Annotated in this window: 51 protein-coding genes and 1 pseudogene (1 of these 52 running past the window's edge); 24 read left to right on the top strand and 28 right to left on the bottom strand. The window is 66.3% G+C overall.

All coding sequences use genetic code 11. The features are described 5' to 3' along the window. Nucleotides 1-5 carry the start of a hypothetical protein gene (locus ACZ6DT_RS21225; RefSeq protein ID WP_465597761.1) on the bottom strand. The gene continues 1,696 nt to the left of window position 1, outside the view, so 5 of the gene's 1,701 nt are visible here — the first part of the coding sequence; the start codon lies at nucleotides 3-5; its stop codon lies beyond the left edge, outside the window. 1,500 nt (nucleotides 6-1,505) lie between these two features. On the opposite strand from ACZ6DT_RS21225, the gene ACZ6DT_RS21220 reads away from it, so the two are divergent. Genes ACZ6DT_RS21220 through ACZ6DT_RS21205 form a run of 4 tightly spaced genes read left to right on the top strand, consistent with a single transcriptional unit; the run spans nucleotide 1,506 to nucleotide 3,971 of the window. After that, nucleotides 1,506-2,228: a transglycosylase SLT domain-containing protein gene (locus ACZ6DT_RS21220; RefSeq protein WP_465597758.1), complete on the top strand. Its 723-nt coding sequence runs from the start codon at nucleotides 1,506-1,508 to the stop codon at nucleotides 2,226-2,228. 17 nt (nucleotides 2,229-2,245) lie between these two features. Then, nucleotides 2,246-3,301, top strand: coding sequence for a CHAP domain-containing protein (locus ACZ6DT_RS21215; protein ID WP_465597755.1), 1,056 nt, complete (start codon nucleotides 2,246-2,248; stop codon nucleotides 3,299-3,301). Further along, nucleotides 3,298-3,570 (top strand): YbaB/EbfC family DNA-binding protein, encoded by a 273-nt coding sequence (locus ACZ6DT_RS21210; RefSeq protein WP_465597752.1) that lies wholly within the window; start codon nucleotides 3,298-3,300, stop codon nucleotides 3,568-3,570. Before ACZ6DT_RS21215 ends, ACZ6DT_RS21210 begins: the two co-directional genes overlap by 4 nt. Then, a complete protein-coding gene (locus ACZ6DT_RS21205) occupies nucleotides 3,567-3,971 on the top strand; it encodes a hypothetical protein (protein ID WP_465597749.1) in 405 nt (134 codons plus the stop codon). Before ACZ6DT_RS21210 ends, ACZ6DT_RS21205 begins: the two co-directional genes overlap by 4 nt. On the opposite strand, the gene ACZ6DT_RS21200 is transcribed toward ACZ6DT_RS21205, so the two are convergent. Beyond that, nucleotides 3,872-4,642, bottom strand: a complete 771-nt coding sequence (locus ACZ6DT_RS21200) for an ESX secretion-associated protein EspG (RefSeq protein ID WP_465597747.1) — start codon at nucleotides 4,640-4,642, stop codon at nucleotides 3,872-3,874. The genes ACZ6DT_RS21205 and ACZ6DT_RS21200 overlap by 100 nt on opposite strands. 96 nt (nucleotides 4,643-4,738) lie before the next feature. Here ACZ6DT_RS21200 and ACZ6DT_RS21195 point away from each other — a divergent pair, with 96 nt between their 5' ends. Next, nucleotides 4,739-5,548, top strand: a complete 810-nt coding sequence (locus tag ACZ6DT_RS21195; protein ID WP_465597744.1) for a helix-turn-helix transcriptional regulator — start codon at nucleotides 4,739-4,741, stop codon at nucleotides 5,546-5,548. On the opposite strand, the gene ACZ6DT_RS21190 is transcribed toward ACZ6DT_RS21195, so the two are convergent. From ACZ6DT_RS21190 to ACZ6DT_RS21170, 5 genes are read right to left on the bottom strand one after another with little or no spacing between them, the layout of a single operon-like run. Continuing rightward, the gene (locus tag ACZ6DT_RS21190; RefSeq protein ID WP_465597741.1) at nucleotides 5,523-6,074 is read right to left on the bottom strand and encodes a hypothetical protein; all 552 of its coding nucleotides are present in this window, start codon (nucleotides 6,072-6,074) and stop codon (nucleotides 5,523-5,525) included. The two genes, ACZ6DT_RS21195 and ACZ6DT_RS21190, sit on opposite strands and share 26 nt — an antisense overlap. Next, on the bottom strand, nucleotides 6,071-6,805 hold the full coding sequence (locus ACZ6DT_RS21185; RefSeq protein ID WP_465597738.1) for a hypothetical protein: 735 nt from the start codon (nucleotides 6,803-6,805) through the stop codon (nucleotides 6,071-6,073). Before ACZ6DT_RS21185 ends, ACZ6DT_RS21190 begins: the two co-directional genes overlap by 4 nt. Next, nucleotides 6,805-7,104, bottom strand: coding sequence for a type VII secretion target (locus ACZ6DT_RS21180; protein WP_465597735.1), 300 nt, complete (start codon nucleotides 7,102-7,104; stop codon nucleotides 6,805-6,807). Before ACZ6DT_RS21180 ends, ACZ6DT_RS21185 begins: the two co-directional genes overlap by 1 nt. Further along, a complete protein-coding gene (locus ACZ6DT_RS21175) occupies nucleotides 7,101-8,303 on the bottom strand; it encodes a WXG100 family type VII secretion target (protein WP_465597732.1) in 1,203 nt (400 codons plus the stop codon). The genes ACZ6DT_RS21180 and ACZ6DT_RS21175 overlap by 4 nt, the downstream gene beginning before the upstream one ends. After that, nucleotides 8,293-8,772 carry a hypothetical protein gene (locus ACZ6DT_RS21170; protein ID WP_465597729.1) on the bottom strand — a complete coding sequence of 160 codons (480 nt, stop codon included), beginning with the start codon at nucleotides 8,770-8,772 and terminating at the stop codon, nucleotides 8,293-8,295. Before ACZ6DT_RS21170 ends, ACZ6DT_RS21175 begins: the two co-directional genes overlap by 11 nt. A 635-nt stretch (nucleotides 8,773-9,407) precedes the next feature. Here ACZ6DT_RS21170 and ACZ6DT_RS21165 point away from each other — a divergent pair. The 4 genes from ACZ6DT_RS21165 (at nucleotide 9,408) to ACZ6DT_RS21150 (ending at nucleotide 13,468) form a co-directional block, all read left to right on the top strand. After that, nucleotides 9,408-9,833: a hypothetical protein gene (locus tag ACZ6DT_RS21165; RefSeq protein WP_465597726.1), complete on the top strand. Its 426-nt coding sequence runs from the start codon at nucleotides 9,408-9,410 to the stop codon at nucleotides 9,831-9,833. A 451-nt stretch (nucleotides 9,834-10,284) separates the two neighbouring features. Then, complete coding sequence (locus ACZ6DT_RS21160) at nucleotides 10,285-10,788, top strand: hypothetical protein (protein ID WP_465597723.1); 504 nt, start codon at nucleotides 10,285-10,287, stop codon at nucleotides 10,786-10,788. Between the two features lie 214 nt (nucleotides 10,789-11,002). Further along, nucleotides 11,003-12,841, top strand: a complete 1,839-nt coding sequence (locus tag ACZ6DT_RS21155; protein ID WP_465597720.1) for a M48 family metalloprotease — start codon at nucleotides 11,003-11,005, stop codon at nucleotides 12,839-12,841. 357 nt (nucleotides 12,842-13,198) lie between these two features. Then, nucleotides 13,199-13,468, top strand: coding sequence for a hypothetical protein (locus ACZ6DT_RS21150; RefSeq protein WP_465597717.1), 270 nt, complete (start codon nucleotides 13,199-13,201; stop codon nucleotides 13,466-13,468). Between the two features lie 302 nt (nucleotides 13,469-13,770). Here ACZ6DT_RS21150 and ACZ6DT_RS21145 read toward each other — a convergent pair whose 3' ends face one another. Next, complete coding sequence (locus ACZ6DT_RS21145) at nucleotides 13,771-14,925, bottom strand: GNAT family N-acetyltransferase (RefSeq protein ID WP_465597714.1); 1,155 nt, start codon at nucleotides 14,923-14,925, stop codon at nucleotides 13,771-13,773. A 1,509-nt stretch (nucleotides 14,926-16,434) separates the two neighbouring features. On the opposite strand from ACZ6DT_RS21145, the gene ACZ6DT_RS21140 reads away from it, so the two are divergent. Continuing rightward, entirely contained in the window at nucleotides 16,435-16,836 is a 402-nt protein-coding gene (locus ACZ6DT_RS21140) for a hypothetical protein (protein WP_465597711.1), read from the top strand. 414 nt (nucleotides 16,837-17,250) lie between these two features. Here ACZ6DT_RS21140 and ACZ6DT_RS21135 read toward each other — a convergent pair whose 3' ends face one another. The 4 genes from ACZ6DT_RS21135 to ACZ6DT_RS21120 all read right to left on the bottom strand — a co-directional run bounded on the left by ACZ6DT_RS21135 (nucleotide 17,251) and on the right by ACZ6DT_RS21120 (nucleotide 20,093). Further along, nucleotides 17,251-17,553: a hypothetical protein gene (locus ACZ6DT_RS21135; RefSeq protein ID WP_465597708.1), complete on the bottom strand. Its 303-nt coding sequence runs from the start codon at nucleotides 17,551-17,553 to the stop codon at nucleotides 17,251-17,253. Between the two features lie 333 nt (nucleotides 17,554-17,886). Then, nucleotides 17,887-18,756 (bottom strand): 3-hydroxyacyl-CoA dehydrogenase family protein, encoded by an 870-nt coding sequence (locus tag ACZ6DT_RS21130; protein WP_465597705.1) that lies wholly within the window; start codon nucleotides 18,754-18,756, stop codon nucleotides 17,887-17,889. A 26-nt stretch (nucleotides 18,757-18,782) separates the two neighbouring features. Continuing rightward, nucleotides 18,783-19,697 (bottom strand): hypothetical protein, encoded by a 915-nt coding sequence (locus tag ACZ6DT_RS21125; protein WP_465597702.1) that lies wholly within the window; start codon nucleotides 19,695-19,697, stop codon nucleotides 18,783-18,785. Between the two features lie 63 nt (nucleotides 19,698-19,760). Further along, the gene (locus ACZ6DT_RS21120; RefSeq protein WP_465597699.1) at nucleotides 19,761-20,093 is read right to left on the bottom strand and encodes a cupredoxin domain-containing protein; all 333 of its coding nucleotides are present in this window, start codon (nucleotides 20,091-20,093) and stop codon (nucleotides 19,761-19,763) included. Between the two features lie 528 nt (nucleotides 20,094-20,621). Between ACZ6DT_RS21120 and ACZ6DT_RS21115 the strand changes: the two genes are divergently transcribed. Beyond that, nucleotides 20,622-21,047 carry a hypothetical protein gene (locus tag ACZ6DT_RS21115; RefSeq protein ID WP_465597696.1) on the top strand — a complete coding sequence of 142 codons (426 nt, stop codon included), beginning with the start codon at nucleotides 20,622-20,624 and terminating at the stop codon, nucleotides 21,045-21,047. 489 nt (nucleotides 21,048-21,536) lie between these two features. Here ACZ6DT_RS21115 and ACZ6DT_RS21110 read toward each other — a convergent pair whose 3' ends face one another. The 3 genes and pseudogenes from ACZ6DT_RS21110 to ACZ6DT_RS21100 form a co-directional block, all read right to left on the bottom strand. Continuing rightward, nucleotides 21,537-22,370: a hypothetical protein gene (locus ACZ6DT_RS21110; RefSeq protein WP_465597693.1), complete on the bottom strand. Its 834-nt coding sequence runs from the start codon at nucleotides 22,368-22,370 to the stop codon at nucleotides 21,537-21,539. Nucleotides 22,371-22,665: 295 nt separating this feature from the next. Further along, nucleotides 22,666-23,640 (bottom strand): sugar ABC transporter substrate-binding protein, encoded by a 975-nt coding sequence (locus ACZ6DT_RS21105; protein WP_465597924.1) that lies wholly within the window; start codon nucleotides 23,638-23,640, stop codon nucleotides 22,666-22,668. Between the two features lie 183 nt (nucleotides 23,641-23,823). After that, a pseudogene (locus ACZ6DT_RS21100) lies at nucleotides 23,824-24,182 on the bottom strand (transposase); the annotation flags it as partial. Between the two features lie 191 nt (nucleotides 24,183-24,373). On the opposite strand from ACZ6DT_RS21100, the gene ACZ6DT_RS21095 reads away from it, so the two are divergent. From ACZ6DT_RS21095 to ACZ6DT_RS21085, 3 genes are all read left to right on the top strand, one after another. After that, nucleotides 24,374-28,726 (top strand): caspase, EACC1-associated type, encoded by a 4,353-nt coding sequence (locus tag ACZ6DT_RS21095; protein WP_465597690.1) that lies wholly within the window; start codon nucleotides 24,374-24,376, stop codon nucleotides 28,724-28,726. 9 nt (nucleotides 28,727-28,735) lie between these two features. Beyond that, nucleotides 28,736-29,122 (top strand): effector-associated constant component EACC1, encoded by a 387-nt coding sequence (locus ACZ6DT_RS21090; protein ID WP_465597688.1) that lies wholly within the window; start codon nucleotides 28,736-28,738, stop codon nucleotides 29,120-29,122. Nucleotides 29,123-30,298: 1,176 nt separating this feature from the next. Further along, the gene (locus ACZ6DT_RS21085; RefSeq protein WP_465597684.1) at nucleotides 30,299-30,622 is read left to right on the top strand and encodes a hypothetical protein; all 324 of its coding nucleotides are present in this window, start codon (nucleotides 30,299-30,301) and stop codon (nucleotides 30,620-30,622) included. Nucleotides 30,623-32,917: 2,295 nt separating this feature from the next. Here the strand turns inward: ACZ6DT_RS21085 and ACZ6DT_RS21080 are convergent. The 4 genes from ACZ6DT_RS21080 to ACZ6DT_RS21065 all read right to left on the bottom strand — a co-directional run bounded on the left by ACZ6DT_RS21080 (nucleotide 32,918) and on the right by ACZ6DT_RS21065 (nucleotide 38,059). Beyond that, nucleotides 32,918-33,196 carry a hypothetical protein gene (locus tag ACZ6DT_RS21080; protein ID WP_465597681.1) on the bottom strand — a complete coding sequence of 93 codons (279 nt, stop codon included), beginning with the start codon at nucleotides 33,194-33,196 and terminating at the stop codon, nucleotides 32,918-32,920. Nucleotides 33,197-33,335: 139 nt separating this feature from the next. After that, complete coding sequence (locus tag ACZ6DT_RS21075; RefSeq protein ID WP_465597678.1) at nucleotides 33,336-34,697, bottom strand: hypothetical protein; 1,362 nt, start codon at nucleotides 34,695-34,697, stop codon at nucleotides 33,336-33,338. 248 nt (nucleotides 34,698-34,945) lie between these two features. Next, on the bottom strand, nucleotides 34,946-35,647 hold the full coding sequence (locus ACZ6DT_RS21070) for an AraC family transcriptional regulator (RefSeq protein ID WP_465597675.1): 702 nt from the start codon (nucleotides 35,645-35,647) through the stop codon (nucleotides 34,946-34,948). 1,446 nt (nucleotides 35,648-37,093) lie between these two features. Beyond that, nucleotides 37,094-38,059 (bottom strand): helix-turn-helix transcriptional regulator, encoded by a 966-nt coding sequence (locus ACZ6DT_RS21065; protein WP_465597672.1) that lies wholly within the window; start codon nucleotides 38,057-38,059, stop codon nucleotides 37,094-37,096. 77 nt (nucleotides 38,060-38,136) lie between these two features. Between ACZ6DT_RS21065 and ACZ6DT_RS21060 the strand changes: the two genes are divergently transcribed. From ACZ6DT_RS21060 to ACZ6DT_RS21050, 3 genes are all read left to right on the top strand, one after another. Next, nucleotides 38,137-39,516 (top strand): FAD-binding oxidoreductase, encoded by a 1,380-nt coding sequence (locus tag ACZ6DT_RS21060; RefSeq protein ID WP_465597669.1) that lies wholly within the window; start codon nucleotides 38,137-38,139, stop codon nucleotides 39,514-39,516. Nucleotides 39,517-39,782: 266 nt separating this feature from the next. Next, nucleotides 39,783-40,091 (top strand): antibiotic biosynthesis monooxygenase family protein, encoded by a 309-nt coding sequence (locus ACZ6DT_RS21055; protein ID WP_465597666.1) that lies wholly within the window; start codon nucleotides 39,783-39,785, stop codon nucleotides 40,089-40,091. 973 nt (nucleotides 40,092-41,064) lie between these two features. Further along, nucleotides 41,065-42,270 carry a M24 family metallopeptidase gene (locus tag ACZ6DT_RS21050; protein ID WP_465597663.1) on the top strand — a complete coding sequence of 402 codons (1,206 nt, stop codon included), beginning with the start codon at nucleotides 41,065-41,067 and terminating at the stop codon, nucleotides 42,268-42,270. 111 nt (nucleotides 42,271-42,381) lie between these two features. Here ACZ6DT_RS21050 and ACZ6DT_RS21045 read toward each other — a convergent pair whose 3' ends face one another. After that, nucleotides 42,382-42,585 (bottom strand): hypothetical protein, encoded by a 204-nt coding sequence (locus ACZ6DT_RS21045; RefSeq protein WP_465597660.1) that lies wholly within the window; start codon nucleotides 42,583-42,585, stop codon nucleotides 42,382-42,384. Further along, nucleotides 42,573-42,905 (bottom strand): AfsR/SARP family transcriptional regulator, encoded by a 333-nt coding sequence (locus ACZ6DT_RS21040; RefSeq protein WP_465597657.1) that lies wholly within the window; start codon nucleotides 42,903-42,905, stop codon nucleotides 42,573-42,575. Before ACZ6DT_RS21040 ends, ACZ6DT_RS21045 begins: the two co-directional genes overlap by 13 nt. A 249-nt stretch (nucleotides 42,906-43,154) precedes the next feature. Between ACZ6DT_RS21040 and ACZ6DT_RS21035 the strand changes: the two genes are divergently transcribed. The 3 genes from ACZ6DT_RS21035 to ACZ6DT_RS21025 are packed head-to-tail and all read left to right on the top strand — an operon-like array spanning nucleotide 43,155 to nucleotide 47,295. After that, on the top strand, nucleotides 43,155-45,611 hold the full coding sequence (locus tag ACZ6DT_RS21035) for an alpha/beta fold hydrolase (RefSeq protein WP_465597654.1): 2,457 nt from the start codon (nucleotides 43,155-43,157) through the stop codon (nucleotides 45,609-45,611). Nucleotides 45,612-45,628: 17 nt separating this feature from the next. After that, nucleotides 45,629-46,663 (top strand): sensor histidine kinase, encoded by a 1,035-nt coding sequence (locus ACZ6DT_RS21030; RefSeq protein ID WP_465597651.1) that lies wholly within the window; start codon nucleotides 45,629-45,631, stop codon nucleotides 46,661-46,663. Further along, complete coding sequence (locus ACZ6DT_RS21025) at nucleotides 46,660-47,295, top strand: response regulator (protein WP_465597648.1); 636 nt, start codon at nucleotides 46,660-46,662, stop codon at nucleotides 47,293-47,295. Before ACZ6DT_RS21030 ends, ACZ6DT_RS21025 begins: the two co-directional genes overlap by 4 nt. Nucleotides 47,296-47,469: 174 nt before the next feature. Here ACZ6DT_RS21025 and ACZ6DT_RS21020 read toward each other — a convergent pair whose 3' ends face one another. From ACZ6DT_RS21020 to ACZ6DT_RS21010, 3 genes are all read right to left on the bottom strand, one after another. Then, entirely contained in the window at nucleotides 47,470-47,988 is a 519-nt protein-coding gene (locus ACZ6DT_RS21020) for a DUF6650 family protein (protein WP_465597645.1), read from the bottom strand. Nucleotides 47,989-48,367: 379 nt separating this feature from the next. After that, nucleotides 48,368-49,165 (bottom strand): hypothetical protein, encoded by a 798-nt coding sequence (locus ACZ6DT_RS21015; protein WP_465597642.1) that lies wholly within the window; start codon nucleotides 49,163-49,165, stop codon nucleotides 48,368-48,370. A gap of 468 nt (nucleotides 49,166-49,633) precedes the next feature. Then, nucleotides 49,634-49,930: a YkvA family protein gene (locus ACZ6DT_RS21010; protein WP_465597639.1), complete on the bottom strand. Its 297-nt coding sequence runs from the start codon at nucleotides 49,928-49,930 to the stop codon at nucleotides 49,634-49,636. Nucleotides 49,931-50,090: 160 nt separating this feature from the next. Here ACZ6DT_RS21010 and ACZ6DT_RS21005 point away from each other — a divergent pair, with 160 nt between their 5' ends. Next, nucleotides 50,091-50,429 carry a hypothetical protein gene (locus ACZ6DT_RS21005; protein ID WP_465597636.1) on the top strand — a complete coding sequence of 113 codons (339 nt, stop codon included), beginning with the start codon at nucleotides 50,091-50,093 and terminating at the stop codon, nucleotides 50,427-50,429. Nucleotides 50,430-50,992: 563 nt separating this feature from the next. After that, nucleotides 50,993-52,432: an MFS transporter gene (locus tag ACZ6DT_RS21000; protein WP_465597633.1), complete on the top strand. Its 1,440-nt coding sequence runs from the start codon at nucleotides 50,993-50,995 to the stop codon at nucleotides 52,430-52,432. A gap of 980 nt (nucleotides 52,433-53,412) precedes the next feature. Here the strand turns inward: ACZ6DT_RS21000 and ACZ6DT_RS20995 are convergent. The 3 genes from ACZ6DT_RS20995 to ACZ6DT_RS20985 all read right to left on the bottom strand — a co-directional run bounded on the left by ACZ6DT_RS20995 (nucleotide 53,413) and on the right by ACZ6DT_RS20985 (nucleotide 55,353). Continuing rightward, a complete protein-coding gene (locus ACZ6DT_RS20995) occupies nucleotides 53,413-53,892 on the bottom strand; it encodes a MarR family winged helix-turn-helix transcriptional regulator (protein ID WP_465597630.1) in 480 nt (159 codons plus the stop codon). A 194-nt stretch (nucleotides 53,893-54,086) separates the two neighbouring features. Then, the gene (locus ACZ6DT_RS20990) at nucleotides 54,087-54,998 is read right to left on the bottom strand and encodes a trypsin-like serine peptidase (RefSeq protein WP_465597921.1); all 912 of its coding nucleotides are present in this window, start codon (nucleotides 54,996-54,998) and stop codon (nucleotides 54,087-54,089) included. 145 nt (nucleotides 54,999-55,143) lie between these two features. Continuing rightward, the gene (locus tag ACZ6DT_RS20985; protein ID WP_465597627.1) at nucleotides 55,144-55,353 is read right to left on the bottom strand and encodes a PhzF family phenazine biosynthesis protein; all 210 of its coding nucleotides are present in this window, start codon (nucleotides 55,351-55,353) and stop codon (nucleotides 55,144-55,146) included. 125 nt (nucleotides 55,354-55,478) lie between these two features. On the opposite strand from ACZ6DT_RS20985, the gene ACZ6DT_RS20980 reads away from it, so the two are divergent. Further along, nucleotides 55,479-55,793, top strand: coding sequence for a hypothetical protein (locus tag ACZ6DT_RS20980; protein WP_465597624.1), 315 nt, complete (start codon nucleotides 55,479-55,481; stop codon nucleotides 55,791-55,793). Nucleotides 55,794-55,889: 96 nt separating this feature from the next. Here ACZ6DT_RS20980 and ACZ6DT_RS20975 read toward each other — a convergent pair whose 3' ends face one another. Further along, on the bottom strand, nucleotides 55,890-56,702 hold the full coding sequence (locus tag ACZ6DT_RS20975; RefSeq protein ID WP_465597621.1) for a S1 family peptidase: 813 nt from the start codon (nucleotides 56,700-56,702) through the stop codon (nucleotides 55,890-55,892). A gap of 276 nt (nucleotides 56,703-56,978) precedes the next feature. On the opposite strand from ACZ6DT_RS20975, the gene ACZ6DT_RS20970 reads away from it, so the two are divergent. Continuing rightward, on the top strand, nucleotides 56,979-57,671 hold a 693-nt coding region (locus ACZ6DT_RS20970), incomplete at its 3' end, for a serine hydrolase (protein WP_465597618.1).

Genomic DNA, 57,671 nt, shown 5'->3' with positions numbered 1-57,671 from the left:
TTCAACCTGAAGATGGTGCAGACGCCGATTGACTACGATGTCGGATGTGCCTGGTCGCATCGTTACAGTTCGGGTGAACCGTCCTGAATCCGTTAGCCGGGCAGGTTCACCCACGGACCCTGTACTGGGACTCCTTTGGTGAATTCGACGTTTCGAACTCACCGTATTCATGAGCCGTTCAAGCCGTCTGCTACCAGCGAGCGCGATCACCCTGTGCAGAACGCCACCAGCGGAAGATGAGGTAGAGCAGACGCAGCGAAATAGCTGACGATCATGCCGCCCCGTCGAACTCGCCTGCCACGGCAGGCCGGACGCATGAAGCGACTTCTGCAACCCCACAGCCGTTACTCCGATCGGGATAGCCGAACCTGGCCGCAGTCGATACAGCCATCGCGCGGGTCGGCAACTTACTGAGGACCGACCTGGCTGCCCAGCTGCCGCACGCTGCCGACCAGGTCAATGTCAAGCCACGTCTCGGGGCGACCTTGAGCCGAGTCACGTTCAACCGGGAACCCGCAGACTCAAGAGACACGAAGTAACTCCTCGTAACCAGCAATCCAAGATCAGCTGGCGATATTCAGGCGACCGGAACGCGCCACAACGCGTTCGAAGCCGCCCCCACGAGGAGGAACGAGAGACCGCGGGCCTGCGGGAACAGAGGAAACGCCTGGTCACGAGTTGTTTCGATCTTCCCTGACACGGAAGAGGTCACTGGTTCAATCCCAGTATCGCGCACCATCTGTTTTCGCAGGTCAAAAGCCCTGCCCCCCTCAGAGGCGCGGGGCTTCAGTCGTAAAGAGGCGATGGCTTCGGAGCCGTCTCGAGCCGCATATCACCGAACGTGGCGCGCAGGTGCGGAAACCACTCCCCCAGCTTTGGTCCGCTCACTCGGCGTGAGCGCGACCCGATCCACGCGGCGCGGAGGCCGACCGCATCCGCGGCGCGAACTCTTCGTAGAAGATCGCGATGCTCGGCGGCGACTCCACGTCCGGCGGTGGCCGGCCACAGCGCCGCCCGCGCCCGCGGTCAGGACTGCGATCACGAGCGCGGTCCACCACATCCAGTAGTCGATCCGGATCTCCTTGACCTGTTCCGGCGAGTCGCTGTGGACTGTCGCCTCGCGCCACCCCGGGTTGCTGATCTGCCAATAGTCCATGCCAGCTGGCCGCCGATCCACATGAAGGATGCCGTCGTCGACGTAGGCCGCAGCCGGTAGTCACCGGTCGCGGGACCGGGAGTCACCGCGCGGCCGGTCCCGTACTCCCAGGATCTTGAGAGCGCCCGTGTCCGTACTTGTCTGTCGCCCGGTCCGCGTGGTCATAGACCGGTTGACACCCGCCCCGCGGGATCGGTGCTGGTCAGCTGCAGGTCATAGGAGTTCCAGGTTCCGCAACATCTGGATCGAACCCCGTCGGCCAGCCCCGGGCTGACCGCCTGCGCAACGTACGTGTCCACGCGTGCAACACCGGTTCCCACCGGCGTGCACAGGCGGTCAAGCTCGGTCCATGACGAAGCTGACCCCGGAGCAGATCGCCCGGCACGCCCACGACGCCGGCTTCCGCGGTGACGGGCTGACCACGGCGGTGGCGGTCGCGCTCGCCGAATCCGGCGGGAACACCCGCGCCCACAACGCCACCCCGCCCGACAACTCTTACGGGCTCTGGCAGATCAACATGCTGGGCGGCATGGGGCCAGAGCGGCGCAGGCAGTTCGGCCTGGACGCAAACTCCGAATTGTTCGATCCCGTCACCAATGCCAAGGCGGCCAACAAGATCTCGAATGACGGCCGGTCATGGACACCGTGGTCGACCTTCACGAACGGAGCCTACCGCCGTCATCTGCCCGCGGCCCGCAAGGCGGCCGAAGCCCTCCCGAAACGCCCCACTGGCGGTGGTGCCCCCGCCGGTGGCGGCCTCGGCCGGATCCGGGTGGACGGGGAGACCCTGAACGGCTTCGTGCGGCGTACCCGCCGAGTCGGCGACGCCCTCACCGCCGCGTCGCGCAACCAGGTCAAGGACGTCCGGGCGATCGCCGACGACAGTTTCGGCCTGATCGGCAAGGAGTCCGGGTTCGCCGACGCGCTCGGCGACTTCGGTGCCGCCCTGCAGAGGCAGGTCAAGGCGGTCGGAGTGTCCGCCGACCGGCTCGCGGACGCCGCGGCAAAGGCCCGGAAGGCCTATCACGACCGCGATTCCTCGGCCGCCGCGAGCCTGCACCGGCTCCCCTGACAACGTTGGAGACCTCCATGGACACCTTGGCCACGGCACGGGGCTTCGCCTCGGACATCCTGGCACACCGGAACAAGCTCGCGGGCAAGGCCGAGGACGCTGCCCGCGTCCAGTTCGCCCTGCACCAGGTTTCGCGGACGCTGCACGACCAGCACGACGCGCACAAGAAGGAGACCGACGTCGTCCTCTCCCATTGGGAAGGCAAGGCGTCGGACGAGTTCGAGCGCGTCACCAGGCGGCTGCGCAAGGACATCCGCACCACCGCCGAGGCGGGCACCGACGCCGAACGGATCGTCGCCCGCGTCGTGTCCAGTGTGGACGGTGGGCACACCGCGGTCCAGAGGCTCGCCGACGAATACATCGCCAAGGTCAAGAAGCTCCTCGACGACGCCGCCGGGGTGACCGGCCCGGGGTCGCGGGCCGCACTGGCCACCGCGATCGCCGCGGCCGCCGATCTCGCGCCGCGCTACACCCGGCAGTCGGCGGCGACACTGCGCAAGGTGAACGGTGAGCTCACCGACGCCGCGAAACGCTTGCGGGCACTCCGCAAGGAACTCCGGCACGACGGGGTCGCCGATCGCGAAGTCCCGGAACGGCCGGACCATTCCCCCGATGCCGGCAGGCCCGGCCGAACCGACCCGGCCAAAGCGTCCTCCCGGCGGGAGAAGGTCGTTTCCTCGGCGCGCGAAGAACTCGGCACGCGAGAGAATCCTCCCGGCAGCAACCGGAATCCCTATGGCCCGACGGCGCCGTGGTGCTCGTCGTTCGCCACCGCGATGTGGCGCAAGGCCGGAGTGGACATCCCGATCACGCCGTTCACCGGGGACGTCTACCGCTGGGGACAACGCCACGGGAAGGCGTATGGCCGGAACTCCCTGCGCGAGGCGAAACCCGGCGACGTGCTGCTGTTCGGGACCGGGCCGCAAAGTCCGTCGACGAGCACGCACATCGGCATCGTGGAAAAGGTGGAAGGCAACAAGGTGACGTTGATCGAGGGCAATTCGGGCGACTCCGTCCGCCGCAACACCCACACGTTGTCGGGTTCGACCTTCTACGGCGGGGTGCGCCCGTGACCACCGGGAAAGCCCGCGACCGGGTGGTCACGGTCGAGGTCGAGCCCGGTGGGGCGCTGCGGGAGCTGCGAATCGAGGAGGCCGCGCTGCGACTGGATCCCCGGGAACTCTCCCGGCGGATCCTCGGCCTCGTGGAGCGGGCGACTGCCCAGGCGGGCAAGCGGCTCGGCATGGACGGCGCCACGGCGGACATGCTGGGGCTCGCGCCAAGGGCTGAAGTGGCCGAAGCGATCGAAGAGACGACTCCGGACACGTGGAGCGTGCAGTGACTGACGATCGCAGTGTCGAGCAACTGCTCGAAGACGCGGACGCGCCCGACACCGACTACCGTGGCAGGCTGGCGGCGGTAACCGGTGAGGCCCGCGCCGGCGGAGTCACGGTGACCGTCGATCTGTACGGGAAACCGATCGGTCTCCACTTCGATCGTGACGCGCTTTCCCTGCGGGCGAGTGAGCTTTCCGCGCTTATCCTCCGTCTCGCCAGGGAGGCGACCGCGGTGGCGCTCGACGCCGGTGAGTCCGTTGTGGACGACGTCGCCGCCTCCTTCACCTTGCCCGCCTGGCGTTTCCGTCATGAGACGTCTTCGATCAGCGTGCCGATTCGCTCAGCGAGCCGGCCTGCGTCGGCCGGGGTGACCATCACCCACGGCTCGCCGCCGACGTTCTCATGAGTGACGACGTAGCGGCCCGCCTCGGTGTCGAACCAGCTCAGTACCGGGCTCCGGCCGCGGATGCCGTTGGCCGCGAGCTGCCCGGCGCCGTACCGGGCGGCGGTCACCATGGTCGCCAGCGGCCGCACGCTGCGCCCGGTGATCCCGGCTCCGGCCAGCGCGCGTTCGAACCCGTCGTAACCCGCTCTCTCGAAGCCGGCCATGGCGGCCGAGAAGGCGGCTCGTGGCAGGCGGATCTGTTCGCCCGGGCCCGGCACACCGTCGCCGAGCATCCGGCCGACGGTGGGCACCAGATCGACCGCGCGCATCGGCTCGAGGACCAGGTCCTTGTCATCGAGCACCGCCAGCACGCCGTGGGCACCGCGGACGGCGGCGAGCATCCGCCACGGCTGTTCGCCGAGCACCAGCGTGTCCACCGACAGCGCGGGTGAGCCCAGCAGGACGAACAGGTCCTCCAGCGCCGGATCGAGGTCGTCACCGCTGGTGTAACCGGCCTCGGCCAGCCCCGCGAAGACGCGTTCGCCCAAGTCGCCCCGTTCGTCCATGGTCTCGCCGTGCGAGGCCACTTCCAGCGGATACGGCAGGTCACCGTTTCCCAGATCCGCCCACAGCAGATCGAATTCCAGATGTGACAGGACGATGCCCGCCGAACTACCCGAACGCCGTGCCATGGCCCCCCTCCCCTAGTGCCGCCCTGCAGGCGGCACGATATCGATCGAACAGCGAGAATCAACACCGCAATCCCGACGAATCCGCGAACGGTGCCCATGACCGAACCCGAAGTCGCGACCGGACAGCTCATCGTCCGTGCCTCCGGCGCCGCGGCCGCGCGCGCGGCCATCCTCGGCGACCGCCGGGCGGGGCCGGACGGCATCCAGCTTCTCCTACGGTGCACGATCCCGCGCGCGGTCGCCGAGGACGGCGTGAAACTCGGCTTCGCGGGCTGTGTCCTCCACGTCGTGCCAGTCGGCGGGCACGACGTGGAGGCACCGGGCAGGCGCGGAGTCGTCATGCTGACCCTTCCTGCGGCGGAGTTGTCGTTGTCCTTCACCGAATTGCGACCGCTGATGTTCCGCCCGGTGGACGTCGATGCGCCTCTGCGCGCGCTGGTCTCCAGCGCGATCGCCCACGTCCTCGCCGTCGGCCCGGCGCTCGATCCGCACGGCCTCGCCCACCACCTGTGCGGACTCGCGGAGCTGGTGCTGCGCAGTGTGCTGCGGGCCGAGCTCGACCGTGCCGACGCGCTCGCGACCCGCCGTCGCGAGGCGGTGCGGTACATGCGCGGTCATCTCGCCGACCCTGCGCTGGGCGCCGATCAGGTGGCCGAGGCCCTCTACATCTCGCGACGGCGGTTGTATCAGCTGTTCGACGACGGGCATGGTATCTCCGAACGGATCAAAGGGCTGCGGGTGGAGCGGGCGAAGACGTTGCTGGCGGATCCGGCGAAGGCCGGGCGGGGAATCGCCGAAATCGCCAAAGACTGCGGATTCACCAGTGCAGCCCATTTCTCACGCACCTTTCGGAAGGCGGTCGGGCAGACACCTCGTGAGTTCAGGGAACGCACGCTGGCTCACTGAGATCCACCCCCGCGACGAGCGCGCCCGCGAGCGCGGCGACGTCCAGCCAGCCACGGCCTCCGGGTGAGTGCAAGGTGAACACCGCGACCCGCGGGCTCCCCGGATCGAGCACGACGGCCTGGAGCTGTGCTCCGGCGGCGGGCCCGTCGACGGCGATCCGCTCGACGATCACCACCGGATAGCCGCGGGCGGTCGTCGCCGTGCTGACCTCGCGGATCCCCGGTGTGGTGTCGGCGGCGAACCAACTCAGCCCGGCGGCGGCCTCGACACTCAGCGGCCGCTCGACCGGGACCGACCCGGCGATCAACAAGGCCGGGTCGGCGTCGCGATGTTCGGCGACCGCCAGCAAGCCCGCACGATGCTCGTGGGCGCGTTCGGCCGCCTGGATCACGGCGGCCTCCAGCCCGAAATCGCGTTCTGCGTCGGGGCCACGGAGCCGGATCAGCAATGTGCGCAGTTCGGCGATGGTCCGATCGACCGACGCGAGGGAGACCGGGGTGATCCCCGGGACGGCGGTGAGTTTCACCGGCCACCCAGTGCCACAGCCGAGGCGAAGACACCCACGGCTCCGGCGGGCGGGGTGACGGCGGCACGGGGGGCACGGGCCAGCGATGCCGCCAGTTCCCTGCCCAGCACCGAAAACCGAGCCATGCCGCCGGTGATCTCGGCGAACAGCGACGCGCCGTCCGGCGCCTCGCCCAAGGCAGTGCCTGGCTCGCCGAGCGCCCTCAGCCGCTCCTCGATCCGAGCCGCCTCGGCGCGATGAGCCGTTTCCAGGGCACGGGCCTGCTCCAAAATTCGGTCGAGCTCGCGCTGCAGGGCTTCATGGCGCGCCTTCGCCGCGGTGAGATCGGCTTGTGCCGTGGCCGCTGCCGCGCCGCTGGCGAACTGGACGGCCGTCTCCGTGACTTCGACGGCGTCCGCGGCGTCGGTGAGCGCGCGCCGCAGGACCACCGCGCGCCGGTCGAGCTGCTCGGCTCGCCGTACTCCGGCTACGACGGTGCCGGCCCACTCGGTGAGGATCCCGGCCGATGCGCGCAACACGGCGGGCGCGGGTTCGAGCGCCGTCCTCGCCGCGGTGGCACGGGCGGCGACGCTTCCGGCGGCGACGCCCTCCCACTCGCGCGGCACATCGATCCGCGCCCCGGCCACCGCGTCGAGGTGCGCGGCCGCATCCGTACACTTGCGGGCGGCGGCCGCGACCGCGTCCGCGTCGCCCGCAACCGGGTCGAAACCGAGGCCTCCGAACGCGGGCATCACGAGCCTCCGGCCGCACGCCGCAGTGTCCGCGCGGCATCGTCATCCGTGTCCTCGTAGGTCTTCGCCGCCGTTCGGACCCCGGACGCGGCGTGGGCGACCTCGGTGTGCGCGGCACCGATCGAGTCCGCCCACGGCCGGATCAGCCCGTCGAGCGCCGACGCGATCCCGGCCGGTCCCAAATCGCCCGCGGCGAGGCCGTTGGTCAGGTCGACGACGGCGTCCAGCTCCTCCGCCACGTCCTCCAGCTGACGCGCGAGGTCGCGCATCAGCCCCGGTTCGGCGCGGTAACCGTTCATTCGCCGAACACCGGCGGATAGGCGGGCGGAAGATCATCGAGGAGGTCGTAACCGCTGCCGTAGCGGTCGCGGTGCTCCTTGTCCTCTTCCCGCTGCGTACCGGTCATCGGCGGGTACATGCCGAAACCGGCGCCCCCGGCACCACCTCGGGCGGCCGTGGTGCCCTGCCCGGAGCCGCCGGCCGGGGCCGGCATGCCGCCGAACCCACTCCCGGCACCGCCGGCGAGGCCACGGCCGTTCTTGGCGGCGTCCTCGGCGGAGAAGCCGGGCAGAGCCGTGCCGGGTCCGTACCCCGCGCCCTGCCCGGGCCCGGTGACACCGGTCGTACCGCCTCCCGGCAGGTCCCCGACGCCTGCCGAAGCCGCATAGGTGCCTTCTTCGACGGGACTCACGGTTTCCGGACCGTGGACGACCGGTGGCGGCACCACCGGCGGGGTCGGCCGGGCCGGTGGCGGTTCGGCGGGCGGGCGGTCTCGTGGCGGTGGTCCGGCGGGCGGAGTGACCGGAAGCGGCAGGGGCACCGGGTGGTACGGGAGATCGGCCGACTTCGGCGCGGTCTCGAATCCCCGCGGCAGTTGATGCCGGACGCCGTGGCTGGCATCTTCGTACTGGCTCATGACCCGCACGGCTTCGGCCTTGGCCCGGTCGGCCTCCCGCTTGGACGGGAGCTTGTCGTCGAGCAGGTCGTCCAGCATGTAGGCGCCATTGGGACCGTCGAGCGCCTTCACGGCGTAATCGTCGCGGAACCAGCGCTCGGCGTAGTAGTGCACCGGCTCCGGCATCTTGCGGCGGGCTTCGGCGATGGCCGCGGTGTAGGCGTCCAGCCCGTCGCCGATGTGCCGGGAGGTCCTGGCGGCCTCAGTGGCCCAGGTGGTGAGACGGTGCGCAGACTCCGCGGCCTGCGCCGCCGACGGGCCGCGCCAGGACAGCAGCAGCTTCTGCACGCTCGTGCGGACCGCGGCGGTTTCCGCGCCGACGTTCTTGGCCAGCTGGGCCCACCGGTGCGCCTGCTCGCCCAGCCTCGGCGGCTCCGCGGATTTGATCATGTCCCACAGCTGGCGGTGTTCGTAACACTCCCAATTGATCTTCTTGAACGCTCCTTCCCGCAGGTTCGCCTTGCGCTTCTGGACCAGCTTTCGCCGCTTGGCCAGTGCCCGGCGGCTCGGCGGATGTTTCTCGGAGTAGTACTCACCGGTCATCGGTCCCCCTCGCCACGGCATCGACGGCGGACGCGGCGGCTTCGTCAGTGCGAGCGTGCCGCTCGGCGACCATGCCGATCGCCGTGCGCAACGCGTCGAGTTCGGCCAGATACGACTCCAGCGCGAGCTGCACGCCGCCTTCCTCCGCACCCCCGCGGCGCGCGAACGAACGCCGCATCGGCACTGACACCGGCCCCTTGCCGTCGGCCAGCGGTAAGCCCAGTTCCCGGGCTTCGGTCAGGCAGTTCTGCAGCTCGGCATAGTGCTCGCCCAGCAGCCTCTGCGTCTCCGCGATCTCCCGATAGTCCAGTTCGATGCGGTCTCCACCGTCGGCCACGATCGCCGCCGCGCCCTCACCGGACGGCCTCTCGACCTCCGCGGCCTTGTCGACGCGCCCGGGTGGCCGCCGCTGCTCACGCAGCTCCTCACGGAGCCGCTCGGCCTCCGACTTACCGTGCACCTTGACCATGTCGTGCGCTCCCTCTCGTCACGGACCTGGTCATCCTCGCCGGTGCGGCGTGTCCAGACCAGCCCCAAATGCACACCGGGACACGAACCCTGCACGGCCGGTCAACCGGCCCTGCGCCACACTGTCCTCTATGGACACCGGCGCAACCGTCGGTCGGTGGCGCGACGGAGGTTCTTGTGCCGGCTGGGTACGCAGGGTGAGTCGGCTCATGAGACCGGTGAGGCCGGCGGTGGCCGGCCACCGCAGCGTCACCACCGCGCCCGCGCTCGGCCACATCGCGGTCCGGGCCAACTTCGGTAACCCCGCATCGACAACGACGTGAGCTTGGCCGTGGACTGCTGGGGGCAGCGCGTCGTCGGTCATGACCTTCATTGTCGCGTGACGTGGCGGGAACGTTTCGATCCCTCTCTGAGTTGCTGTTAGGCGGACGACACCGCGATCACCAGCGCCGTGATACTCGGATAGCCGGCCCTGAGCGAACTCCTGACGCTTGCCGGCTACACGGTCAAACCGTGCAAACACGCCGTCATGCAGCTTCCGCATGGCGTCTACACCAACTTCTGGAGAAATATGCCGGAATGTCGAGGCCGGTGCAGTGCCCGGCCGCGGTCTGTTCAGTGTGGGCGGAAACTGGCATGACCATGGCGGCGAGCAACGGAGTCATCATCGCCGCCACCTTGACTACCTTTCTCATGATGATCTCCATCAGTTTCACCTTGACGCGGGCCGTCCGGTTCGGGCGCGGCTCCCTACGAAATCGGCGACAAGCTCGCGTGAACGAGTGCAAACCTGCCAATCACACGCTTCGATGCACGGGAACTTCGTCGTGGGCGAAAACAGCCGGATACCAGGAGGTCGACATGGTTCTCACGCCGCGCATCGCAGCCGTCATCGGCGGCCTGCAATGGCTCGTCTCGCTGACCGCCGTGGTGTTCGCGGGCCTGGCCATCCTCGTGGCCCTGCCCATGGACAGGGGGCGACGCGCCTTCGCCGAGCGGATTTTCACTGCCGCTCTCGCCACTGTTCCACATGATGGCTGCCGAAACGGTGAAAAGACGTGAAGCAGATTCCGGTTCTCCGCGTCGAGTACCCGTGGCCACCTCCCCGCCTATGTGAGTCAGCCGAAGAGTCTCTTCGTGAGATGGCGGCGTTACAGGATTTCCGGAATCGGGCCGGCGCCGTCTTCCCGCTCACTGATCAACCGTTGCCCGTCACTGCGGTGACCGAACCCAGCGGTCGCTGACGGCGTCACCGCAGCCGAAGCCATCGACGACCGACGCCTGCATCGCATCGTCCGCCTGCAACGCATGTTCGACGACGTGCAGCTTCGTCCGCGCGTCGTCCGCGGTCCGCTCTCGGGTGGATCAGCTCCCCACAACACGTCGGCACGGCAGCAGTGAAACGATCACTTGAATTGGCTCGGTTAACGGTTTCTCGTAACGAAGACCGTGGTCCCTACGACACGTACCGGTATCGCGGCGCGGGGCCGTGCTGACGAGATAGGGACTTCTCATGAGTTTGCGCCGTCCGTCGCCCTCGGCGGTTCCGCTTGCTGATCCAGACGTGCTGAATCTCGCCCGCGAGATCGTCGGCAAGCACTATCCGCCGGAGCTCGACCTGTTCGACGCCGTCGTGGACGAGTACCGGCGCGCCCCGGACCGCCTGCTGAATCCGGGGACATTGCGTGCGCCGGTGGGCATCGGGGTGGATCTGATGCTGATGACACCCTACGTTCTCGCGGCGGCGGCCTATCTGGGGAACATTCTCGTGGAGAAGGCCGCCGACAAGACGCTGGACGCGGTACGCGACCGGCTCACCGAAGCATGGGCCGCGCGCAAAGCACGCCGAACCGACGATGACGTCGCTCGCCCGGTGACGGGTGCCGACGCCGACCTCACCATGGTCATCACGGTCCATTTGACCGGTACAGGAGCCAGCCCCGAGGTGGCACGCGAAATCGCGGGAAAGGTCAGCGACGCGCTACTGCCCGGAAAGCCTTCCGGTGACGACGACTGATCAGCGACCGCCCGGCGTCACTGCGGAAACCGTAACCGCACCGTCCGCAGGGCGCGGGCGATACGCACTGCTCATCGTGGTGCTGCTGCTCGCCGGAGTACTTGTCGGGAGCCTTCTCCACGGCCAGTTCCTGGGATTAGCGTGGAGGGACGCCTTTCTGGCTTGCCGGGCGGCGACACCTTCGGTCACCGCCGGAGACACACCAGCCCAAAGTGTGGAGAAGTCACAGCAGTTCCTGCAGTGCCTGGCGCCCGCCGAACGACGCAAGGGACTGGTCTCGCTCAGCGGTGCGGTCCTGGTACTTCTTCTCGGTCTCGCGCTGACACAGTTGTTGCCCTGGCGGCTGTTTCGCCGCGCGGGTCCCGTCCGGCCGGCACCGCCGGTGTGGCAGGAACGCGCGGAGCGAGCGGTGCGCTCGATGCACCGCCGCGCGGCACCCCCGCAGGTCGTCTTCGGCTCGCTGGCGCTGAGGGAGGCGTTCACCATCCGTTTCCTGCGCCGGACCCGGATGGTGCTCCCACCCGGAATCGTGACCGCACCCGCCGAGCAGGCCGAGGCGCTCGTGCGGCACGAAAGCGCCCACGTCGCGGCAGGCGACGTCGGCCTGGTGTGGCTCACCCGAGGCGTCTGGTGGGCGCTACCGCCCGTTCTGCTGCTGCCCATGGTCACCACCGAGATCCGAGTACTGCTGAGCGGCGACACGGCGTCCCCGCACACGCTGTGGGCACCGTTCTGGGCCGAATACGCCGCCCGCGCGGCACTGGTGCTCACACTGACCGGGCTGGTCTCCACCAGCGTCCTGCGCTCACGCGAGCACGAAGCCGACCTCCGAGCGGTCCACGGGATCCCGTCGGCACCGCTGCGCGCGTTGCTCAGCCGCACCACCACCAGGCGGATGTCCTGGTGGCGCCGGGCCAGGGCCATCCATCCTCCACCCGCGCGGCGCATCGCCGTGCTCGACGCAGGCGAACTTCCCGGACAGACCCAGGTCCTCGACGGTATCGTCTACGGTGCGCTCGCCGCGATGGCCGCCCAGACAGCCACGCTGGTGGCGCTCCCCACGCTCCTCGGCACAGGAGAGGATTCCCAGACCTACGCGGTACCGCTCTCCTGCTTGCTGGCCGGTGTGCTGACCGCGGCCGGCTGGGGCACCGCGCTCTGGCGAACCGCCCAGCGCTCCGCTCGCACCCTGGCCGGCGTCACCCTCAGCCTGCCGCTCGGCGTCGCCTTGGGCTTCCTGACCGACTTCTCCCGCACCGGCACCACCGACCTGACCCCCTTCGGCGACTGGCCGCAACTCGTCGCGGTCTCACTCGCCATGGCCGGAGCCGCCTGCCTGAGCCTCGCCCTCGCCTCCCTCTGGGCCACCCACAACGGCGCCACCCCCACGCCACGCCGGATCTGGATCCTCGCCGCCGTGCTCAACACCGCGCTGTTCACCGGCGCCTGGTGGATCGGGATGACCTCCGGCACCCTGATCACCGTCGCCGAGAACTGGTTCTACGGGATAGCGATCGCGGGCATGACCGCGGCGTGGCAAGAACCGGCCGCGATCGGCTTGATCGTCGTCGCCGGGCTCGCCTGGTGCTGGAACCGTCACCGGCTCTCCCTGCTCGCGGTCAGTGTCGCCGCTACCGTCGCGGCACTGGCCGGACGCTGGCTGCTGCCCGTCAACGTCAATCACACCGACCCGTTGGCCCTGGACCGGCTCGACTGGTGGGTCGCCGTCAGCGCGGCAACGGCATGCGTGCTCACCCTCACCGCACTCCACGGCCGCACCGGACTCGGAAACTCACTCGCCGCGGCCCCGCTGGCCGCTCTGCTCACCACCACTGGCTGCCTTCTGACACGAGACCCACAGCACGACCTCGTCCCCTACCTCACCTCGGCGATGGCCTTGTCCACCCTGGTCATTCTCTGCCTCGCACCGCCCATCACCCTGCTTCCCAGCCGATGGCTCCGTACCCGCACCTGGCACCTACCAGCACTCGCACTCGTCACGGCTGCGGGCACCACCACGATCGTCATGCACCTGGGAAACGTGCTCACGTAAGCCTCGTGAATTGCCCGCACTCTCGACGGGAGAGTAAACGTTCGTTTGACAGACCCCTCACCGGCTGGCCTTTGCCGCACTGGCTTTCGACACATACCTTACGCTCGACGCCCTCATCACCGAAATCGGCCGGACGACGGACAGTGTTTTCCGATTTCGATGTCACTTTTTACGGGGATACCTTTCTTCCGAATCGGAGCCGTTCTCTGAGTTCCATCACCACAAAGTCCTGAATTTCCGATTCCGTCGGCGACCTTGACCTCGACACAGAGGAATGAGCCGACTTCGCCGAGGCGTTCACCGAACCGGTCACCAGGGCCGAGGTCGCCGCTGCCGCCTCCGAGGTGCCGAAAGGGTTTGCTCGCACTGCGGGCTCTGCTCGCGGCGATCGACCGTCGGTACGGTCCGGCCGCTGCGGTGCTTTCCTTCAAGGAGCTCCGGCAGGTGTGGCGGTACCTGAGGGACGACCCGGACAGGTGGTTTCAGTACGGCAGATTCGTGCACAGCGGAACCTGGACCATCGCCCGCGAGTTCATGTACTTCGGCCATCTACAGGGCGCTCTCGTTGTGTCACACCAGGACTGTCGTCAGACGCAAGCCTGGTGCTACGACGTTCGGGTGGCGTGACAGCGACAGACGGCTTATCTACCCTTGGCCGTGCTCAGTGGAGTGCTGCAGGACCGCCGAGATCACCCTGCAGCAAAAGCGGCACGATCAAGCCGGTGTCACCCGCGCCTATGTGCTGCGAAACCGCACCGCCCTGGCCGTCCCTGGTGGATCAGCCGGTCAAAGAACTTCGTTGCCGCCGCTACCGCGCCCCGATCGACGAGTGCCGCTTCGAACCCCGTACCTCCGGCCAGCACCGCAGGGACCCCGGACAGCACCGTGAACAGGAAGACCAGCGTGGTACGGCGCCCCGTATTGATCGGCTACACCATCGCTATCGGTACGTGGTCGTAGTCGCGGGAGCTTTGGGCTGGGACGTGTCGCCAGGAAGGTGAGACGGAGGTGGCGGTGAGAGTATCGGACCAGCGTGCCAGGTACTGGGACTTGTACCCGGTCTGCCCAGCAGAATCGACGGTGCGGCCGAGGTCGAACTCGGTGAACCCGGAGCCGGTGAGATCGTCGGTCAGCCAGCGCAGCAGCGCATGGCCTGGGGACAGCTGGCGGTAGTCCGGGTGCATGGCCGGCCTCAACGAGAAGCACCGTCCGTCTCGGTACAAGCACAACTGGGCCGCCACCGCCGTGCCGTCCAGTTCCATGGTGGCGACGAAAGCGAGTTCCGGGCCACATCGATCGAGGACGTTTTCCCAGACGTCGGCGGTGTACTGAGGATCGATATCGGGCAGCACGAGGTCTGCGGTCCACTGCTGGCGATGCAAATCCACGAGCACGCGGTAGCCCTCGCGCAGTTCCTCGGTCGATCGGGAGCGCCGGAAGACCAGGCGGCGGCCCCCCGCGGCCAACTCGTCGACAGCTCGTTGCCGGCGATTGTGGGTTTTGCGGGTCGACCGGGACATCGCCGCCCAGTCCACCGGCAGCGGCACCACCGCGCACCGGGTGCTGGTGTGCGTCCACGGCGAGGTCGCGGCAAGGTGTTCGCCGAGTGCGCTGGTCACCGGCAGGTCTGGCAGCACCACTCGATCACCGTGATCGGCCAGATCGTCCAGTGCCTCAGCCAGCGCCGCGGTGACCTTGGGCTGCTCGGCGTGGGGACCGGTCACCCGGATGTATTCGGCGTGCGGCGCCGACAGCGGACGAACCAGTCCACCTTTACGGCCCTGCTCGTGAACCAGCGTCATCGCCGCGACCGGGCCGGAACAGTCGGCCACCGTGAGTGCGACTAACGAGGCGGTGGTCGGTAACGCAGCACACCAGCCAAGCAACCAGGCGGGCGCTTGATACGGCGTGGCCGCGGTGTCGTGCCGGTACAGCTCATCCCAGTCGTTCTCGAGAAAATCTCGGGCCGTCTGTCTCCACAGCACTTGTGTCTGCACGCCGATATCCTCCGATGACAATTGGCGTTTCTGCTTATGCGCAGGCGAATTCGAGCACGACATGATCATCTTGTGAGCCTCGGCCAACGGAGATCACCTATTCAGCGGCGTGATCCAACTCGGATGGGTGTGGAAAATTGACCCATCCAGGGCTCCATCGGTCGATGTCGGCACCCCTCGGTTGCTTCGCTCTACCGGGCACTGGCCGACAGCGACGGCCTGACCAGGCATCCGGGGTTTATTCGCTAACGGCCGTACGACTGCTACTCGACCCCCTATGCCGTCCCGGGCAGTACTGCAAGCCGTTACAGACCAGCGATCTTGACCGGAAAATGTCGGTGGTCGCGATGGTCGTGTCGGGGTCGTCCGGAAGCGTCAGGTACACCGGGCTCTGTTGTTGAGAGATCGCCCCTCGGCGGAAAGTGTGCGATGTCGGCGGTCAGGATCTGAGAGTTTTTCGCGGGCAGCACCAGTGGCTCCTGGATCCGCGGTGAACTCGGGAAGGAACCCGACGCCCGCGGTGTCCGGTGGATTCCGGTGTACGAGGTCACCGCGGTCCACTACGGAAGACCCACCGAATTCGTCATGCCACCTGGTTTGTCGGGGCCGGAACTGCGGTTCAGCCGAGCGCAGGCCCGGGTCGGGCTCGGTGGTGTGCTGGCAGGCCTCCCCGTCCGGTGGACGTCGAAACCGTCCGCGCCGGCGGACGCCGCTTACAAATCGTGGCTGCTAAGCATGGTGAAACAAACCAGTTTGACCGTTCCGCCGACCCTTGGTCACCAACCGCGCCGACGCCGTGCGCGACTTTGCCGCAGCCTTCGGGGACCTGATCGTAAAGCCGTTAGCCGAGTCAATCGTGTACGAGTTCGGCGGCGAAGCGCTGGTCTACACCGCCGGGTTGAGGCGGCAAGACTGGAGTCCCTCGCTGGGGGCGTATCGACCGCGCACCTGTTTCGGCAATTTGTCTGGACCGAGCTGTTCGAGGCCCTGGTCACGGCGGCCGGTGACCGGTTGTTCCCGGTGGCGATCCACACCGGGAGTAAGAAGGCGCTGGTAGATTGGCGCTCGGACTACGACGCTCTGCGGCACGAAGTCATCGAGGTACCCGACCAGGTCCGGGCCGATGCCACTTACTTAGCGGGCGGCGGGTCTGGCCGTGGTGGTGTTGTTGCAGAATGTAACCGGTTACGGCGCTGCTCACGGGCGTCGGGCGGTCCTGGAGATTCCAGGTCAGCAGGACCGAGACACGCTCGATGCCGGGTTTGGGCCGTTGTCGACGGCGTCGTCGGTTTCCGGGTCGGGAATCCGTCGGTGCCGTCATAACGCACGGCCATGTAGAGGATCATACGGGCCACGTGCTCGGTGAGGAGCTGAACTCGCCAAGGTCGTCGTGCCACTGAACAGAGCTCGGTCGGTGAACGTCGGCGCCGAGCATTCTCGCCACGCGGACACGTATGGGTGCCTTTTCGTACTTGATATTCGTTGGGTGCTCCACTTCTTGTATAAGCCGGTTCACTTTCAGCCGACTTTGTTCCGGTGGTCCGGTTTTTCACCGGTCGGCCGGGACTCGCTCTTCATTCTGATTCAGGAGTTCCGATGAATATGAACCTCCGCCGTATCGCGGCCTCGTCCTTCGCCGTCGGTGCCCTCGCGATGCTGACCATGGCGCCGGCCAGCGCCGCCGCGTCCACTACGGATGTGGCACCGGCGAACGCCCCTCCCGCAAGCTGTGCCAGCGCTATCGCCGCCGCGGTCGACACCGCGAACTCGGCCACCGCCGCCGCGGCCAAAGTCGCAGACTCGGCCGCCGCTGCCGCCGCGGCCAAGGCGTTCGCCGAGGGTGTGCTCACCGGGACGCCCGCCGCGACCAACGCCGCCGCCGCCAACCTGGGCGCGTTCAGCACCGCTGCCGCCACGGCCGCGGCGGCGAGCGCGGCCGCGCACGCCACAGCCGCTACCGCGACCATCGGTGTCCTCGTCGCCTGCGCCAAGGCGTAGTTCCTCCAGCACCCGGAACATCGGACCAGGAGCGGTTTCCTGGCGAGGTTCCGGGTGCTCGTCAGCGCCTGGTCTTCCCGCTCCCCGGGCTTCCGCCGGGCTTCATGTTCGACCCGTTCACCTCGCCGACGCCGACGACTACGAAGGCGCCGCCCCGCAGGCCCGGCGCGACGCCGCCGGATCCCCTGGAGATTGCTGGTCGCGTTCATCCCGAGGCTGCGCTAAGTCGGTGTCAGATCTGCTGGGCCCGGCCGAGCAGAAAAGAGTTCGCGACCCATGCTGACGTTCCGGAATGCCACGCCACCTGCGGCATAGCGACCCGCTAACGGGGCCGGGTTCGAATGGCCGCGTGCTAAGACGGAGCCGCCCGAAGCCGCGCCAAATGCGCACAGTCGCCGGTGCGTGCCGCGATCGTCACCGCGTCGTAGACGTCGGGGTCGAGGAGGAGAGCGGCGTCCGCGGTGATGGCCGGATCGTTCTCGTACCGCCCGCCTTCCCCGGCTCCCATAGCGCGCCGAGCGCGCGTTGCCGTCGTCGCACCGCCTCCCGCCGCCGCTCCAGTGGAGTCGCCTGCCCGCCGCGGCCGTGCCGCCGGTCCGGTCCGGCACTACCCGCAGCGGGCGTGGTCGGTGCGCGGCGTTCCGCGTCGCCGTGGACGAGGCGCATCCGCTCGGCCCACGCCTGAAACGTCGTTCCCGCGACGGGCGGGTCAGGCAAGCTGGCTGGTAGGCGGGTGATGTCGCGTGTGTCGTCCTGCTCGGCGGGATCAGCCGAGCTCCAGGCGTGCAGCCGCTGGGCGAGATAGATCTCAGCGGTCGGATCGTCAGGGTGTCGCGATCGACCGGCGACGGTGGCTGCCGGGTCCCGCCTGGGTCAGTGTCCAGTATCCGGACAAGCGCCTCATTGCACCAACCCGCCCGGTACAGCGGCGTGAACAGTGCGGACAGCTCCGTGCCTGATCCCGAGGCCAGCGAGCGTCCCCGATCAGCGTCAGGACCGCGCGGTGGACTGGCCCGGCCGACCGGCACCGGGCTCGCGAGCGGAGACAGCTCAGGACTGAGGGTAGGTGTAGAAACCTTCACCTGTCTTGACCCCTAGTTTGCCGGTGTCGACATAGCTGTGCAGCAATTCCCGGGGGCCGCCGGGAAGGGCGGGGTTCTCCTCCGCGTAGTGGTTTTCGATGTCGAGCACGACATCCAGCCCGACCTGATCCATCATCTGGAACGGACCGACAGGCATATGCCAGTTGATCCGGAACATCCCGTCCACGTCCTCGGGGCGAGCGACACCCTCGGCGACGACCGCCAGTGATTCCCGTTTGATGGCCGCCCAAATGCGGTTGAAGATGAACCCCACGCTTTCTCTCCGCGCCTCGAACGGATGGATGTCGAACTCGGGAAGCACCGTCAGCAAGGTGTCCAGCAAACCACGGTCGGTTTCGCCGTCGGACATGAGATCGACCGCCGGGGAGCCGGGCGGCATGTAGAAGTGCATATTGCACAGACGAGACCTGTCCCGCACCTTCTCGACCATCGTCCGCGATGGGTAGGACGACGAGTTGGTGGCGAAGATCGTGTCCGCGGGCGCCGCCTCGTCGATTTGGCCCCACAGTGGGATTTTGATATCCAGCCGTTCGGGCACCGCTTCGACGGCCAGCCAGGCGCCGTCGAGGGTTTCTTCCACCGAGGTCGCGGCCTCCGCGCGGCCGACTTCGCCGTGGCCACGTTCAGCCACCACGTCCGGCAAGGTCCGCGCCACGTACTCGGTCGCCGCGGTGACCTGTTCGGGGCTCGGGTCGTAGATCCGCACCGTTCCTCCACGGGAGGCGAACATCAGCGCGATGCGCCTGCCCAGTGTCCCCGCGCCGAACACCGCCACCGGGCGGTCGCGGATGTCCTCGAACTCATGCGTGTACGCCATGGCGATCCGGCCTTTCGATCCCTTGTTCAGTCACTGATCCCGGCAATCCCGGTAATCGGTTCTCCCAGGTCGGCGAGGACACGCGAGCCGCTCCCCTGCCCTTCTGGTAGCGCTACGGCGGAAATCCGCCCGCCGAGATCGGACACGTACGCGATCCCGGCATCGTCGTCTACGGCCAGGCCGATCGCCTCGTGGAAGCCATCGGCGAGAATCCGCGGCGCCGTGCCCCGCTCGCCGGCGGCCGGGATCGGCGCGCGATTGAGCGTGTTACCGGTCGGCGCGGCACCTCGGTCGGTCCAATAGAGCCAGTCGCCGCGGATCTCCAGGTCGATCGGTTCCGGAAGGTGCTCCCACAGCACCTCGATATCCTGGCGGTCCGCCGCGGTGGCCCCGGCCGGAATCTCCAGGCCCGCCCGGAAGATCCGGCCCTGTCCGCCCTTCGCCGGCCCCTTCTGCGTCCAGTACAGATACCCGGCGGCGGGATCGACCGTGACGCCGACACACTCCCGCAGCCCGGTGGAATCGCGGCGGTTCACCACCAGGTCGGTCAGCTCGCTCCCGTCCATCCGCACACGGCTGACTCGGCAGCCCTCACGGTCTCCCCAGTACAGGGCCGCGGCTCCATCGGACACGACCTGTTTGCCGGTGGTGATGGAGCCGGCCGGGACGATGTCGCGTGTGTGGCCGCCATCGAGGCTGACCATATGCAGCCCGCCATCGCGGCGCGAGTAGTCCAGGCCAGGTTCCCCCGTCATCCCGGGTATGCGAGCGGGAACTCCCATCGTGGTCCAGTAAACAGCGCCATCCCGCACCACGACGCCGTCAGGGAACGCTCCGGCTCGCTCGCGGAAAATCGTCACGCGCCCGTCCGGGACACTGACCCGGTAGATCACACTCGATCCGATACCCAGGGCGACTATCTCTCCGAACACCGCCAGCACCTCCTGTGGTCACCATGACTACGCGATGCCCGGCCAACAACAACACACCTCGGTCATCGCCGCTCATCGTTGATCACCCGAAAATCGACGGCACTTCGGCGAGGCAACGGCCTCACCCGGCTTGTACCACCGGATTCCCTCCGCTTGGTCGCCGAACGCCGATCGCTGGGCGTCCCCCGATCCGGGCAGGGAAAGGCGCAGGGCTGCCACCTTGACTCGTCGCTCCCACGACCTTGCGGACACGGTCAGCCAATGCGGTGAAGTTGTCGCAATGTTGTCCAGCTCCCAGACCTCGTTCGCGCCGACGGGCACGACCTCGTCGATGCGGGCCATGTCCCTCTGGTGGCCGTTGATGTCGCTTCCGCCCAGCCGGAAACGACGGACCGTCGTGCCCACGAGCGGCTGCCCCAGATCCGCGACCTTGTCAAGTAGCGCGGCGGACGGTGAGAGTACCGGCGCGGTGACGAATTCGAGCCGGTCGTAGTCGCCGTCTTCGATCGCCGCCTTGTCCGAAGGTCCTCATCGCGGCATGTGAGGAAGTTCGATGGTCAGCCAACACGCCTTCCAGCACAGCACGCTCAAGAATTTCCGGTGGCGGATAGCCGGCGGGTGCCGCGGACGAGATCGTGGTAGAAGGCGAAGGCGGCCTTGGGCCGGTAGGTGTCGGTGGTACTCCCCAGTGTTCCGGTGGGTTGGTCGGAATTACTGTCCGCGTCCCGGAGGCTGAATAGGCGTATACGTCTAATTGCAAGACCGGAGCCGTCGCCGCGGCCGGAGATGGTAGCCGCGGCGTAGGCGGCCGATGACTACACCGCGGTCCTGACCCGATGCGACCGCGTCGCCTCATCGAGGCTTTCCTGCCGCCGGGACGCGCAACTCTGCCCCGAATGTCACCGTGAGCCGCCCATCCCTTGAGCGACCATCATGCCGAACCCACTTCCGTACAACCCGACGAACGACGAAGCCGCCGAGGAATACGTCTGCGAAGCCCGCGGCCCAACTCACCGCGACAGATGGGAAGTCCTGCTGGCCGACGACCGCGTCTCACAGACCTACCGCGTCGTCAAATCCCTCAAAGCCAAAGCGGACCACGAGTACCCCCGAAGCCCTGAACAGATCGAACTCGCCGAACACCAACGCGACGCCGAGCTCATGACTCCCATCGAGTACGCCACGCTCTACCTCGAGTTCACCCCCTGGCATGACCGCGTCAGTTCCAAGGTGCGCAGGTCGAGGGCGAAACCGTGGACGTCACTGGCCTTCTGCTCGAGAACACGGATCACGCCCAGCCGACCTGCGACCACACCCAGCTTGTCGAACTGTGGAAGCAAAGAACTCCGGACCTGCTGAAGCCCCCTACCGACGTGGTTGTGACGAGGAAGCAGAAAGGCTGCTACGCCACTAACCGGCTCCGCAGAGCACATCTCCAACTATCGGCACACCGGAGCAAACGGAGACGAAACGGAGCCCAGTCGCGATTAACGCCGAGGCGAAATTGCCACCGAAGGACCGTTGCCGTGTCGATCACCGTTGGTGACGACCTTCTCCAGCCTGCCCTACTGGTTGCCGCCGGCGGGTGAACCTACGGCTGGATCCGCGACATCGAGTAACGCGTAGTTATCCGTGAACGTCCTCTGGTCGATTCGCCGCATGTAGCTTGCGGAAGACACGTCGCCGATCACACCTACCGGGCAGCGCAGGGAAGACCTGGCTTGCAGCGACCGCCGCAGTCTTCAATATCGCGAGCATCCTGAAGACCCACCAGCACAACCGGCAACCGACGATATTCGAGCGGCGTCGTGCCTTAAAGACCAGGCGGACTTTTCGGAAGCCCAGTCGTTAACTTGGCGAGATCCGCCGGGTTTCGACGACCTTGGCATTGTAGTGGGCGCCGTTCACGACGGTAGTCTCGACGACTACCTCGAAGTGCCTCATCTTCGTCATCTTGTGGAGAAACTTCCGGTCTCCGAGCTTCTCCGCCGCAGCCGCGGTGCCATGCTCCCAGCACCCCGCCACGATGACAATCTCCGACGTATCCGGAGCCAGCGGGTTCGGTGTCCGGATGATCAGAGCATAGTCACTGACCGGATAGCCTGACTCCTCGTACTGCGGCGTCAACATGCGGCCGGTGCGCGCATCACGCACCACAGCCGCCGCATGGTCCAGATCTTCGGCGAAAGTGTAGGAGGTCACTCCGTTCAGCTTCGCCAACATCGTCCTTGTCACAGCGTTCGCCACCGGCCCGCCGATCAGAACCAGGTCCGAACTCAGCTCACGCGGCGACAACTGCTTCGACTCCGCGATCCTTCCAGCGAAGCCCAGCCTGCGAAGCTGAGCCTCGATTTCCACCAGCGCCCCGATATCACCCATGCCCACCACGCCCGCTCTGGCCCACCGCCGCTGCTGTCCGAAGTCATGAGCCCCCAAGACGATCAACGGGCGACGGCCACCCAAAGCTCGCCAGAACCTCCGCGCGCGGACCAGCCTGAGACGCCGTCTCACAGCCGTCGACAACCAGACCAGCACACCCCCGAGGGCCGCCGCGATCAGATTGCTGGAGATATCGGGCAACGCTTGGACGAGCCAACCGCCGACACCTCCGACAGCCAGCCCCATACACAGCCACCCCTCATCGACGCAATCCTCCTCCCCCCAGTCGCGCTCGGCCCGCATGCTGTTACCGCCGGTTCGACTGTCGGGCCAAAAGTGCTGTCGTCTGCGTGCGACAGCGGGGCACGTCCTCTGGCGGCGGTCAGGAACTCGTCATCGCGACCGCCTCGGACACCGAGGAGCGTGGAGACGGAACGCCGGCGCCGCGTCGAACTCCCATGCTCCAAGCACAGGCAGGTCGCAGCGTCGGCGGTATGAGCCGTGTCTTCAGACCGCCGCGATCGTCACGGTCGGCCTGTGACAACCTGGTCTCTACTCGGTAGGCCGACGTAATAAATGACTTCTTTGAACGCGATGGCTATCTTGTTTCGTAGACTTCCGGGTCCAAGATGGTGCGTTTCGTTGTCTTGCGGCGCTTGTGCATCTTCTCCAGGACATCGACGACGCTCTCGGCAAGGCGGTGTGAGTCCTGTACGACGGTGGCTCGCAGGGGGCTCGTGCCGGCGTCGATCAGGGTCCGCGCCTCGATGGTTCCGTCCACGCCGATGACCACGGTGTCCGTCGTGACAAGGGAAGTAATCGCTCGGAGGGCGTCGACAGCGCCCAGTGCCATCTCGTCGTTGGTGCAGAACACGGCATCCAGACGACCTTGCCGCGAGTCGAGCAAGCGAAGGTGGGACAGCACAGCGTCGTAAGCGCGTGCGCGATGGAACGCGCAGGTGTCGTCGACGGTGATCGAAACTCCGGGCAACTCGGCCTGCAGGACAGCCGCACACCGGCTTTGCCGGGCCTGATGTTGCCCGCTGGCCACGATCAGCACATGTGGCCGCTGTCCGTCACCCTTTCGCAGATGTGCTACCAGCCAACGGCCAGCGAGAGTCCCGAGGTCTGAACTGAGGTAGCCGACGAAGGCGGCGTTGCCCGGGTATTGTTCCTCGTCATCGAACGGTTCGATGTCGGTGAAAACCACCGGCAACGTCAGTTCGGTACAGAATGCGATGAGATCCGGACGGAGACGGTCTACTTCGGTCGCGACGATGACCCCGCCGATGTAGCCGTGGCGCGCGGCCAGGATCCTGCGCAGGTGATGCGCCTGCGCGGCGGAGTCATAATCCCGGTCGGGCACCTTCAGCACCAGGTCGATGTTGTCCCGGTCCAGCGTGCGGTGCAGGCGTTGCACGAAGCCCGCCAGCCAGTACTTCTGCCTGAAGGCCGACGTCACGATGAATGCCCGACGTGTGCGCCTGTTCCACGGCCCCCGCCGCAGCAGCGGAGCCGCGGCCAGCACTCCCGCGACCAGAACGGTCCACGCGGGCACCTTCGCGATCAGCACATCGCTACGGAGCATCGCGAGAACCCCGGCGAGAACGAGACCACCGGTGACCGTGGTCAGGACGGCGAACCGTAGCGGAGTGCGATCGCGGTCCAGCATCTTCATCGTGAGGCCTCCCCAGCTGGTGAAACCGCGAGGAGCCGACCCGCCCCCACTTTCAGCGATTATGGCCCAATGACCGGGGGCATGGATCTTTGCGCCGAAGCTTGCCGCAGTCGACCGGGCTGGGACCGGTCATAGATCCCCTATTTTGGCCCGCACGCAGGCTCCGTCCACGATCGCACGACCCAGTCGATGAGGCCCTCCTGCCGAGTTCGTCCAAGAGTGCGTGGTGCAAGCGCCGCCACAGACCGGCTTTGGTCCACTGGCCGAAGCGGCGGTGCGCGGCCTGGAACGGCACCCCGAACGACGGAGGCAGATCCCACCAGCCACATCCGCTGGTCAGGACGTACACGATCGCGATGAAACGCACGAGCGTCCACCGGAGCCGTGCCGCCACCCTGCGGACGCGGGCTCGAAACCGGGATCAGCGGCTCTGTCATCTCCCCACAGCCAAGAGAATCGCCCACCAACGACCAACCACCACGTAAAGACACGTTCTAGGACTAGGCCAACTGGATGAGGCCGGATCCCTGCACGCCGGCGACAAGTCTGGTTCGTGTCTAATGTGCGGAAAGCTCGTTCCGTCGAAGCGACTCGTACCAGCGACCAAGGGGATGGATCGGTGGACTCTGTGTCTGACGGACTGCTGGCCTCGGCGGGCACCCGGGTGGTGATCGTCGGCGTCGGCCGTCACGATCAGGGGTCGCGGCTGCCCGCCATTCCCGCCGTCGAACCCACCGCCGACGCGCTGGGCAAGACCTTGATCGACATCTGTGATCTCGACCCGGCCAATCTTCGGCTGGTGCGCGATCCCGCGACGCCTGCCGAGCTCGGTGAAGCACTGATGGATGCGGCGGAACAGGCGACAGACACGTTGCTTCTCTATTTCGTGTGCCACGGCCTGGTCGGCAAGAACAACGACCTCTATTTGGCGACGGTGGCCACCCGCGACCTGACCAAGGGCATTCCGCAACACCAAGCCCTGCCTTACGAAAGCCTACGTGACGTCGTTGAACAGACTCGGGCGAGGACTATTCTCGTGGTGCTGGACTGCTGTTTCGCCCAGCGTGCACATGGAGTCAACGGTAACGTCATGGATTCGTTGTCCGACACCGCGCAGGAAAAGGGCTTCTACCTGCTGGCCGCCGCCGGGCGCGACGAGCAGGCGTGGGCACCAAACGACGAGCGATACACGTCGTTCACCGGCGAGTTGATCCGCTTGCTGCGAGACGGCGACCCCGCCGGTCCCGATGTCTTCACGCTCGACAGAGTGTACCGCGAACTGTCGGGACGGTTAGCAGAAAAGGGGTTGCCACGCCCACGAAGGCAAGCGGCGGACCAGGACGACCAGCGGCTGCTCGCACGCAATGCAGCCGCGCGGTCACCCACGCCGGCGCCTCAGGCTCCCACCAGGAATCGGGGCGAAGAAAGCAGTCCGTACCGCGGCCTCGCCTTCTTCCGCAGGGAGGACGCGGAATACTTCTTCGGCCGGGACGAGTTGAGTCGCGATCTGATCGACCGCGTCGGCGTCCACCGCTTGCGTGGGCGCCCGCTGGTGGTCACGGGACCCTCCGGCGCGGGCAAGTCCTCCTTATTACGGGCCGGCTTGATCGCCGCGGTGGAACGGATGGACGGCGAATCCGCCCAATGGGACTGGCATGTGCTAACCCCTGGCGCCGATCCGTTTCGAGAGATGGCAAATCGGCTGGCTTCGTCGACCGAGGTTTCCCGAGAAGTTCTTCGAATCGAGCTCCAGCAAGACCCGAGGAGGCTCGCCGAGGTCGTCGCGGCCAAGCCCGGGCGAGTACTGCTGGTGATCGACCAGTTCGAGGAGTTATTCACCAGTTGCTCCGACGAAGTCGTCCGACAGGATTTTGTCCGGGCACTTACCGCGGCCGCCGGCGAGTCCGCAGTCGTGCTGGGCGTCCGTGCCGGGTATTTCGGTTACTGCACACGCTTTCCAGAACTGGTACCCGCACTCCAGCAGCCGGTGGTGGTCGCACCACCTGAGCCGGACCAGATGCGCGAGGTGATCGAGCAACCCGCCAAGAAAGCAGGGCTGCTCCTTGAAGAGGGGCTGGTCGGCAGACTGCTGTCCGACGTCGGGGGGACCGACGCCGTCGGCGGTTCGTTGCCGCTGCTTTCGCACGCACTGCTCAGCACTTGGCGGCATCGCGAGGGAAACATGATGACCCTAAGGGGGTACCACGCCACGGGCGGGATCGAGCAGGCCATCGCGCAGACCGCAGATGAGGTGATCGACCGGTTGGATCCCGAGAGCCGGGAAACCGCGAAACGACTATTGCTCCGGCTGGTACACGTCGGTGTGGGGACGGGTGATATCAGGCGTCGGCTGCCGCGTTCGGAAGCGGGAACGAGCGATCCGGACGTCAGCAAAGTACTGGACAAATTGGAACGCGCACGGCTCGTCAGCGTCGGCGAGGATTTCGTAGAGATCACTCACGACGCGCTGCTCCGCGCGTGGCCGAGGCTGCGCGAGTGGATCGCCGCCAGCCGGGCGGAGCTGCTGGCTCGCCAGCAGCTCACAGACGCGGCCACGACCTGGGAGAGAGAGCAGCGGAACCCCGATTTCCTGTTGCCGCGCAATCGGTTGGCGACCCTACAGCCGTTCCGCGAGGACGACGAATCCGGGGCTCCGCTCGGCCACCATGAACGAGCGTTCCTCGAAGCAAGCCGCCGCCAGGGCAGAAAGGCCAGACGTTTACGCAAGCTGGGGATGGCCGCGCTGGTGATCTCGCTGATGATCTCGCTGGTCGCGGCGGGTTATGCCCTTTGGCAGCAACGTTTTGCCGACCAGCAGCGCACCGAGGCCGAAAACAGCCGCAACATCGCTTTCTCACTGGCCACCGCCAGGACGGCAGGCGACCTGCGCGGCGTCGACCCGGCGCTCGCGATGCAGCTCAGTGTCGCCGCGTTCCGCTCCGGGCAGACCGCGGACGCCCGGAGCGCGACGCTAAGCTCGGTGACAATGCCGATGCCCTCGACTCTCGCCGGCCACACCGGCGGAGTCGTCGCGGCGGAGTTCGGGCCGTCGGGCAGAATCATGGCCACAGGCGGCGAGGATGGCTCTCTGCGGTTGTGGGATATAGGCACCGATCGTCGCCATCCGGTCGAGCTGTCCAAAACGGAAAGGCATACCGCCGCCGTGTACGAGGCCGCGTTCGATGACACCGGCCGCGTGCTAGTCACGGGTTCAGGCGACCGCACGGTGAAAATTTGGGATGTCCGTAACCCGCGCGTGCCCATCTTACTTTCCACGTTGGCCGAACATATGGACGCGGTGCGCGGGATCGCGATCGCGCCCGGCGGGAGGATGGTGGCAACGGCGTCAGCTGACAAGATGATTCGGTTGTGGGAAATCGGGAATCCGCGTGCGCCGTCGTTGCTGGCAGGAATGCCCGGACATCAGGGCGTGGTGCGGAATGTGTCGTTCAGCGCGGACGGCAAACGGCTGGCGAGCGCGTCAGCCGACCGAACGGCCAAGCTGTGGGACATCTCGAATCCGCGTTCCCCGTCGCTGCTGGGCACGTTGTCGGGCCACACCGATGTCGTGCGGGCCGTCCCGTTCCGACCCGGTGAGCCAGCCATCATCGTCACCGGGTCCAATGACCGGACCGCGAAGCTCTGGGACGTCAGCGATGCCGGCAAGCCGGTCGAGCTGGCGACCCTACCTGGGCATACCGACGCCGTTCGCGGAGCGGCGTTCAGTCCAGACGGGCGTACGCTGGCCACAGGGTCGGCCGACACGACGGTGCAGCTGTGGGATGTCAGTGACCCCGGCAAGCCTGTCCCCGCCGCGACGCTCACCGGGCACACCAACGCCGTCAATTGGGTGACGTTCAGTCCGGACGGGCATACGCTGGCAACGACATCCGCCGATGGGACCGCAAAGCTCTGGGATGTTCGCGATCCGCGTCATCCAGCCAGTCTCCTTCCCTCACTCGGCGGGCACACCGGCGCCGTCCGCGCCGTGGCGTACAGCCACGACGGGGACACACTGGCGACTACGGCCGACGACGGAACAGCCCGGCTCTGGAATACGTCGAATCCGCAGGCGGTGACACCTCTCACCCAGCTGAAGGCGCACACGCGCACAGTCAACGCGGTCGCCTTCAACCGGAGTGGGCAGGTGCTGGCCACTGCCTCCGATGACGGCACGGCGAAGCTATGGGACATCGGCAACCCCTCTCGCCCGGAGAATCTCGGAACGATCAGTGGGCACACCGACACCGTCAAGGGTGCCGCGTTCAGTCCGGATGGGCGAACTCTCGCCACTGTTTCGGGTGATCGAACCGCGCAGCTCTGGGACGTCACCCATCCCAGACAACCGGTATGGCTGAGCACACTCGAAGGGCACGATAGCTACGTATTTGGAGTCACGTTCAGCCCAGACGGCCAGACACTCGCCACTGTGTCGGAAGACCGGACCCTGCGATTGTGGGATGTCGTCGACCCGAGACGCCCCCGGCAGATAGCCCTCCGTGACAATCATGGAAACGCGTCCCGCAGTGTGGCGTTCAGCCCGGACGGCCAGACCCTGGTGACAGCGTCCGACGACAGGAAGGCCCGGCTGTGGGACGTCCGCGATCCGCGGCAACCCACTGTGCTCTCTGAGCTGAGCAGCCACGTCGGCGCGGTTTTCGGGGCGGTTTTCGGCGCCGACGGCCAGACCGTCGTCACCACCGCCGAGGACAAAACGGCGAAGCTCTGGGACGTCACCGATCGTGCGCGACCCCGCTTGATCGCGACGCTGACCGGGCACACCAACGCCGTTTACGGCGTGGCCTTCGCCCCGGACGGAGCCACGATCGCTACGGTGTCACGCGACTCGACCGCCCAGCTCTGGTACACCGACGCGAACGCAGTCGCCGATTTGGTCTGCTCGATGCTGAACACCCGGATCACACCCACGCAATGGACGCAGATCCTCCCCGATGTCCCGTTCCAAACCCCCTGTCCCTGAGGAAAACCGATGCCCAGAATCGTCCTCTCGATACTCGCCTCGCCCAGCTCCGGCGACGACCTGCGTGCCCTTCGCGCCTCACTCGTCGCCGAGGATGATTTCCGCGGCAGGGTCGTATTGCACGAATCCCCACCACCGCCCGGCTCAATGGGCGCAATCCTCGACGCGCTTGAAATTGCCGTCGGCCCCGGCGGAGCGGCGACCGCGGTCGCCAGCGCCGTCATCGTGTGGCTGCGGAGTCGGCGCGGCAAGATCACCGTCAAACTGACCAAGGACAAAAAATCTGTCGAGGTCGCCGCCGACCGTGTCCGCGACCTCGACACGGCCGCCGTCCACAAGCTGGCAGGCGAACTGGCCGCCGCCCTTGAACAACGCGATCAGCTGCCGCGGTCGTGAGTGCTTCCGCGCGGACCGCTTCCTTGTCAGTGGAATCGGTCTCGACCGTGAGCGCACCACCATTTTCGGACACTACGCCGACGACGACCTTCGCAGCATGCCCGCACGATATGCACGCTCTCCATCGCGAGCACGAACGATCCCATGGTCGCACCGTTGGGTGTGCCGCGACCACAAGCTGGATCACCGGATCATACCGGCTGGAGAACCCTGCGGGCATCGGCCACAACGTCCCCGAAAAGGCCGCCGAGAGCACAATTGCACTGCTCCTCACACACTTTACTTCAGTGCGTTCCAGCAGTCTGAAACGCACAAAGGGCGGTCTCAAGAGGCTGACGGCTGGCTGGTGCTGCCGATGAGTCTGTCAAGCGAGGAAAGCTTGTCGGCGTACGGGAACAACGTCAATTGCTCACACGTGCCTTGGCGAATCAAGTAAGGATTCTCGAGTTTGATACCTCCTGTTCCATGGTCGGCGGTCACGTAGCTTTCCGCGCAAATACTCATCCGGTTTCGAAGGCGCTGTCGTAGGACGGTGTCCGTGCTTCGTACGCGGGTGAGACCTGTGGATACTCGACAGACATTCCGACGCCGTGCAGAAACCCGAAGCTGTGCTCGCGATATCCGTCCGGTGGCGCCCATGCCCGGTCGCGGCGTTCCCGGAAGGAGAACCCAGCGCGGCGCAGGTCGGCATTGTGCTCCAGATGCTCGTGGGCGAGCGCATAGAGGGTTCGTCGCGTGGCGGTTCACCGCCCGGAACTGGAAAGAAAGGTCCGGGAGACGTCGGTGTTGTAACCGAACGGCCCGGTCATGTCCGTGTCATGCGTAGCTGGATCAACCAAGGACACCAGCTGTCATACCGCACCGGCAGGACATCTACCACACCATTCACCATGACCTCGCCCCGCAAGACTGGGCGCCAGTGGCGAGGGATGCCCTGATCGGGTGTCTTCCGGTGCTGGTGCGCAACCGCGACCGTCTCAGTCATGGCGTTCGAGCGACGTTTCAACGATGTGCTGCGGCTGTTGGCCGGTTTACCGAGGCCGAAAGGGTTCGCGGCCGGGACCAGGCTGTAGTCGACCTGATCAGCTGGCTGTGCCGGCCGGACCAACAGGAGCTCGTTGAGCTCGTCGCTGTCGCACTCCTACCATCGATGAAGGTCGGTCGAAGGAGGTGCTCGTGGCTGACCAGGACCTGGCGATAGGTCCACTCGTGCCGGACGCGACGCGGGATGGCCGGGCTGAGGCCACCGTGGTGGGTGACCGGTTCCGGCTCGAGTGGCGTTGCCCGCAAGTCACCCACGACTTCACCACCTACACGCCGTTGGCCGACACCACCGAGCTGCCGCCACTCGCCCGCCACGTCGAGATGAGTTTCTGGTCGCCGCAGGCTTGGTGGCGTGACCTGCGTGCCGGCTGGGCGGAGAATCGTTCCGGCTTCACCGTTTCCAGCGAACGTGACCTCGATGTGCTGATCGAGCAGTTGTGCGCCGAGACGACCTAGTGGATCCGCTCCTGTGGCGAGGGCGGTATGTCGAGCGGCTGGGTGGGCGACTGGGTACCGTCGTGGCGGGGAAGATCGCCGATGTCGTTTGCGGATTGTCGTGGAGCTGGATCGAGGGCAGCTGCTGTTTGCCGCGCCGCACACGGTGTCTGCGGGGGCGGCAGGCGACCGGTGAGGATTGCAGGCTCGCGGCGCTGACAACCGTTCGCGATCTCGTTCCGCGTACCAGCTGGAGCAGTTCTGGGTCGCGCTGATCGAGTACAGCCTCGACACCGTCCGCCCGTTCCTCGCCGTGTATGGCGACGAGCTCATCCCTGGTGATCGGCGACATCGTCAATTCGCGCCCCGGCACCACCGACGATCCCGTCAACTGACCAACGGCTTGTCTCCCGGACGCCGTTCAGGGCCGGCGTGCCCGCCGCTGAGGTCTGTCTCGTCCGGTTTCAAGGCAGGCTCTAGGATCAGTGTGGGCGGTTGCGAGCCTCCACCGTGTCGGATCGACGCCCACGTCGTCCCGACGTATCGGCCAAGGTCCTGACCAGATTCCGCAGATCACCGTCATCGCCGCTCTCTTCTTCCGGGCGCGCGAGCGTGGGACCGTGTCGCCGATCAATTCGTAGATGCCTTTGCGGCGCGGTTATGGAGCTTTGCTGTTGCGCGAACTGAGTGGTGACTGCGCGGTGCAGCGACTGCAGCTCGTGAGCGTACTCAGCGTGCGCCTCGCACTTGTGTCGCCTACGTTCACGGTACGACGCGGTGGCGCGATTGAGACTGGAGTGGCTCGATATAACTGACCTCGTGAGACCTTTGGCCTGCTGCCTCACAAGCAAATTCCATGAAGCACCGCGAGGTCGTAAATTTATTCCCTGACCCCGCGATCTATCGTATGCCGCGTGTTGAGTGTGGAATGCGTGGCATCCTGCTTACTCAGACATCCGGCGAGCTGCTATTTTCCGAAAAACCAAACCCAATCGCATGTAAAGTAGTCCCACCAGCCGACGGTTCCACTGGAGGCCGCCCACTGACATTGGTCTTCGGTGTTGTAAAAGCCGATCGCTTTACAGAAATCTTCTACGTCTGGAGCAGTTGACGCCACTCTCCCCACAGCGGGACAGTCGGGTTCAATGATATGCTCAGTCGTCAACACGCGACTATCCGCCGCAGACGACGTCGTGCCGTTGACTGCGACAATGACCAACATCAATGCGAACAATATGCCGAGTAATCGTACTCTTCTCATACTTTTCCTACCTAATTATTGTTTTTGCATTCATTCATTTCGATAAAACCGCCCGCGCCGGCGAACTCGGCTGCCAATTGATGACAATGAGCTCCCGATAGACAAAACCTACCAGGGGTTCATTACATTCAGCGACATCTTGCAAACCTGCCGACCTAACGCCTCGTCAGCACAAAATTCGTACGACTACAACAGCCCTCGACCTCTGCACGTGAGCGATCGTGGCGGACGTGTCGAGACCGCCTGCCGGACGGGGCACGGCTAACATTCCGTCCGAACCGATCGACCGCCGGCCGGCTACAGCGGTGCTGTCTCCGGCAACCCGTGCTCACCTTCCGTGCGACTTGCGCATCTCGGAGGCCGCGTCCGCCGCGGCAGGACCGAGTGCATCAAGAAGATTTTCGCAGGGCAAGTGCGGAGTTGCCCTGCGCTGCGAGGGCCAACCGCTGCCGCTCCGCACGATCTGAACCGGAGGTGACGGTGCCACGCCTCTCGAGAGTGGACGATTTCGCGCTGGGTGAACGGCAATAGCCGGGTTGTAGCAGCGATAACCGGTGAGGTGGCGCACCACTTCTCGGGGCAATCGTCCAAGTTCAGTGCTCAGCCAGGGCGCAAGCTACCCCCACGATATCATCGGGAACATTATAGTTGACCAACAGCACCGTGCACGTGTCGAAGTCTCCGAGGGATCCATAATAGCAAGCTCTTACGACGGTTCGAGTCGTACTGACACAGTTATCGAGAAGGTATTCCTCACAATCGAACGCAGTCATGATTCCCGCATTCTATGAATGCTCTGCGTCTCGGTGAATTAAATTGAACTCTGACGCGGCAACCGTTGCTCCTCCCAGTGACAGCGTGCTTACCGCAGTGGCCACGCTGACAGCGACGATTGCCAGGATAATGCGCACTATACGCATAGTGTCCCCTCTCGAACCCTAGAATGCTGCGACCGGGTCAGCTCATGAAGAGTTGAAGATAGTTCACTTTTACGCCCGCAGCAGTCGTGGCGAGTGCAATTCCGCGGGCTGCCCGCTGCCTGAGCCTCAGGATCTTCAGTACGCGATGAAGTACCACGTATCCAGGAAAATGCTGGGGTCGAAGCAGCCGCCGGTCTGACCGTCCCAAAGTCTCCTGCCGATCTGGCAATTCTCTTCACTCCTAAACGGACCGATCAACTCTTCCTCTGCGACGGTCAGGGCGATACTTTTGTACGCGATGTCGGTCGACACGCCGACAGGCGTGGCCACGGCCGCCGGAGACAGCGCAACGCTCCCTGCCGCAATACCAGCGGCAAGAATTATCCCTGAAGTCAACTTCGCGATGCTCTGCATTACCTTCTCCTCTATTGTTCCCGCACGTTAAATGTGAAGCCTCGCTCATTCAGTTTTCAAAAAAGTTACTGCGATATCACCCCACGGGAAACGAAATAAATAGTGCGGCACCCGATTCGACATCCCGCCGCAACAAAGATCAGAAGTGTGCCCAAACATAGTATTGACCGCTGTCGCTGTCCATTAGGCAGCCAGCCGCTCTATTATTGTACTTTCGGTAGATTGACGCGTTGATCTCACAAAAGGACAGAGTATCGTACGGCCCTGATACTATGTACCAGGCCAGTAAGGATGCGTCCCCCTTGAGTGCTGGGGCCGCCTGGGTCGCGCTCGGCGCAACAAGCAGGGCGAACATGGTCAAGAATGCGACGATTCCTGCGGTTCTTTTAGACCTCATTGTAACCTCCGATAATGGAATATGTCGTTGTAGTTGCCTGTCTGACAAGTCGTCGGGCCGGACGGCGGAGTTAGGAGATGGGCGTGGCGCCAGAGTACGGCCGTTTGCTGTCTGCGGCTGTCGTGGGAATAGCCGGCTACCGCACCGAGGCAGGTCAGGCCGGTCTACCCGGAGGGGAGAAAACTGTTGGCTAGAGCGAATTATGCCCGTTTCCTCGACAAACCACGGCGCCCCGTCGACGGCTCGGGCGAGCAGATGCCCGGAGCCGATCATCACGTAAATCGAGATGCCAGACAAGGATCGGTGTCTGTCGCCGCGGGAATTCCAAATCACGCCGCCGACGAGACTGGCTCCTCCGGCGATCTCGCCGTTGCTGATGGTCGACACGCCCTGCGAGGCGCCTTGCCACACCCGTTGAAGTTCATGGAACTGTCCGGCCCGATCCCAACGATAGGCGCGGTATGGACCGGAGCCGACCGGTTCGAGGACATGGGGCAGCAGCCGGTATCCCATCGGATCGGCGGCTGGCCAGAGGATCACCTGCCTGTCGGCGGTCCCGGCGATGTCGCCCCGCTCGTTGATCGAGGTCGCCATGCTGTCCGCATCAGCCGGCGCGGGCAAGTCCTCGAAGCGGCCAGCCGCATACTGTGTCCCCTGTCGCTGGAATTCGCCGACGCTGGCGTATGAACCCACCGCCACACCGCTGGTATTGACGGCGTTGAACTGGGTGAGTCCACCGGCCGCCTCGCCGAACACGAGAAATACTCCGCCGCGCCACAGTGCGCCCAACCGATGCTGTCTCCCCTCGAACGTGTCGACCGATCCAATGATCTGGTTTCGGCGGTCGGTTCCGATCACCCGCGCGGAAGACGCGCCTGGTGACAGCGGCAACACCGTCGCGGTCCATGTCGTGTCCAGCCTGACTGGTACCGCCGTGGCCGACGCCGGGCTGAGTGTTACCACCGCACCGGCACAGTCACCACAGCAGCCACAAAAAGCTGCGTCCATCTTCTGCTCATTGAAGATCTCCATCCCTCGACTACGAATCGACAGGAACTCGGCCAGCGACCGCTCGTACTCGTCGTGCATCGCTATTGTCGGCATCCGTGACCCGGCTTGCCGTGGAACGTCCCGACCAGACTGACTATTTCCCTAGGACAGCGACTCTATGGAGGACTGGCACGTGTCGACTTGGAAGAATGTCAGATTCCTCAACGTCTGCCCCGATAGACCAAGTTCATATGGCGCCATCGCGTTCCCGCCGCAGTCCAGGACAGCCCGGCAGCCACAGCCGTGGCATCGTGATGGTGCGCATGCGTGCTCCCCGATCGAGGCGTTTCCCGGGCGCGCGGTCACGGTCGCGGGGCTGAGGATCGATACGAAGACTTGAGGCTGAGCTGGGCGCCCATGAACACATCGCCGATCCCGCCTGGTGAGAACAACTCCGTCGGGCAGCGGCCCGTGAGAACCTGGAAATCCAAGTTGAGGTGCGGTTGGTCCGCATACCCGCACGCCGCCGCGACCTCGGACCACAACAGTGGGGTAGGCCCAGTGATTAGCCGGACCGCGTGGTGGAAGCGGGCGATCCGGGCGACCTTCTTCGGCGTCAACCCGATCTCCTCGCGGAAACGGGCGTGGAGATGCTGTCGGGTCCAGCCAACCTCCTCCGCCAGCGCACCGATCTTTGTGCGCCCGGCCGAAGAGGTGAGCAGGAGCCAAGCGTGGTTCACCGCCGGTGCGAGCTCCGCAGAGCCAGACATCCACGCGGTCAACTGGTCATCGAGCACCGTGAAGCGCGCCTCCCAGGTGGCGCAGGCGACGAGCTGTTCAGTCAGGTACTGCGCACGGGAGCCGAGCAGGTCGCCGAGGTCGATGCTGGTGTTGGCAAGTTGTCGCAATGGCCTTCTGAACAAGGTGTAGGCACCGCGCGGTGTCAACTCGATCAGGACCCCGTGTTCCCGCCCGTACCCCGTGAGGAGAGCAGGCGAGTCGCTCAGCCCGCTGACTCTGTGACACGGCGACGGGTGCCGACTATCCGGGAACGCGATGGCCACGAGGACGGATCCGAGAGCAGTCATCCGCTGCGTGGTCGGCAGCGGGTCCGAGTCACAGTCCAGGACGCGATCGTGACCCAGGTAGAGTTGAACATGATCAGCGAGCCTGCGGTGCGGAGCCCGCACCTCAAAAGACGTGATGCCCGCCGTTCTCCGTTCACTATTCATCGCAATACCCCCAAGATAATGGCCTGTCCGTGCGACCACACTCCGCGATATTTCATACTACAGCGGTTGCCGGGATCACTGTTTACACCAAAGGGCTGATTTGAGGTTTTAGGCAACGTCACCCCCGCTGGAATCGGGGCACGTTACCATTCGGCACCACAAAGACACAGGGGCCGCGGTATCCGGATTTGAAGTAAACTTCCCCGTACGAATTCCGTCGTGGTTGATCATTGAGCTGACGTTGGCCTCCAGGCCGTCGCCGCCGTACAGTGAATGTTCGTGCCCGGGTAGCGGACCACTCCCCGGTTACGAGTGCTACGGCCGCCGTCGTCCCATTTATAGCCGGCGTAGTTGGCGGTCGACCCAAAACAGGAATGCCCCGCTGGGCGCGTCGCCGTTGATGCCTGCGGTGCCACCGGCAGCGAGACGCCGATCGCCGCAACTGAAGCCACGGCCACGGTTCTGCGAAGTGTGATAGTGCGCATTTCTGTTGTCTCTTATGTTACCGATAGCAGGGAAACGCATCACCTGACCTGACTGACCCGCACCCTCTTGGGCGCTTCCCAGGAGACTGATTGCCCTCGCTCACCAGCGACCGATCACCACGTAAGAGACGCTCTAAGACGCAATACGGGACTGTGACGCGAACGGTGTTTCGGCCGTGGTTTTTCAGTAGGTCTCAGCGCCCGGCCAGCGGTCACCGAAGGTGATCGAGAAGACGTTCAGTGCGGGTTCGTGCGCCGTGATGCGCTGTGGTTTGAGTGGAGGTGAGAGACCCGCTACCGGTGGATAGTCGCAGCGTTCCGGTAGGAGCTGAGGACAGGCTGATCCGGGAGGTGCCGGGGAGGCTGGGAGCAGTCCTGACAAAGCCGGGACGTACCGGTACTGCCAGATGGTGCGGGTCCGGCGAGCGGGATCGAAAGGAGCACGCGAGGAACCGATGGCAACGCGGGCACGGGCACCCCTTTGACGATCACGAAGCGTAGACGACTTCATGATCACCAATGCCTGTGCCTTCCCCAGCAGCAAACCCACACTTACGCCCCTATGGCGCGGCGGGTGATCAAGCAAGGCGGACACCTGCCGCCTGCCGACCGATCATTTCCCCCGGAAGCACCAGGTCGCGCGGTCGAATCTCGTGTTCATGCGGGAAGTACACAAAGTTGTGGTTTCTGGGGGGGGGGGGGGGGACATGCCGATAGACGCCGCCTCCGGGGTCTATCAAGCTTTGCGCCCTGTTGCCCGAGGCGGCAGTGTCCGCGGCCGGGCAATGGCCGTTCAGGGACCGCGGTAGAGGCCGGTCAAGTCGGCGACCGCACGGGCGATCTCCGCACGGGCATCGGGCGGACCGACGACTTGGACGCCGGTGCCGAACTGGAGCAGGTGACGGACCGCTTCCACGACGGGGTAGACGACCTCCACCCGTAGCCACTCATCGGTGTCCGCCTCGGGAACGGGTGGCCCGGCGAAATAGGTGCCTGCGATGCGGGTCACCATGTCCAGCCACTCGCGGCGCACCCGGACAGCCACCGTAACGCCGACGCCTCGGTCCTCCACCAGGCGCCGCAGGTCCCGCCACACCTGGGCAAGCTCCACACCGGGGCGGCGGTGTGCCGGGGCCTCGACGAGATTGACCTGCGACAGCCGATCGGCGCGAACGAGCCGGGGATCGCCCCTGTGGTCGGCGACCAGGTACCAGTTGCCGGCCTTCGACACCAAGCCGTACGGGTCGACGGTGTAACCGCGCAGCGCGGTCCGGCCGCTGTGGCGGTAGCGGATGCGCAGACGACGATCGCTGAGGATCGCGGCATAGAGCGCCTCCAGGTCCATATCGGAGTGTGGTGCGGCGTGCCAGCGGTCGGGGTCGACCAGGATGCGGCGGCTGGTCAGCTCGGCCACCGGGCGGTGTGGGGCGGGCAGCGCGGCCATCACCTTGCGCAGCGCGGAGCCGAGGGCCTGGTCGAGACCGAGCGCCGCATGCGCGCTCTGGGTAGCCAGCACGAAGAGCGCGCGGGCCTCGTCGGTCGTCAGGCCCGTCACGTCGGTGCGGAAACCAGGCAGCAGCCCAATTCCCCCGTCCTTGCCGCGCTCGGCGTACACCGGGACTCCGGCCGCCGAGAGTGCTTCGACGTCGCGGTAGATGGTGCGCTGGGACACCTCCAAGCGCTCGGCCAGCTCCTTCGCCGCAACGAGGCGGCGGTGCTGGAGCAGGAGCACGATCGAGAGCAGGCGATCGTATTTCACTCGCACAGAATATGACGGCGGATGTCATATATGCCCCGCAAGATCACTCCTGTCGACACTGACGAAGGAGCGCAACTGTGGACCGCAATGACTTCGATGCCTTGGCCGCCCGCTGCGAGGGGCCTGTGCTGCTGCCCGGCAGTGAGGGTTACGACGAGGAACGCACGGGTTTCAACCTGGCTGTGCGGCACCGGCCGGAAGTGATCGTCGGTGCCGCGCGAGCCGAGGACGTGGTGGCGGCCGTCGTCTTCGCCGTGGCTAACGGCATGCCGGTTGCCGTACAGAACACCGGGCACGGCTTCTCGATGCCCGGCGAAGGTGGGCTACTGGTCACCACCGGCCGCATGAGTACGGTCCGCGTCGACCCGCGGACACGCAGCGCGTACGTCGGGGCCGGTGTCCGTTTCGAGCAGCTGATTCCCGAGGCGGCACGGCATGGGCTGGCGCCGCTCAACGGTTCCGCCCCGCATGTGGGCGTCGTCTCCTACACCTTGGGCGGCGGCCTCCCGCTGCTCGGACGCAGCCATGGCTGGGCGGCCGACCGGGTTCTGGCCATGGACGTGGTGACCGCGGACGGCAAGCAGCATCACGTGACCCCGGAGGCCGAGCCGGAATTGTACGGGGCACTGCTGGGCGGACGGGACAACTTCGGCATCGTCACGGGCATGGAGTTCGGCCTGGTACCGGTGACGCGCCTCTACGGTGGTGGCCTCTTCTATGACGCCGAGCAGGTCCCCGGCCTCCTGGAGGAGTATGCGGACTGGACCACCACGGTGGCCGAGGAGATGAACTCGTCGGTGGCACTGATTCCCTTCCCGGACGACCCGCGGGTTCCGGAGCCGATGAGGGGACGCCACGTCTGGCACGTGCGAATCGCCTTCACCGGCTCGGCCGAGACCGGCACCCGCCTGGTCGAACCGCTCCGCCGGCTCGGCCCCCCGATCCTGGAAAACCTGCGCGACATGCCCTACGAGCAGAGCGCCGACATCCACGACGACCCGCCGGTCCCGATGCCGTGGGCCGCCGACAACGCCTTCCTGACCAATCCGGACGGTGACGCGGTGCGTACGGTCCTCGAACACGCCGGCCCCGGAGCCGAGCTGCCCGCCATTGTGGAAGTGCGCCACCTGGGCGGCGCGCTGTCCCGTCGCCCCGTGCATCCCAACACCGTCGGCGGGCGCGACGCACACTTTCTGCTGACGGTCCTCGTACCGCTGGAGGGGGTCTCGTCAGCCGACGCGCATACGTTGCTCGGGCGTCTTTTCGATGACCTCAAGCCTTGGGCCACCGGCCGGTTCCTCAACTTGATGGGCCACGGCACCGCCGCCGGTCAGGACCGGACCCGCACCGCTTACACCGAGGAAGACCACAAGCGGCTGACCGTACTGAAAGCGGCATACGACCCGCAAAACACGTTCCGGCTCAACTACAACATCCCGCCGCACGATGGTGGATGACGTCCACCGGAGACCGCGATGACACCGTCCCCGGCGCCCAGTCTCCGTCATCGGCGAACACCTGCGATCGGCGCAGATGGCCACGAGCATCGCCTCCGTTGTCCTCGACTGGTGGGACACCACGGCCGCCGGCATGACTTGGCCTGCCCTGTCGCGGTGTTCACCATCCTGCAACTCACCGCACTGCACGGCAGAACCTGATCACACCTATCCCTGGAGTTTCCGTGACTGCACACAGCAAAAATGCCCACGGCTCAGAAACCGCCGTGACCTTCATCAACATCTTCGAGATATCGGCCGATCACCTCGACGCCTTCATAACCGACTGGGAGCAGCGTGCCGTGCTCATGAGCACCAAGCCTGGCTTCATCGACTCCCGGCTGCACCGGGCCCAACGCTCGGAGACCCGGTTCCAGCTCGTCAACGTGGCCCACTGGACGAGCCGAGAGGCGTGGGAGGCGGCCACCGCGGACCCCGAGTTCCGCAAGCGAACTCAAGCCGCGCAAGAGAATCCGCAGACGCAGATCACGTCGAACCCCGGCTTGTACGACGTCGCCGTCGAATGGACCAAGTAGCCCTCGCGCACGGCGAAACAGGGACGAGGTGCATGCACTACCAGACCCGGCTAGAGATGCCCCTGACCGGAAAACGCACTGGATCCACCCGACGAGCACACCGCAACGTCGGTAGGCCGCGCGGAGGACACGGTCGCGACTCAGCCAGACCACTCGTACAGACCAGCGCGAAGGCCGCCCCGGCACCGACCATCATGAGAAGACCGCCTGTTGTCCGTGCATTGGTCCAGGAGACACCGGAAGCACGTGATCGCGGAACCAATAACCTCGTCCCCGACACGGAAGCCGTCGACACCAGTTGAACGCCACCACACCAGCGAAGGAGCAGGAGCACGGTGGATACCACTGATGGCCACAACAGACCTGAACCGACGCCAACAGACCACGCATATGCAGGCGATTCCCTATTTTAGCTGGTCAGTGCAATGTCCGCACGTGTCTGGGGGTCAAGGGGTCGCAGGTTCGAATCCTGTCAGCCCGACCGTGCCGGCGATGCCGCTTGACTTGGGTGAAGACCCAGGCCAAGCGGCTTTTTCGTTGCACCTAACAAAATTCTTTGCCGAGAACCAGGCGGCGAGCTGGCGACTGGGATCTGGTCCACCGCGGGGCAGGTAGGCCGCCGAGAACGGTTTGTACGGTCTGCTAGGCGGGCGGCGCGTTCGGCATCGTGAAGAACGTGTTTTACGGACCTGCCGACGGGAACCCCGTCCCGCGGCCGATCTCCACCGGATATGTTCGCGTAGGTGTGTGCCGACGTGATGCGAGCTCCGCGCAGAGACGACATGGTGGCGTGTGACAGTGAGCGTCAGGCCCATCTTTCCCCGTCGACTGAAGGCGCTGCTGTGGCCGGCGCAAGTCGGCGCGGGAGGCCTGGTCGGTATGCGTTCAGCTGAGACTGCTGGCGCGCAGCGACCACCCCACCGGACGCGCCGGGTTGGGTCGCGACAATCCCTCGACGGAGAGGAAACGATTCATGACGGAGAACAGTGGGTCCGACTCGCGGACGCTAGGCAATGTCGAGTTGCCACAGATGCGGGCGTACCGGCTGGAGCGAGTACGGCAACAACTGCGCGACGTGGGCTATGCGGCCGCTGTGCTCAACGACCCGGTCAACATCCGATACGCGACGGATGCCCGAAACATGCAAGTGTGGACTATGCATTTCCCGAGTCGCTATCTCTACGTACCCGCTGAGGGGCCAGTGATCTTGTTCGAGTACCGCGACGCTGATCACTTGAGTGACGGGTTGGAAAGCATCGGGGAGGTGCGGCCGGCGGTGGCCGTCAACCATATATCCGGCGGCCCGGAGATCGCCGAGCGAGCGGCGGACTGGGCCGCGGAGATCGCCGACTTGGTGGATTCGCAAGGCCCGCTGGCAATCGACCGGACGAGTGTGCCGGAGTTGTCCGCACTGAGGGAAGCCGGCGTCGAGGTGCGGTATGGCCAGAGCCTGATGGAGCACGCACGGATGATCAAGTCCAGCGAGGAGGTCACGTGTATGCGCCATGCCTTGTCGGTCGCCGAAGACGCCCTCGCCGAGATTGCCGCGGCCACGACTGTCCCCGGTCAGAGCGAGAACGAACTTTGGTCGATTCTCAATCGGGTGAATGCCGAACAAGGCGGGGAATGGATCGAGACACGACTGCTGAATTCGGGCCCGAGAACCAGGCCGTGGTATCAAGAGGCAGGAACCCGGGTGGTCGAACCGGGTGATCTGGTGTGTCTGGACACCGACATGATCGGACCGTTCGGATACAACGCCGACCTCTCACGGACCTTTCTCTCAGGTTCTGGCCGACGAACCGGTGTGCAGCGAACTCTCTACGCCCTCGCCCGCGAGCAGCTGGAACACAATGCCGATCTCCTACGCGCCGGGGTGTCCTTCCGAGAATTCCGCGATCGCGCGTGGACACCACCTGACGGCTATCGCAAGTACAGTTTTGGCTACGTTCACGGTGTTGGAATGTCTGTCGAGTATCCTCAGGTTCCGCCCGCGTATGAAGCTCGTACTCCGTCTTACGACGGCACTTTCCAAGCCAGTATGGTCATCTGCGCTGAAAGCTACGTGACCGCGGACTACGGAACAGAGGGTGTCAAGCTCGAAAACCCGTATTTGATCCACCAAGGCTCGCCCGAGCGACTGACCATGTTCCCGTACTGCGAAGCGCTTTCCGTTTAAATGGGACCGAGTCGACTCGAGCGCTCCCCCGGTCATGAAACGAAGCTCCATGACCGGGGGCCTTCGAGGACGGGCCTGCCATCAGCCGCCTTACGCCGACCGTGGCGACCATCAGAGTTTCAGCGCGACGCCGGAGACGCCGAACTCCGCTTCCAGGATGCCGTCGAGCAGTGGGAAGGTGGCCCAGTCGTTGTTGGTGTGGACGGCCAGCGTGTGGGATCCGTCGGAGGCTCCCATCACGAAGGTGCACGTTCCGTAGCTTCGCCCGGTTCCGCCGCGCAGTTTCCTGCCATTGGACAGGGTCAGTTCGTACAACCCCAGGCTTCGAACCGGTGCGCGTCCACCCTGTCCGCGGGCAGGGCGAGCCGGTATCCCCCGGCGGGCGACTCCACGACTTCCGGCTCCGGCAGCGCCCTGCGCAGCCGGTGCACCAGCGCGTGCAAGGTGTTCATCGTGGCCGACGGCGAGTCCGTTCCCCAGATGTCTTCCAGGAGTGTGCTGGGCGATACCGTCTCGCCGGCTGCCAGCGCGAGCCTGGCCAGCAGCATGCGCGGCTTCGCACCACCGGTATCGACCTGCTTGTCGTTGTCGCCGACGACCCTCACCGGTCCCAGCACCGCCATCCTCAACCCCACGACAAGAAGCCTACGCAGAGGCGGTGGCACCGCGACGGCGGAAGGGACTCCAGGAGCCGTGGCGGTCACAGCCACGCCCATCACTGTCCTGTCGGCCACAGCTGCCCCGCCATGTCCCTCTTCGCGAGCTGGTCCTGGTGTCTCTTGCGGTCGTTCGCATGCGGGTGATCATGCCGAGCGCGTGTCCTGGACGGGTATCTGCCGAACGGCAGATACCCCCGGCCGGCCGGGAACAGCAGCATCGACCGTATGCGAAAGATCCTTACCGTCCTCGCGGTCGTGGTCATCGCCGCGACGGCACTCCCCGTGCCCGCCGCGGCCGGCCCCGACCTGGCCTGGGGCGACTGCCCTTTCGAAGGGCCGGCCGAGTGCGCGATCGTGGACGTGCCGCTCGACTACCGGAACCCGGGAGGTGAGCGACTCGGTATGCACGTCTCCCGGCTCCGTAGCACCCGCCCGGACCTGCGGCGCGGTGTGCTGGTCATGAACCAGGGTGGGCCGGGCCCGCATCTCGCCGACACGGCGACCATCCACGAGCTGGTGCCCCGGAGCGTGCTCGACGCCTACGACATCGTCAGCTTCGACCAGCGCGGCTTCGGTACCAGCGCTCCCGTCCGGTGTGGACTCGAGCCGGCGGAGCAGTTCACGTTTCCGTGGCCGCTCCCGGGTGGCGAGCCCGCGATGCGGCAGCGTGCCCGCCGGATCGCCCAGAAGTGCGCCGGTCAGGAACGCATGCCGTTCCTGGGTACCGCCAACGTCGCGAGAGACGTGGATCGGATCCGGGCCGCGCTCGGGGAGGAGCGAATCAGCTTCCTCGGCGCCTCCTACGGCACCTATCTCGGCGTCGCGTACGACAGCATGTTCCCCGACCGGGTCGACCGCATGCTGCTCGACAGCAACGTCGACCCGACCGCCGCGTGGCGGGGCACCTTCCGCGACAGCATGACCACCGGGGTCGAGGTCCGGTTCGGCGACTTCGCCGCCTTCCTCAGGCGTGACCGTGGCGAGCTCCAGCGCGAGTACCTCGACTTGGTGCGGCGGCTCGATCAGGCCCCACTCCGCACGCCCAACGGCATGCTGACCGGCAGCCACCTGCGTATCACCCTGTTCGCGAGCCTGTACGACGACGACACGTTCCCGCTCGCCGCGCGCATGCTGGTGGCCGCTCGCGACCGGGACGCCGCGGCCGCCGCCGAAGTCGGGGGCCGGCTCGGGGTCTGGTACGACGACGACAACGACGCCTCCGGCGAGCTGGGGGTGTTCTGTGCCGATGGCACGTTTCCCCGGGACGCCGCGACTTACGCCGCGCAGGCAGCGGTCGACGCCCGCCGTTACCCCCTGACCGGCGGGGCCGGCGCCGCGATCATGCCGTGTGCGTTCTGGGCCGGCGCCCCGATCGACCAGCCGATCCGTGCCAACCCGCGGGGCCGGTCGAATATCCTGCTGGTCAACAACCTCCGCGACCCGGCGACCACCCATGGCGCCGCGACCGCGCTGCGCCGCCAGTACGGCGACCGGGCCCGGCTCGTCGGCGTCGACAACGGAGGGCACGCCGCCTATCTGTTCGGTGGCAACGCGTGTGCACAGCGGATCGGTACCGACTTCCTCACCCGTGGTGCCCGTCCACCGGACCTGACTTGCCCGAGCAGGCATGCCGCGCTGGCCGGAGACCTCGTGCATCTCACCGGTGCCGAGGGGGCGCCGGGGGCGGCCGCCGAGGTCCGCGACTCCGCCGGGGTGGTCCGGTTCCAGAGCGGGGTGGCCGACCTCGCCACCGGCAGGCCGATGCGGGCAGGCGACCGGGTCCGGGTTTTCAGCAACACCAAGACGTTCGTGGCGACGGTGGTACTGCAACTGGCCGCGGAACGCCGCGTCGAGCTGGACGCCCCGGTCGAGCGGTACCTGCCAGGATTGTTACGTGCCAACGGCAACGACGGCCGGGACATCACGATCCGCCAGCTGCTCCAGCACACCAGCGGCCTGCCGGACTTCGACTCCGCGGTGTTCGGGCCCGGCGGCTACCCACGCCACCGGCTCGACCAGCACACCCCGGAGGAACTGGTCGCCGATGCCGTCACACGGTCCCGGCTGTCCGTGCCCGGCACCGAGTTCCACTACGCGACCACCAACTACGTGGTCGCTGGCATGATCGTCGAGAAGGTCACCGGCCGCCCGTACGCCACCGAAATCGAGAACCGGATCCTGCGTCCGCTGGGGATGCGGGACACGACCCTGCCCGGCGATCGGGCGACGTTGCCGGGGGAGCACGCCCGCGGATACGCGCACCTGGACGATGACGGCCGGATCAGCGACACCGGCCGACGGATCGACGTCACGGTGCTCAACCCGTCGCTGGTGTGGGCGGGCGGGGAGGCGGTGTCCACCCTGTCCGACCTGAACACGTTCTTCGCCGCGCTGCTCGCCGGCCGGCTGCTGCCGCCCGCGCAGTTCGCCGAGATGCGTCGGACGGTCCCCGCGGACCTCATCCCGGGTGCGGCCTACGGGCTCGGACTCATGCGGGTGCCGCTGTCCTGCGGCGGCGAGTACTGGACGCACGGCGGCAGCGGTCTCGGCTACCAGACCCGCGAAGGCTCCACCGCCGACGGCCGCCAGGTCAGTATCGTGATCACCACGTCCCCGGCCACCCGCGCCCAGTCGGATGGAATGCTCGACGCCGTGGACACCGCGCTGTGCGCGGCGCGGTAGGGGGAGGATGCGCACCCGTGGTCCCGCTCGTACTCTCGACGGCGGTCGCCGTGGCGACCGCCGTCGGCGGTGCCTTCCGATGGCCCCGCTACCTGGTGCGCGGGGCGGTCGTCGCCTTCGGACTGTCCGTCGTGGTCACCGCCGCCTATCGCGGTCCCGGCGACAACGCCAGCGCCGCCTGGCTCTTGGTGGAGACCGTCGGGCAACTGTGCGTGCTCGTCCAGGTCGTGCGCAGACCGTCGGTGCGCACCGCGATCGCCATGGCCGTGTCAGGAATCGTCGCGGTCGGCGGTTCCCCGCTCCGGATCGGCCTGTGGCTGGCCCCGCCCTCCCCGCCGGTCGAGATAGTCGCCCTCTGCGCCGTGTGGACGCTGGCGGCCGCCTCGGTCGTCGGGATCGGCGCCTATCTGCGGTCACTGGACCGAGAACGCGACAGATCGGTCGCCGCCGCCCGACGGGAACAGCGGCTTCGCCTGGCGCGGGATCTGCATGACTGGCTCGCCCACGAGATGACCGGGATCGTGCTCGCCTCCCAGGCCGGGCAGCTCCACGAGGCGGACCAGGCCCGCACCCTCCACCAGATCGAGGAGGCCGCTACGCGTGGGCTCGCCGCGATGGACCGCGCGTTGCGGCTGCTCCGTTCCGCCACCGACGGACCGGTGGACAACGCCGCGACCCTCGACGAGGTGCACGAGGTCGTGACACGGTTCGCGCACACCAGCCGCGCAACGGTCACTTGTGAGATCACCGGCCTCGGCACGCCGCGCCCGGAGATCGTGGCGACCGTGCACCGCGTGGTGGTCGAATCGCTCACCAACGTGCGCAGGCACGCGCCGACCGCGACCACCGTGCTGGTCAAGGTGACCCGTGCCGGAACCGACGTGGCGGTCGAGGTCACCGACGACGGCACCACCCGCCCACGAAAGCAGCGCCGCGACGGCGGCACCGGCCTGGCCGGGCTGATCGAATGGGTCACCGCGCTGGATGGCTCGCTCACGGCCGGACCGACGCATCCGAGCGGCTGGACGGTGCGTGCCGTGGTGCCGACGTGATCCGGGTACTGATCGCCGACGATCAGGAAATGGTGCGGTACAACCTGCGGCGCATCCTCGAGTCGGCACCGGACCTGCGGGTGGTCGGCGAGGCGGCGGACGGTGTCGCGGCCGTCGAGCGGGCCAGGGTCCTGCGCCCCGACGTGGTGCTCGCCGACATCCGGATGCCCCGCCGCGACGGGCTCGCCGTGACCAGGGAACTCGCCGGACCGGGCGTGCCCGACCCGATGCGCGTCGTCGTGATCACGACGTTCGAACTGGACGAGTACGTGTACGCGGCACTACGAAACGGCGCGTGCGGCTTCGTACTGAAGCGGTCTGGCCCCGCGCTGCTGATCGAGGGCGTGCGGGCGGCCGCCGCCGGAGACATGCTGGTCAGCCCGCAGCTGACCCTGCGGTTGCTCCGCCACCTCACCCAGCGGCAAGCCCCCGACGGCGACGTGCTGACCGGACGCGAGCTGGCGGTGGCCCGACTCGTCGCCCGAGCCAGAACCAACGCCGAGGTCGCCGCCGAACTGTTCATCACACCCGGCACGGTCAAGACCCACCTCGCGAACATCCAGCGCAAAACCGGCGCCCGCAACCGCGTCGCGATCGCGGCATGGGTGTGGGAGACCGGCAATGCCGGCTGACCGGCGCCGGCTCAGCTCTTGACGCGTGCTGGAAGCCCGTCGTGATCACCCAGACTGGTCGCCCGCTGTCGTCCTTCTCGAACCGCATGAGGATGGTGCGGTCCTCGTCGGTCAACGTGGCCAGAACTCACTCACGCGGCTCGGCTGGAAGATCGGGGACGGCGATCGTGGAGACTACGGTTCGCGTACATACGCTATGTCGTCGCCGTTTCCGTGGCTGAAGTTCAGGAAGAACCACTCGGAGCTGTCCGGGACGATGTACCGCAGCTTGCCGACGACCTCGATGTCGTACTCCGTGCAGAGCTCGGAAAGACGCTCCCCGACAAGCGTACGAAGGGTGGCGAGCGCGGCGGTGAAGCCGAACTGATTGAGGCCTTTGTTGCGGTGGCTGTGCATCGCGTCCACGAATGCGGTGAACACCGCGCGGAGGTCTTCGAGGGCCAGTTCGAGGCTGTTGCTGATGCCGCGGGTGTTCGTCTCAGTGGTGAGGATCTGCCTGATTTGTATCGCCGACTGGCCGCAGTGCTCCGGAAGTTCCATGGCGTACTGCGCGAAGAGGAACCGACGATCTTCCAACGCGTTCAGCACCCTGCGGACGATTTCACGATCGCCGTCGTTGGGTATCCATTGCACGCCGACGAGCGGTGTCGAAAATCCGTTCAATCGCCAGGGCAGCCGCCACCACCGTGCCATGTCCCCATTGCTACCAACACGGGGCACCACACCCACAGCGCGAGCCTGAGCGACCTCGCCTTCACACCCGTGCGGCGCAAATTCACCATGATCGGTCTCGACACCATCATCCTCTCCAGCCCCGGGCCAGTACCGGCTCAGTGACCGGAGCAGACGATACCCACGAGGACCTCGACGACGGAGCGCGACTCGAGGCGCCAAACGTTCGTGTCCGGCGGACGAACCCACTCCCCCGTAGCGAAACCTTATTGTCGACTCCTCTGAAGAGGGAGGCGTTGTCACGCCGGCTGAAGCGAATGTTCGTGTTTCGCAAGATGGCATACGCGATGGGACAGATGGCCATTACCGGGGCTTTGGCCGTGGGTGGAGCGACATTCCGTCAGTCGTGGCGCTTCTCGCGTGTCCCAACCGCCGAAACCGCCGCCGCGCGAGCGTCGTCCGCCGCGCCCAGGGCGCTGAGGAGGCCGGCGTACTCGTCGAGTGCGTCGGCGAGATCGAGGTGGGCGAGGAACTTTCCCGCGCGAACGCGAGCGCGTTCCCAGTCGAGCGAGGATTCGAAATCTGCGCGGGCCTCGACTTCCCTGCCCAGCGCCGCGTGCGCCCGCGCCCGGAGCCGCAACCATGAGGGCAGACCACTGGGGCCCTCCGCCGGATTCTCGCCGTTCCGGTGCGCGGCGTCGACGAGTTCCTCGGCGAGCGCGAGAGCACCGGTGTAGTCCCCGGTCCTGAGGCGAAGCTCCGCAAGACGCGAGCGCGCGTGCGCGTGCTCGCTGCTTGCCGTCGGCTCGGTGAGCAAAAGGTCAAGGCATTCAGACGCGAAGACGGTGCTCTCTTCGATCCGCTGCTCCGCTTCGAGCTGCATGGAGTAGTTGTTCAGGGTGGTACCGAGCAGGTCCCGTCGCGCAGGATCATCGGCTGCCCCCGCCCGCGCGTACGCGATGATCGCGCGCGTCGCGTCCTCGCTGTCCGCCTTCAGCCGCGCGTTCGCCGGGACACGCTCGACATCCCGCTGCACCATACGTAGCCGCATCACCCACAAGCCCGGATCCTCATCGAACCCCGCCCGCGCCATCGCCAGCACAGCGGCGAGATCAGCCACCACCCCGTGGCCATCTCCACCCTCGACACGCGTCCGTATCGTGTTGTGCAGCGCATCGAACTCCGTCACCGCGCTCACCGACACCTCACTCTTCCGCCCACTCCCCAACGCAACGACGACACGAGAATCCCACGCCCGAGGCACGCAGAGGGCCGCCGCCCGCTGCGGCGACCGCCGCCATCGCGCGTCGGACGGGCAGCCGGCAATCACGCTCGCGGCGTCAGCCACCTAAGCGTTCTCGACTGTCAGGACGTTGACCACGCGAGCCAGCGCCCTCGTGGTCCCGCGAACCTGCCGGCATACAAGGGGTTCCAAGGACACAACTGCGATCGCTTCCCGCCCGACGGCAAGAGCCGACGAACCCACGTGCTTCCGTCCTCGTCCGGCTCGTGTGCCCGGCGCGGGCCTATGAGGTAAGCACCTCACATGCCACGCCGACCAAGAACACCGTTCAGCCTCTACGAACCCGAACCGCAAACTGAACGCAATTGCCGGTGCGTGACTTTCGAGGTCGTCTGGCGGTCACTGTCCTTGGCCTGGCCATGCTCAGTCCGCCCGGCGGTCGTCGCGCGCCCTCTTGGTGAGCGACCTGCTGACGTAGACCAGCCCGCCGGCCAGGACCACGATGTCGTCGAAGTACACCGGGTCGGGCAACAGGTCGAACGGGAACACCGTGTAGGCCAGGGAAACCCAGTAGGCGGCCTTGGTCGCCACCGGCGTGCCCGGCTGATGGACCTGACGGTGTTTCCGCACAAGCTTGACCACGAGGAACAGCGCGACGAGAACGAGGATGACGATCACCACCACGGCCACGGCGCCGAGCGTCGTCCATAGCGATTCCATGTGTTCCCCTCTCCTCACCGAACCGGGCTCCACATCCTGACACGGGACAGTCATGTATACGCCGAAGACCGCCTCTGAGCCCGGGACTGGATCACCGACTACACCGCCAACACCGATCACCGGCATCATCCCGCCGGCCGGTTCAAGCCTGACAACGACCGTGATCTCCTACGACGGGTTCGGGCGGCTGCACGCCGTCCGCGACGGCCGCGGGCTGCGCACCATCTACGCCTACGACGGCGCCGGAAACGTCCTCACTCGCACCGACGCCTCGGGCACGACGACGTTCACCTACGACACCCAGAACCGGATCACCTCACGCACCGCGACCTCCGGCGGCGGAACTTTGTCCTACGGCTACGACAAGGCCGGGAACCTGATCTCGAAGACCGACGCCACCCACACCACCTTCGCAGCCCATACGAAGAGTGTCTTCGACAAGGCCGGCCGGATCTCACGCGCTTCCAACAACGCGAACAAGACCTTCGACACGGGCTAATGCTATTCGCCTTATGTCGCCGGGCAAGCAACCTACGACAAGACCTGCAGCAGGCTCACCGCGAAGGTCGACGGCACCACCGCGCAGACCCTGAACTACAACACAGGCAACCAGATCTCGAACACCGGCTACAGCCACGACGCCGACGGGAACCGCACAAGCGACCCGGCCCAGGGCACCTTCACCTCCAACGCCGCCGGACGAACCACCACCCGCACCCCTGGCTCGTCTCGGAGCACCTACCCCTGAGGCGGTGGCGACCAGAACGAACTCGTCTCCACCACCGGAGCGAACACGACCAGCTACGTCTACGGACGCAACGACCCTACCGGTGTCCCGATGATCCAGTCGTTCACCAGGAACGGCCAAACCAGCTACCTCGACACCGACCCCACCGGCGCGTCCGCTCACGGCTCCGACCGGGCAGGCATCGGACAGGGGGCTAGCGTGACCGCCTTGGGTTCAGATAATCTGTCAACCCGACGATCTGAGTCAAAGACTGATCCGGGTCAGTCTCGGTAGTAGCCGGGGAAGACATGTCCTTGTCCCGAGGTGGAGGTTCCGTGGTGCTCGAAAATGCCGGGCAGGGCGGTCGTTCGCGACAGCTCGCGCTCGTCGTCCTGTGTCTGGCATCGCTGATGGTGGTGCTGGACGGCACGATCGTGGTGGTGGCTTTGCCGTCCATCCAGGCCGATCTCGGTTTCGCCACGCCGAATCTGGCCTGGGTCGTGAACGCCTATCTCGTACCCTTCGGCGGACTGCTTCTGTTCTCGGGCAGATTGGGCGATCTCGTCGGCAGACGACGCGTGTTCCTCATCGGATTGTGCGTCTTCACCGTCGCGTCGCTGCTCTGCGGCCTGGCCGCCAACCAGACGATGCTCATCATCTTCCGGTTCGTCCAAGGTGCCGGTGGCGCGCTCGCCTCGTCGGTCGTGCTCAGCATGATCGTCACGCTGTTTCCCGAGCAGCGCGAGCAAGGCAAGGCGCTGGGGCTGTTCAGCTTCGTGCAGGCGGGTGGCGCGTCCATCGGCATGATCCTCGGCGGCGTGCTCACCCAGGGGCTCAGCTGGAATTGGACGATGCTGGTCAACGTCCCCATCGGCATCGTCGTGGTCGTGGCGACGTTCGCGCTCATCGAGCGGGACACCGGGATGGGGCTCCGGGCGGGTGTCGACGCACTCGGCGCGGTACTGGTGACGGCGGGTGCGATGCTGTTGGTCTACGTCATCGTCGACTCCGGGTCACTCGCCCGGCGCTGGCCCCTGCTGGCCCTCGCGGTGCTGTTGCTGGCCGGTTTCGTCCTCCGCCAGGCGAAGGCGGCGACGCCGCTCCTTCCGCTGGGCTTGTTCCGCTCCCGCTCGGTGACCGGCGGCAACACCGTCATGATCCTGATGGTGGCGGGAATGATGGGCTTCCAGTTCCTCACCGCCCTTTACCTGCAACAGGTCCTCGGTCTGGACGCGCTCGCCACCGGGTTCGCCTTCCTGCCGACGCCCGTGGCCAACGCCGTCGTCGCACTCTGGCTCGGACCGCGGCTCGTCACCCGCTTCGGCCCCCGTCCAGTGCTCGCGGGCGGCCTCCTGGTCGCGGCGGCCGGACTGGCGCTCCTGGCCCGGGTCCCGGTCGACGGCAGCTACTTCGTCGACGTGCTCCCGCCGCTCCTGCTCGCCGGGGTCGGGATGGGTGCCGCGGTGCCCGCCGTCATCGGTACCGCCATGTCCGCCGGGTCGCCAAACAACGTCGGCGTCGCCTCGGGCCTGGTGAACACCACCCTGCAGATCGGTTCCGCGATGGGTACCGCCGTCCTCGCCACCGTCGCCGCCTCCCGGACGAGCTCACTGGTCGAAACCGGTCAAGGGCAGAAGGAAGCGGCGGCGGCCGGCTTCCAGCTCGCTTACCTGGGCAGTACCGCCTTCGTCGTCCTGGCCATTCTCACCGCGCTCGTGCTGGTGCCGAAGCGACTCGACACACCAGAGCGGGAACCACAGCCGGAATTGACCTGACCGAACTCGGGCGCCGGAGCGGCGCAAGGAACCCCCAGTCCCCAGCCGCTCCGGTGTCCCATCCCGCTGAATGGCGCTACCGGCCGAAAAGCACGGACTTCCGATACACACTCGACGATTGCTGTTCGACCGCCGGACCGCGAGGTTCGCGCGTTCGGCCAACTCCTTATTTCTCAGTCCGGCGCGAGCGAGGCCGCCGATCAGCGCTTCCCGTTCGGCGAGTACCGAATCGACGGCTACACCGCTCATTTACCGCAGTGCTATAGCGAGGATATCGACGATAGCGAGTTTTCTTGCTTTGATAAGTTTACGAGGGAGAAAAGCCTAACCTGTGCTCTGACGGCGGATTATCCGGAGACCGCGATTAAAATGAGATATCGGATCGCGTAGTGCGCGCGGAGGATTCCCCAGATTTCTCACTTGCCATATCCGGTGATTTGGAGCGCAGACACGACCGTGCCCGATCTGCTGGATCTCGATCTCATCGAGGGCGAGTTCGAGCTCCCATCATTCGCGGTAGAGCGCGGCGAGCTCGTACGCAGGAGCGTCTCCGTCACGGTTGGCGTTGACCCGCACCCCCTGTGGCCCTACAGCAGCTTTCGACGCGGCGAAAACCAGCATCACCGGCTGCGGCCCCCGCACCGCGAGCACGGTTATCTCGGATAGCCACTGGGCTAACTGACATTGTTCACCAGAAGATCGAGTGCTGCGTTAGCGAGCTCCGACGCCCTCGCGAGTCTCGACGTCGGCCAGGACCAGATGAACCCCCTGCGACACAGCGGGCTCTCGGTACGCGTCGAGGTGACAACCTTGGCGTCGGCCAGCGAGACGGCCGACGATCGCGGCACCGATACCCGGGTACCTTCCGTGACAACGGCACGTTGTCAGCCGCCGACGACCATGTCAAGAAATTCCGCGCATTATCGGAAACAATGACGAAAGAAATTCCGGCCACGGTTTCGTGCCCGGAATTTCACTCCTCAGCCGTCATTTCCGGCCGCATCGGCGGCCGGCAGGTTGTGCGCGACCACCGTGCGCAGCATCTCCCGGAACCGCTCCTGATCCTCCGGAGCGAGCGGGGCCAGCACCGCGGCCTCCGCCGCCAGGATCGCGGCGCGGGTCTCCTCCAGCCGCACACGGCCTGCCTCGGTGCCGCGGATCAGCTTGTTCCGCCGGTCTGTCGGATCCACCTCGCGTTCCACCAGCCCGGCCGCCACCAGATCGTCGATCAGGTACACCATCACGGTGCGGTCGATGTCCAGCTGCCTGCCCAGTTGCGCCTGGTTCCTGGCGCTCTCGTGCACCGCGCCGCACAACGCCTGAAAGCCTCGTAACCCGTGCGGGATATCGGAAACCGCGCGCTCCAGCACGGATCCGTGAGCACGGCACACCTGCGCGAGGAGCCAGCCGAGGTTGTCGTCCAGCCCCACCGGGAGCGTACCCGTCGTCGAACCTGTCACCTGTCCATACTAGCGCAGGCCCGGGATAGTCAGATAATCTTCGCTAAAGACAATCTCTATGGCAGATCGATGCGAGTATGGCTCTCGCGGCCCGGAACGCCCGGCGTGCGCGTCGAAGGGTGGTCCGATGTCCTTGGTGCTACCAGGACAAACGCCGCCTGGACAAAGCGATCGACCGGCGCGACGCCGGACGGTCAGAGATTCCCGGCGGTCTCGAACAACTTCCGCACGGGTTCGCTCAGCGCGGCGCCGCTCAGGTCCAGGGTCACGAGGTCCTCGTTCATCGTTCCCCGGCTCGTGACACTGAGAATGGTCCCCTTGCCCGTGGCGGGATCGAAGTTCCGTAGCCACGGGCCGCCGCTGGAACCGCCGGCGAGGTCGCAATCGGTCTTCCACGAGACGCTGACCGAGTTCGCGTCGAGTGCGGCGGGTCGTGCGCAGGAGAACAACGCCTCACCGCCCGCCGCCTTCGACACCGGGTAGCCGAGGAGTGTCGCGTCCACAGGGGACGGTGGCGCCTCGAAGGAGATGTCCTGCGTGCCCGCGACATCGGCGACATGGCGGCCGTCGACGGGGTCCAGGGCGAGCACCGCGTCGTCGTCGATTTCGCTGGAGGGACCGGGATAGGTCGCAGACCAGGCGAAGGCACGAGCCGCGAACACCCCATGCGGTGCTTCACCGTGATCGTAACCGGGAACGAACACGACGTTGACGATCTTGATCGGATTGTCGTAGCGGTCGAATCCGCCGTTGACGCAGTGGCCCGCGGTGAGCGCCACATCCTTGCTGGCGCTGGGAACCACCGTCGCCGTGCACGATCCGTCGACGCCCGGTTCCGCGGTGAAGAACAACCGCCCGACTCCAGAGGGTACCGGCCGCTCCCATTCGCGGCCGATCTTCTCGGCAGGCGGCAGTTCGTCGTCGCCCACCCACTGACGCATCCGTTCCGGAGTCCAATGAGCCAACGCCGCGGCCCGATCGGCCTCGCTCACCCGCGTCACCACCTGGTCGTCAGCCGCCGACGCCGGGACGGCCGCGGCCGCCAACACGGCGCCGAGAGTCCCCGCCAATACGACGATTCGGCGTGATGCGAGCTTCAAGTCCATGATCATGTGGACGCGCCGACCGCCAGGAGGTTGTTCGGCAAGACGCCCGAAGATCATCTAAACGCACTCGGCGACGCAGGGTGCCGGCACGACCGTGCACATAGCCGAACTGGCCTGCATCGAGGCGGGTTACGACCAGCCACTTTCACGAATTCAGAGTGCGACGTGGCAGGTCGGCGGGCGAGAGCAGAAACGTGGTCTCACTCGGATTCGTCCAGCGAGCGAACGCCGCCATCTGCCCGGCGGTGAGGTCGTCGGCGTCATGAACCACGGCGACGGGATTACCGGACATGAACTCGTCAGTGAACACATCGACCTGACTGGAGGCTCGCATGCCGTCAAAGCCATCGGCCACGACGATCGCCGGGCGAGACTCAACTCACCCGACCAGGCGTCGGGGTGTGGTTCGTTCGACCGGCAGTGCGCGGCCATCCCCGCGGATATCTTGTGGCCGAGTCCGACAACACCTCGAGGAGCACCATGACGACCGCCCGGCGCACTCTCACCGTTCTGGCCACCGCAGGTCTGGTCATCTCGGTCCTCGGCGCGGGTTCCGCCTCCGCCGCGACCAAGGGCAAGATCTACATCTCCAACAACTGCGGCAAACCGGTCGCCACCACGATCCACCGCGGTGGCGCGATGATCGCGGGTACCGGGGCCGCCCCGGCCGGCAGTTACTTCGGCTACCCGGTCGATCCCGGCACCTATCAGGTCCGCGTGCCCGCCGGGAACCGGGACGTGAAGATCCTCGACCTCGGCGGCAAGGCGCACTCGGCCATCGTCAGGGCCTGCTGACCTCCACCGAAGGCACGACACCACGCCGCCCAGCCGATGCTCGGTCAGCGTGACCGACCCCGAATGGGCCGGTCACGCTGAACCGTGTCGCGGGGGTCAGCGGACGGTGCGGTGGATCCAGTCGGCGTAGGCGGGCACGCTGGTGTAGAGGCCGGGTCCGTTGGCGCAGGGTACGTCGTTGTCGCCGGGGCCGGAGGTGACGCCGATCAGCTCCCACCGGCCCCCTTTCCCGCGCTGGATCTGCGGCCCGCCGGAGTCGCCCATGCACGCCATCGCGTCGCGCTTACGGCTGATCGTGCAGAGCCGGGTCGGATCCGCGTAGCCGGGCGAGCATTCCGACACCGCTCCGCGACGGGTGTCGAGCTGCTGAAGCCGTTCGGGGAACACCGCTTCGGTGATGTCGGCGGTGTCGACCGTGGTGCCGAAGCCCATCAAGCGGGTCGGCGTGCCGGGCTTGCCGGGGCGGGCGGCGATGCGGATCGGCTGTCCGGAGACCGGGCGGTCCAGGCGCACCAGCGCGATGTCGTTCTTGTTCGGCTCTCCCGGCTGGTAGCCGGGGTGGCGCACCATGCGGTCGATCGTGCGCACGGTGCCGCCGGAGGTCCGCCACTGGCTGCCGATGCGTACCGTCCCCTCCGGCTGGGCCGGGTTGCGCCCCGGGTCGACACAGTGCGCCGCGGTCACCACCCACTGCGGGTGGACCAGCACCGCCCCGCAAACACCTTTGGCGTTGTTCAGCTGGGGCACGATCTCCGGAATCGAGGCCATGAACTCGTAACGCTCGGTGGAGTTCTTCCCGTTCACCACGGCATCGGCACTGCCAGGCAGGGCGATCGCGCAAAAAGCTCCTGCCAACGCGACACTGGTGGCACGGATCAGATGGCGGCGCACGGAACCCACTCTCGACATACTTTTCCTTCGTTCGACGACTTCGGATCGATCAGCTCCAGCCTCGCGGTCCGCCGCGTCCTGTGCCATCGGGTCAGCCCGCTGATCCGTCGTGGTGCCTGCCTGACGCCACGCGGTGGTGTTCGCCCTACCTCCCTGCCGGTCGCACCGTGAAGGTCCATAGTGGACGATTGCCTCGAAGTGACCGGCGTCACTATTCGGCAGGTTGTGGCAACCTCCGAGACCGGCGAACGCCTTCAAGCTCAGGAACAACCGATATCGGAACCTGGGGAGCACATGAAGAGACTTTTCGTCATGCTGACCGCGATACTGGCGGTACTCACGTTGACACCTGCCGCGCCCGCCGGCGCGACGACCCGCTTCGACCGGGAACTCCAGGCGCGCATCGTGCGGGCCCAGGCGTACGCCGACAGCAGGCCCGGTGACACCGGAATCGTCCTCCGTGACCGGTGGACCGGCGCCGTCTACCGGAGCCAGGCCGCCGGGACCCTCATCTGGGCCTGCTCCACCCCGAAGCTGGCGATGGTGGTCGACCTGTTGCTGCGCAACGATTCCGGGGCCGTCCAGCTGACCGCCGAAGACCGGGACCTGATCCACCGGATGCTCAACTCCAGCGACGACGCCGCCGCCCACACGCTGTGGACCCGGTACGGCGGGGAGGCCGAGTTCGCCAAGCGGTTCCCGTCGTACGGGATGACCGACATGCGGTTCACCGACCAGCACCCGCACCATTGGGGCTGGATCCTGACCACCGCGAACGACCTGGACCGGCTGGTCAACTACGTCCTGACCAAGCTGCCCCGCCGGCACCGCGACTACATCGTCCGCGAGATGCGCACTGTCGACGTCAACCAGCAATGGGGTGTCTGGGGCGGGGGTGCCTGCGGGGACCCCTTTAAACAAAAAAACTGGTCCGACGACAACAAAAAAAACTCCCTTATCCCCCACCCCCTCTGCCTCTTTCGTCCG

It is taken from the genome of Amycolatopsis sp. NPDC041971 (assembly GCF_055588925.1).
Note: the sequence above shows the minus strand (reverse complement) of the source record. Positions and strands in the feature narration are given on the sequence as shown.

What these genes read in the sequence shown, in the direction of transcription:
- ACZ6DT_RS21080 (WP_465597681.1), bottom strand. Translation starts at nt 33,196, where the DNA reads ATGCAGAGCATCGCGAAGTTGACTTCAGGGATAATTCTTGCCGCTGGT.
- ACZ6DT_RS20990 (WP_465597921.1), bottom strand. Translation starts at nt 54,998, where the DNA reads ATGGACTTGAAGCTCGCATCACGCCGAATCGTCGTATTGGCGGGGACT.
- ACZ6DT_RS21170 (WP_465597729.1), bottom strand. Translation starts at nt 8,772, where the DNA reads ATGGTCAAGGTGCACGGTAAGTCGGAGGCCGAGCGGCTCCGTGAGGAG.
- ACZ6DT_RS21195 (WP_465597744.1), top strand. Translation starts at nt 4,739, where the DNA reads ATGACCGAACCCGAAGTCGCGACCGGACAGCTCATCGTCCGTGCCTCC.
- ACZ6DT_RS21215 (WP_465597755.1), top strand. Translation starts at nt 2,246, where the DNA reads ATGGACACCTTGGCCACGGCACGGGGCTTCGCCTCGGACATCCTGGCA.
- ACZ6DT_RS21130 (WP_465597705.1), bottom strand. Translation starts at nt 18,756, where the DNA reads ATGGCGTACACGCATGAGTTCGAGGACATCCGCGACCGCCCGGTGGCG.
- ACZ6DT_RS21020 (WP_465597645.1), bottom strand. Translation starts at nt 47,988, where the DNA reads ATGGCACGGTGGTGGCGGCTGCCCTGGCGATTGAACGGATTTTCGACA.
- ACZ6DT_RS21140 (WP_465597711.1), top strand. Translation starts at nt 16,435, where the DNA reads ATGAATATGAACCTCCGCCGTATCGCGGCCTCGTCCTTCGCCGTCGGT.
- ACZ6DT_RS21220 (WP_465597758.1), top strand. Translation starts at nt 1,506, where the DNA reads ATGACGAAGCTGACCCCGGAGCAGATCGCCCGGCACGCCCACGACGCC.
- ACZ6DT_RS21115 (WP_465597696.1), top strand. Translation starts at nt 20,622, where the DNA reads ATGCCGAACCCACTTCCGTACAACCCGACGAACGACGAAGCCGCCGAG.
- ACZ6DT_RS21010 (WP_465597639.1), bottom strand. Translation starts at nt 49,930, where the DNA reads ATGGAATCGCTATGGACGACGCTCGGCGCCGTGGCCGTGGTGGTGATC.
- ACZ6DT_RS20975 (WP_465597621.1), bottom strand. Translation starts at nt 56,702, where the DNA reads ATGTCGAGAGTGGGTTCCGTGCGCCGCCATCTGATCCGTGCCACCAGT.
- ACZ6DT_RS21180 (WP_465597735.1), bottom strand. Translation starts at nt 7,104, where the DNA reads ATGAACGGTTACCGCGCCGAACCGGGGCTGATGCGCGACCTCGCGCGT.
- ACZ6DT_RS21090 (WP_465597688.1), top strand. Translation starts at nt 28,736, where the DNA reads ATGCCCAGAATCGTCCTCTCGATACTCGCCTCGCCCAGCTCCGGCGAC.
- ACZ6DT_RS21110 (WP_465597693.1), bottom strand. Translation starts at nt 22,370, where the DNA reads ATGCGGGCCGAGCGCGACTGGGGGGAGGAGGATTGCGTCGATGAGGGG.
- ACZ6DT_RS21160 (WP_465597723.1), top strand. Translation starts at nt 10,285, where the DNA reads ATGAGTTTGCGCCGTCCGTCGCCCTCGGCGGTTCCGCTTGCTGATCCA.
- ACZ6DT_RS21200 (WP_465597747.1), bottom strand. Translation starts at nt 4,642, where the DNA reads ATGGCACGGCGTTCGGGTAGTTCGGCGGGCATCGTCCTGTCACATCTG.
- ACZ6DT_RS21035 (WP_465597654.1), top strand. Translation starts at nt 43,155, where the DNA reads ATGCGAAAGATCCTTACCGTCCTCGCGGTCGTGGTCATCGCCGCGACG.
- ACZ6DT_RS21185 (WP_465597738.1), bottom strand. Translation starts at nt 6,805, where the DNA reads ATGCCCGCGTTCGGAGGCCTCGGTTTCGACCCGGTTGCGGGCGACGCG.
- ACZ6DT_RS21050 (WP_465597663.1), top strand. Translation starts at nt 41,065, where the DNA reads ATGACGGAGAACAGTGGGTCCGACTCGCGGACGCTAGGCAATGTCGAG.
- ACZ6DT_RS21175 (WP_465597732.1), bottom strand. Translation starts at nt 8,303, where the DNA reads ATGACCGGTGAGTACTACTCCGAGAAACATCCGCCGAGCCGCCGGGCA.
- ACZ6DT_RS20980 (WP_465597624.1), top strand. Translation starts at nt 55,479, where the DNA reads ATGACGACCGCCCGGCGCACTCTCACCGTTCTGGCCACCGCAGGTCTG.
- ACZ6DT_RS21075 (WP_465597678.1), bottom strand. Translation starts at nt 34,697, where the DNA reads ATGCCGACAATAGCGATGCACGACGAGTACGAGCGGTCGCTGGCCGAG.
- ACZ6DT_RS21165 (WP_465597726.1), top strand. Translation starts at nt 9,408, where the DNA reads ATGACCATGGCGGCGAGCAACGGAGTCATCATCGCCGCCACCTTGACT.